Here is a 56,735-nt window from a genome sequence, read left to right as displayed (position 1 = left end):
CGAGTACGCGCGCAAGGTTGCCGATCGTTACGCGCCGTTGCGCCCGCTGGCCAAGCTGCTCGACGAGTTGACCGGCCAGCAGGTCGACGTCGGCTACACGTTCTGAGGCGCGCCGCATGACAGCAATGAAAGCGATGATCTTCGCTGCCGGACGCGGCGAACGCATGCGCCCGCTCACCGACGTCACGCCCAAGCCGCTGCTGAGCGTTGGCGGCAAACCGATCATCGTGTGGCAGATCGAAGCGCTCGCGCGCGCGGGCTTCGCGGACATCGTCATCAATCACGCCTGGCTGGGTGCGCAGATCGAAGCCGCGCTTGGCGACGGCGGCGCGTTCGGCGTGCGGCTCGCTTACTCGGCCGAGGCCGAGGCGCTCGAGACCGCCGGCGGGATTGCGAAGGCGCGTGCGTTGCTCGAAGGGGCCGGCAACATATTTCTGGCAATTTCGGGCGATGTGTTCACGGCGTTCGATTACGCATCGTTGCGTCCGCAGGCTGCGCGTATGGCCGCACAGTCCGCGCCTGGAATGCATCTGGTGATGGTGCCGAACCCGCCGTTTCATCCGGCAGGAGACTTCGCGCTCGACGCGACAGGGCGTCTGTATCTGCCCGAGACCGCGCCGGCCGCATCCAGCCCGCTGACGTTCGGCAATATTGCGCTGTACGACCTGCGCCTGTTCGACGGCATCGCCCCCGGCACGCGCATGGCGCTCACGCCGCTGTATCAGCGCTCGATTGCCGCCGCCCAGGCAAGCGGCGAGCGCTTCGATGGCATCTGGGAAAACGTTGGCACCCCGGCACAGCTCGCCGAACTGGATGCCGACGTGCGCGCCCGGCAAGACCTCGCCCCCGGCAGTAGAATCGCCTGAATACATCCGAACACGCCTGAACTCGAACGAATAGACGAAATGGAGCCCGCGATGTCTGATTCCCCTTACCGTGCCCGCCGCGAGCGAGTCATCGAACAGATGCGCAAGGCCGGTGGCGGCGTCGCCATTCTGCCGACGGCGCCGGAAGTGCCGCGCAACCGCGACAGCGACTACCCCTACCGTCACGACAGCTATTTCTATTACCTGTCGGGCTTCACGGAGCCCGAAGCGGTCGTCGTACTCGACAGCCGCACGGGGCACTCGATCCTGTTCTGCCGCGCGAAGAACGAAGAACGCGAGATCTGGGACGGCTATCGCTACGGCCCGGAAGCCGCACGCGAGACCTTCGGTTTCGACGCTGCCTACCCCATCGACGAGATCGATACGCGTTTGCCGCAACTGCTGGCCGACGCTCCCGCGCTCTTCTATGCGCTCGGCGCTTCGGCCCAGCAGGATCGTCAGGTGCGTCACTGGTTGAGCGCGGTGCGTGCGCAAAGCCGCACGGGGGTATCCGCCCCGTCGGCCGCACGCGATATCCGCGCGATTCTCGATGAGATGCGTCTGGTCAAAGACCGCGTTGAAATCGACATCATGGCGCGCGCCGGCAAGATTTCGGCCGATGCCCATGTGCGTGCGATGAAGACATCGCGCCCGGGGCTGCGTGAATATCATCTCGAAGCCGAGCTGCTGTACGAATTCCGCCGCAACGGTTCGCAATTCCCGGCGTACGGCTCGATTGTCGCCACCGGCGCCAACGCGACAGTGCTGCACTATCGCGCGGGCGACACGGAGTTGCGCGACGGCGATCTGTGTCTGATCGACGCGGCTTGCGAACTGGACGGCTACGCCTCGGACATCACACGCACGTTCCCGGTGAACGGCAAGTTCACCCCCGCACAGCGCGAGCTGTACGACATCGTGCTCGCCTCGCAACAAGCCGCCATCGACGCCACACGCGCCGGCGTGCGCTTCGATGCGCCCCACGACGCTGCCGTGCGCGTGCTCGCACAGGGCATGCTCGACACTGGCCTTCTCAAGCGCGACATCGCCGGCAGCCTCGACGACGTCATCGCCAACAAGTCGTTCAGCCGCTTCTACATGCACCGCACGGGGCACTGGATCGGCATGGACGTGCACGATTGCGGCGAGTACCGCGAGGACGGTGCGAACGGCGAACGTCCGTGGCGGACGCTGGCCGCGAACATGGTGACGACCATCGAGCCCGGCATCTATGTGCGGCCCGCGCCGGACATCGACGAGCGCTACTGGAATATCGGCATTCGTATCGAAGACGATGCGGTCGTGACCGCAGACGGCTGCACGCTGCTCACGCGCGGCGTGCCGGTCGATGCCGACGAGATCGAAGCCCTGATGCGCGGCTGATGACGCACGCCCAGCCCCCCGCCTCGCCGACACCCGCCTCGCCCACGGCGGACGAACATCCGGTCCGGCGGTTCGACATGGCGATCGTTGGTGCCGGCCCTGTCGGCACGGCGCTCGCGCTGATGCTTGCGCAACGCGCGCCGCAATTGCGCATCGCGCTGGTGGATGGGCGCAGCGCACAGGCCGGTTACGACGACCCGCGCACACTCGCCCTCTCGCACGGTAGCCGCGAGATTCTCACGCGCGCCGGCGCATGGCCGCACAGCGGGCTGGGACTCGACAGCACACCGATTCAGCATATCCACGTCTCGCAGGCGCAACGCTTCGGCAGCACGGAAATCGACTATCTCGATCACGGCGTTCCCGCGCTGGGTTACGTGGTGCGATACGGCGCGCTGATGCGCGCGCTGGACGCTGCCATGTCACGCGTTCCTGCCCGCTTCGAGCACGCCCCCGCCGCCCCATCGTCGCCCGCTTCGCAAGACGCACCGGGCCTGCATCACTTCCGCCCCTATCGGGCAATCGCCCTGCGTCAGGATTCCCAACAGGTCACGATCACCCTCGGCACCTCGGTCGACGACGAGGCGCACACGTTGCACGCCACGCTTGCCGTGAACGCAGAGGGTGGCCTGTTCGAGAGCCAGACGGCTCGCCCACGCGCGCGCGACTACGGTCAGACGGCGCTCGTCGGCTTCGTCACCTGCGAGCGGCCGCGCATCGGCTGGGCATGGGAACGCTTTACCCCGGACGGCCCGCTGGCACTGCTACCGCAGGAAAACGGCTACGCGCTGGTGTGGTGTTGCTCGCACGCCGAGGCGAAACGCCGTCGGGAGATGGACGACGCGTCGTTCCTCACGGAACTGCACACGGCGTTCGGCGACCGCATGGGCCGGTTCACATCGGTGACCGCCCGCGCCGGTTTCCCATTGGGCCTGAACGCCCTCGGGCACGTCGTCGACGGCCGCATCGCCGCCATCGGCAACGCCGCGCAAACGCTCCACCCGGTCGCCGGACAAGGCCTGAATCTCGGCCTGCGCGACGCCTTCGATCTGGCCGACACGCTGGTGCGCAACGCGCACAGTGCCCCCCACCACCATGGCGTGCCGGGCCCCGCCGCGCTCACCGCCTTCGCCCGCCGGCGTCGCGCCGACCGCGGCCTCACGATCCGCATTACCGATCTGCTGCCTCGCGTCTTCGGCATCGACGCCGCGCCTGTCGCCGTTCTGCGCGGCATGGCGCTGGCCGGTCTCGACCTCGTCCCGCCGGTCAAAACCGCCTTCGCTCGCCAGATGCTGTTCGGCCAGCGCGGCTGAACCGGGCTTTCCCGGCAAACCCTCCCGAACGATTTGCACATTTTTTAGGCGACGGGAACGGGTTTTCGCAGTAAAATACAAACTTTTTCCCGCCTTTTCCCTTCATCGTGCGTATTGGCCCCCACGAACTCCGCAATAACCTGTTTGTCGCTCCCATGGCGGGTGTGACGGACCGGCCGTTCCGCCAGTTGTGCAAACGACTCGGCGCGGGTTATGCCGTCTCGGAGATGGTGGCGTCGAACGCACAGCTCTGGAAGAGCGAGAAGACGATGCGCCGGGCGAATCACGCTGGCGAAGTCGCCCCGATCTCGGTGCAAATTGCCGGCGCCGACCCGGCCATGATGGCCGAGGCCGCCCGCTATAACGTGGAACGCGGCGCACAGATCATCGACATCAACATGGGCTGTCCGGCCAAGAAAGTCTGCAACGTTGCCGCCGGATCGGCCCTCCTGCAAAACGAACCGCTCGTCGCCCGAATCGTGTCCGCCGTCGTTGGCGCCGTGGGCGACGTGGTGCCGGTCACGCTCAAGATTCGCACGGGCTGGGACCGCGAACACAAGAATGCCCTCACGGTCGCCCGTATTGCCGAAGCGTGCGGCATCAGCATGCTGACGGTTCACGGCCGCACCCGCGCCGATCTGTATCACGGCGACGCGGAGTACGAGACCATCGCCGCCGTAAAGGCCGCCGCACGTATTCCGGTGGTGGCCAACGGCGATATCGCTACGGCGCAGAAAGCGAAGCATGTGCTCGAAGTCACCGGCGCAGACGCCATCATGATCGGCCGCGCCGCGCAGGGACGCCCGTGGTTGTTCCGCGATATTGAGTTGTTTCTCACGACGGGCGAGATTGCTTTGCCGCCGCGCGTCGACGAGATCCAGCAGATCATGAACGAACACCTCGAAGACCATTACGACTTTTATGGGGAGTACACCGGTGTGCGGACCGCGCGCAAGCATATCGCGTGGTATTCGCGTGGCCTGCCTGGGGCAGCCACGTTCCGCCAGCGTATGAATACGCTCGACACCACGCAGGAACAGTTGGCTGCGGTCAACGAGTTTTTCGAACAGCAGAAGGCGCACTCGGACCGCCTCTGCTATGAACAAGAATCGCCGAGGGAGCTATTAGCAGCATGAGCAAAACAAACATAGAACAATGCGTGCGCGACAGTCTGGATTCGTATTTCCGCGATCTGGATGGCGCACGGCCACACGATGTCTACGATATGGTCGTCTCGGTCGTTGAAAAGCCGCTGCTCGAGTTCGTGCTCGGCAAGGCCGACGGCAACCAGTCGCTCGCCGCCGAATATCTGGGAATCAACCGCAACACGCTGCGCAAGAAGTTGCAGCAGCACGGCCTGCTCTAACCGTTGCGCCCAGCCATTCGCCCAACTCGCCCGTTTTTGCCGCTTCACTACCGTCCGTCATGATCAAGCAAGCTCTCATTTCCGTCTCCGACAAGACCGGCATCGTCGACTTCGCCAAGTCGCTCGCTGCTCAGGGCGTGTCGATCCTCTCCACTGGCGGCACCGCCAAACTGCTGGCAGAAGCCGGCTTGAAGGTGACCGAAGTGGCCGACTACACCGGTTTTCCGGAAATGCTCGACGGGCGCGTGAAGACGCTGCATCCGAAGGTGCACGGCGGCATTCTGGCCCGCCGCGATCTGCCCGAGCATATGGCCGCGCTCGAGAAACACGACATTCCGACGATCGATCTGCTTGTCGTGAATCTGTATCCGTTCGTACAGACCATCGCCCGCGATGATTGCTCGCTCGAAGACGCCATCGAGAACATCGACATCGGTGGCCCGACCATGCTGCGCTCGGCGGCGAAGAACCACCGCGATGTCACCGTGATCGTCGATCCGGCCGACTACGCCGTGGTGCTCGATGAAATGAAGGCGAACGGCAACACGGTCGGCTACGCCACGAACTTCCGTCTGGCGACCAAGGTGTTCGCCCACACGGCCCAGTACGACGGCGCGATCACGAACTACCTCACGAGCCTTGACGAGTCGCTGCGTCACAGCGAGCGCTCCGCCTACCCGGCTACGCTGAATCTGGCGTATACGAAGGTGCAGGACATGCGTTATGGCGAGAACCCGCACCAAAGCGCCGCCTTCTACCGCGACATCGTCACACCGGAAGGCTCGCTCGCGAACTATCGCCAGCTTCAGGGCAAGGAACTGTCGTACAACAATATTGCCGACGCCGACGCCGCCTGGGAATGCGTGAAGACGTTCGACGCCCCGGCCTGCGTCATCATCAAGCACGCAAATCCGTGTGGCGTGGCCGTAGCCGCCACGCCCGCGCAAGCGTACGCGAAGGCATTCCAGACCGATCCGACGTCGGCCTTCGGCGGCATCATCGCGTTCAACCGCGAAGTTGACGAAGCGACTGCACAATCGGTGGTCAAGCAATTCGTGGAAGTGCTGCTCGCCCCGTCGTTTACCGACGCCGCCAAGCAAATCTTCGCTGCAAAGCAGAACGTGCGCCTGCTGGAAGTCCCGCTGGGCAACGGCGTGAATCAATACGACTTCAAGCGTGTGGGCGGCGGTCTGCTCGTTCAGTCGCCGGACGCCAAGAACGTGGCCCCGCATGAACTGCGTGTGGTGACGAAGCGTCATCCGACGCCGAAGGAAATGGAAGATCTGCTCTTCGCGTGGCGCGTGGCGAAGTACGTCAAGTCGAACGCTATCGTGTTCTGCGCTGGCGGCATGACGCTGGGCGTGGGTGCCGGCCAGATGAGCCGCGTCGACTCGGCACGTATCGCCAGCATCAAGGCACAGAACGCAGGTCTGTCGCTCATCGGCTCGGCGGTGGCATCAGACGCGTTCTTCCCGTTCCGTGACGGCCTGGACGTGGTGGTCGACGCAGGCGCCACCTGCGTGATTCACCCGGGCGGCTCGATGCGCGACGATGAGGTCATTGCCGCTGCCGACGAACGCAGCGTCGCCATGCTAATGACCGGTACGCGTCACTTCCGTCACTAAGCGCCCCTAAGCTCTGCGACAGAGAATTGCGCCTTCGGGCGTCATACCGCTCGGTTGAGACAAAAATGCCGCTTCGAAGCAAATCGAAGCGGCATTTTTTTTGGGAGTTCGCCGCGCTTTGCCACAGCCAGGCAGCGTGGGGATTGCCTCTCCCCCTCAACGCCGCCCTCCAGATGGACCGGGGCCCCTTTCCGCCTCTCAGACATAAACCCAACTCGCTGCAGAAAGGCGCCCCGGTCCATCCCCTCACAGGCCCTCAGTGCCTCCCCCCGACACCTCCCGCGCTTCTCTAACGGCCACACGACGAGACGGTAGTGCGCAAAGCCAGGGCCAGGTGTTTAGCGTCGCGAGAGCGTCGTCAGGAAGACTTCGGCAGGATCGGCGTCGGCACGCAATTCACAAGTGTCACCGCCTTCGATGCGCAACGCATGCCCCTCGGGAACGCTCACGGCTTGAGCATCAGCGAAAGTCACCTGTACTTGTCCGTGCGCGCAATAAAGGAAGGCGATCGCGTTGGCATCCGCTGGCAACTTCCACGTCACTGCCTCCCCATCGAGACAATGCTGCGCCAGCGTGTGCTGCCATTCGGCACGACGCGTCATGACATTGAAGTCGTCGATGGGCACGCCGGCAGTTTCCAGCACCGGGGTGCTGCTCACGTTCAGCTCGCCGTCAAACGCGTAGGGGGGCGTGCGCGTCGTAAGCGTGACATCCGGACGGCCCTCGACGTTGAGCGTGAGTGTGCCGCCCCGGACGATTGCCAGCGAACGGTCAATTCCCGCGAACACGGAGAATGGCCCCGGCGCCGCGATCGTCGCGGTACTAATCCGCCAGTCGAAGCCGTCGTCGCCAGCGCGTCGCGCCACGGCCAACTCCGTCGTCACACCCTGGCCGTTCTTCCACGGCATCTTCAGAAAATCGGCCGGGCCGAGCACTTGCAGTTTCATAGGACGTAGTTGGCGACGCGATTACTGGCGAACTTCGCCGTGACCGAACACGACGTACTTCAGACTCGTCAGGCCCTCGAGACCCACCGGGCCCCGGGCGTGCAGCTTGTCGTTCGAGATACCGATCTCCGCGCCCAGACCGAACTCGAAGCCGTCGGCGAAACGCGTGCTGGCGTTGATCATCACACTTGCCGAATCGACTTCGCGCAGGAACTGCATCGCAGCGGAGTAGTCCTCGGTGACAATGGCGTCGGTGTGATGCGAGCCGTAACGATTGATGTGCTCGATGGCCGGTGCGAGGCCGTCGACGATCTTGATCGCCAGCACCGGTGCGAGGTATTCCGTCGACCAGTCTTCCTCGGTCGCCGCCACCGCCCCGGTCACGCCGGCACTGCCCAGCGCTGCGCGCGTGCGTTCGCAACCACGCAACTCGACCTGCTTGCCCTGGAACATGCGGGCAATGGCGGGCAACTGGCCGATGGCCTGCTGATCGACAAGCAGCGTCTCCATCGTGTTGCAGGTGCCGTAACGGTGCGTCTTGGCGTTCTCGCAAATCGCCAGCGCCTTCGCCGGGTCGGCACGGCCGTCGACATAGACGTGGCAAATGCCATCGAGATGCTTGATCATGGGCACGCGGGCGTCTTGCATCAGACGCGCGATCAGGCTCTTGCCACCGCGCGGCACGATCACGTCGACATATTCCGTCATGGTGATGAGTTCGCCGACCGCCGCGCGATCGGGCGTATTCACCACCTGCACCGCGTCACCCGGCAGTCCGGTGTCCGCTAGCGCCCGGGCAATGAGCGCTGCCAGCGCAGTGTTGCTCTCAATGGCTTCCGAACCGCCGCGCAGAATGGTCGCGTTGCCCGACTTGAGGCAAAGCGCTGCGGCGTCGATGGTCACATTGGGGCGCGATTCGTAAATGATGCCGATGACGCCCAGCGGCACGCGCATCTGACCGACCTGAATGCCGCTCGGTTGCACGCGCACGTTGCTGATCTCGCCGATGGGATCGGACAGGCCGGCAATCTGGCGCAGCCCTTCGATCATCGTGCGCAGCGCCTTGTCGGACAGCGTGAGGCGATCGATGAACGCAGCGTCCTGACCGTTGGCGCGCGCCCGCTCGAGATCGCGGCGGTTCACTTCCTGCAACGTCGCACCATCGCGTTCGATGGCATCCGCAATCGCCAGCAATGCGCGATTCTTGGCGGCAGTGTCGGCACGCGCCATGGCGCGTGACGCCTCGCGGGCACGCTGGCCCAGCGATTGCATGTAGGCTTTGATATCCATATCGTCGGTTCGGCAGTTCTTTGGGCGACTCGGTCGCCTTTGCATTCTGTTGGCAGCCAGTGCAGGCAGCCGGCGTTGGCGGGAATTAGGGCGCGCTAGGCGTGCACCGGACGCGGTGCGCGGGCGGAGCGCGCCGTCGGCGGTCGCTCGCCTGCGAGCAGCAGGCCGAGTTGCAGCATGCCGTCCCATGGGTCGCCGGGCAGGCCATCGGCACGCAGGCCCTTGACCTGCCGATCCAGGCGCGCCGCCAACTGCAACGCCTGCGCAAGCATGGCCGGCGTGGCGCGATTCGCCGCCTGCTCCATCAGTCGCTCGCGCGGGCCCCAGACCCGGTATTCGCGCAGCAACATGGCAAGCGGCTTACCGGCTGCCATCCCGCGCGTGATCTTGGCAAGCGTGCGAACCTCTTCGGTCAATGCCCACAGCACGAGCGGTGCGGCCTCGCCTTCGCCGCGCAGACCGTCGAGCATGCGAACCAGCCGGGCGGCATCGCCGGCCAGCACAGCTTCGCTGAGCTTGAAGACGTCGTAGCGCGCGACATTGAGCACGGCATCCTGCACCTGCTCGAACGCCAGCACACCCGATGGGTACAGCAGGCCGAGTTTCTGAATTTCCTGATGCGCCGCAAGCAGGTTGCCCTCGACGCGGTCGGCGATGAACTGCAATACGCGACGTCCCGGCTCACCGGCTTCGACGCGCTGTCCCTGCGCGGTGAGGCGTTGGGCGATCCAGTCAGGCAGACGGCTCCGGTCGACCGGATCGATCTTGATCGTGACACCCACGCGATCGAGCGACGAAAACCAGTCGGACTTGGTCGCAGTGGCATCGAGCCGGGGCAGCGTGATGATGGTCAGCACGTCGCTATTGGCAGCATCGGCGTGCGCCTTGAGCGCAGCGCCCCCGTCCTTGCCCGGCTTTCCGCCGGGAATGCGCAACTCGATGAGTTTGCGGTCGCCGAACAACGACATCGACTGGCCCGCGTTCGCAAGGGCGCCCCAATCGAAGCTGCGCTCGACGCTGAGCACGTCACGCTCGGTGAAGCCCCCCGCACGCGCTGCTGCGCGCACGCGATCCACCGCCTCCTGCACGAGCAGGCTCTCGTCGCCGTAGATCGTATAGATCGGCGAGAGGGTCTTGGCGAGATGCGCGTCGAGCGCGTCGGGACGCAGTTGCATGAGGGTAGGCGTTACTCTTCCGGCTTCTTCGCCGGCATGGACTTTACCGCTTCCATGCGACGGATGATCTGAGCAACGGCGTCCTTCTGCATGTCTCGATTGAGCAGCGCAGCTTCCGCGTCGCGTGCCGTCGTTTCGCTGTCGCTATACGGCAGATTGCGCGTCAGGCGAATCGTACTCAACGGAATGATCGGCGTTCCGTCCGGCGTCACGAGCTGAAAGGTGAATGAGGCGCGCATTTCATACTCGCGCGCCTGGCCGTTTGCGTCGAGACTGATCGCCGAGCGTGACCCCGTCGCGCTCACGATTTCGAGCCGGGCATCGGCGTCCTTGGGTTCGGTCACAACGACCGTCCCCTTGCTGCCGTAGCGAATATAGCGCGAGATATCGGTCGCCATCTGACCGCCACCCGAGATGTATAGACGATGGAACGCGTACTCGCTTGCGCCACGCAACTGGAAGCCACACGCGGACAGCGTCAACGCGCAGCCCAGCAAGGCGACCCAGCCGAAAATCCTGCGCGTCACGCCGACGCCTCGTTGCCCGGATGTGATTTGCACGTGATGTGCCCTCTTGTCACCAAACGTCATCAATTCATCGACCAGCGGCAGCGGCTGCCACCTCAGACCACTACGTTCACGAGACGGCCCGGCACGACGATGACCTTCTTCACCGGCTTGCCTTCGCCGAACTTGGCAGTCATTTCGTGTGCCAGTGCGGCTTGCTCGATGGTCTCGCGCGAAGCGTCCTTCGCCACGCGCACGGCACCGCGCACCTTACCGGCCACCTGCAACACGAGTTCGATTTCGTCTTGCACCAGCGCGCCTTCGTCGACTTCCGGCCACGCAGCGTCGAGCAGATCGCCCTGTTGGGCGGCATAGCCCAACTCGGCCCACAGACCGTGCGTGACGTGCGGCACCACCGGGTACAACACGCGCAACAGAATGCCGTAGCATTCGCGCACCGCGCCAGCGCCCGCAGCGCCCTTGTCGCTTTCGATGGCGTTGAGCATCTTCATCGCGGCCGACACCACCGTGTTGTACTGCACACGCTGATAGTCGTAGTTGGCCTGCTTGAGCACGCTATGAATCTCGAGTCGCAGCGCCTGAGCCGCCGGGTTGGCCGTCTCGATGGCGGCGTCCGTCTGACGCAGCAGCGCAGCCTGCGACTGACCAAAGCCCCAAAGACGGCGCAGGAAGCGGCTCGCGCCTTCAACGCCGGCGCCCGACCACTCGAGCTGCTGCTCGGGCGGTGCGGCGAACATCACGAACAAACGTGCCGTATCGGCGCCGTACTGATCGATCAGCGATTGCGGATCGACCCCGTTGTTCTTCGACTTCGACATCTTCTCGATGCCGCCAAGCGTCACATCTGCCCCGTCGGCCTTCGACGTCGCGCTGGTCGGACGGCCCTTGTCGTCGAATTGCACTTGCACGTCGAGCGGGTTGAACCATGTCTTCTTGCCCGAGGCGTCTTCGCGATAGTACGTCTCGTTGAGCACCATGCCCTGCGTGAGCAGGTTCTGCGCCGGCTCCTTGAAGCTCACCAGCCCCAGATCGCGCATGACCTTGGTCCAGAAGCGCGAATACAACAGGTGAAGAATCGCATGCTCGATGCCACCGATGTACTGATCCATCGGCATCCAGTAATTGGTGCGCTCGTCGACCATCTTGTCGGCGTCCGGGCAGGCGTAGCGCGAGAAGTACCACGACGAGTCCACGAACGTGTCCATCGTATCGGTCTCACGGCGTGCCGGCTTGCCGCACTTCGGGCAATCGCACTTGAGGAACGCTTCAGACTTGGCGAGCGGATTGCCGGTGCCGTCCGGCACGAGATCCTCGGGCAGCACAACCGGCAGATCCTTCTCGGGTACCGGCACGGCACCGCACGCGTCGCAATGAATGATCGGGATCGGCGTGCCCCAGTAGCGCTGACGCGAAATGCCCCAGTCACGCAGACGGAACGTGACCTGCTTGTCGCCCATGCCCTTCGCCTTGAGATCCGCGGCAATGGCGTCGATGGCAGCCGCAAAGCCCAGGCCGTCGTACTTGCCGCTGTTGATCAGCGTGCCGCCTTCCTTGTCGCCATACCAAGCCTGCCAGGCCTCCGTCGAGTACGTCTCGCCGGCCGTCGCGACAACCTGCTTGATCGGCAGGCCATACTTGCGCGCGAACGCGAAATCGCGCTCATCGTGCGCCGGCACGCCCATCACGGCACCCTCGCCGTAACCCATCAGCACGTAGTTGCCGATCCACACTTCAACCTTGTCGCCGGTGAGCGGATGCGTGACGAAGAAGCCCGTCGGCATCCCCTTCTTTTCCATCGTGGCGATGTCGGCTTCCGCGACGCCACCCTGCTTGCATTCGGCGATGAACGCCTGCAAGTCGGGACGCCCGGCTGCCAGACGCGTGGCCAGCGGATGCTCGGCGGCAATCGCGCAGAAGGTCACACCCATGATCGTGTCGGCACGCGTGGTGAACACGCGCAGCAACTTGCTCTCGCCGTCGAGTTCGTACGGGAAGCCGAAGTTCACGCCGAAGCTCTTGCCGATCCAGTTCTGCTGCATCACCTTCACGCGCTCGGGCCAGCCGAGTTCGTCCAGGTCGCCGAGCAATTCGTCGGCGTATTCGGTGATACGCATGTAGTACATCGGGATTTCACGCTTTTCAACAAGCGCACCCGAGCGCCAGCCGCGACCGTCGATCACCTGCTCGTTGGCAAGCACGGTCTGATCGATCGGGTCCCAGTTAACCGTTCCCGTCTTCAGATAAGCGACACCCTTCTCGAGCATCTTGAGGAACAGCCACTGATTCCAGCGGTAGTACTCCGGCTTGCAGGTGGCAACTTCGCGCGACCAGTCGATCGCCAGGCCCATGGCCTGCATCTGCTTCTTCATGTACGCAATGTTGTCGTACGTCCACTTGGCCGGCGGCACGCCGTTGGCCATGGCCGCATTTTCCGCCGGCATGCCAAAGGCGTCCCAGCCCATCGGCATCAGCACGTTGTAGCCGCGCATACGCATCTGACGGTACATCACGTCATTGATGGTGTAGTTGCGCACATGCCCCATATGCAGCTTGCCCGACGGATACGGCAGCATCGAGACGCAATAGAATTTCTGTTTGTCCGCGCGCTCGGTGGTCTTATAGGCATCGATCGCCTGCCAGTGAGACTGGGCGGAGGCTTCGACGTCGGCGGGAACGTATTTTTCTTGCATGATGGGTCGGCGGATAGGATTCGGCTCGGTCGGCCCCCATTGACATGCGGCACAGATGGCGCGGCACGCAAGACTTTCAGGGCAAATCCGGGGAAAACGATAATTATAACGCCGCCGGGAGCGGATTCGGCGCGGCGGCTGCGAGGGGATGCGGCCTTTAGGTCGCTTTGACTCCGGAACCCGCCGATGCGTCGTGCGATCAGCGGTGAAGTCCGACCCTTTCAAGGACTTCAGAGACCGGCCGGCGCATCACGCGCGATACGCCCAGCCGGCTCCCTGACCAGAAGCCAACGCTGGATCAGCGCAGGCCCAGCACGTCCTGCATGTCGAACAGGCCGGTCTTGCGTTGCGCGAGGAAGCGGGCAGCACGTAGCGCGCCCTGCGCGTACGACAGACGGCTCGACGACTTGTGAGTGATTTCAATGCGCTCACCGATGCCGGCAAAGAGCACCGTGTGATCGCCGACGATATCGCCGCCGCGCACGGTAGCAAAGCCGATAGTCGACGGATCGCGCTCGCCGGTCACGCCTTCGCGGCCATAGACGGCACATTCCTTCAGATCGCGGCCCAACGCCTCGGCCACGACTTCGCCCATGCGCAACGCCGTACCGGACGGGGCGTCGACCTTGTGGCGATGATGGGCTTCGATGATCTCGATGTCGTAACCCGTATTCAGAATCTTGGCGGCGACTTCGAGCAGCTTGAACGTAGCGTTCACGCCAACGCTCATGTTCGGAGCGAACACGACGGCCACACGCTCGGCCCCCGCAGCCAGACGCGCCTTGTCTTCTTCCGAAAAGCCCGTGGTGCCGACGATCATCTTTACGCCGTGCTTTTCGGCGGCAGCCAGATGCGCCAGCGTGCCTTCAGGGCGCGTGAAGTCGATCAGGTATTCGGCGTTGGCGAGCGCGGCGTCGAGGTCAGCGGTGATTTTCACCCCCGTCTCGCGGCCCAGAAACGCACCGGCATCGTGCCCCAGTGCCGGGCTGCCTTCACGATCGAGGGCACCGACCAACTCGGCGTCGTCGGCCGCCAGGACGGTTTCGATCAGCATCCGGCCCATACGGCCGGAGGCGCCAGCAATCGCAATTTTCATCATCGTGATTCTTTAGACGTTCAACCGCTTACTTGGGCATCGAGAACAGACCACCACCAGAGGTCACGCCCGGCGACGGAACAAGCCCCGTACCGCTGGATGCGCCGGTGCTCCCCGATGCGCTGTCGCCAGCAGCAGACGCGGCCTGCGAGGCAGGGGCGGCCGCCCCCGTCGAGACGCCGTTTGCCGCCGGTGCGGCTGTTGGTGCGATGGCGGCAGCATCCGGCGACGGTGCTGCGGCCTCAGCGGCGGCAGCGCTCGCGGTCGACGGCGCGGGCGCCTCGGTCTTCACGGTCTTGCCCTTCTGGCCGTCGATTTCCTGAACGAGCTGGTACTCGGTCGGCAAGTTTTCGCCGCCCTCCCAACGTGCCAGCGTATCGCCGTCGAAATACACCCTCAGATGGCGCTCTTGCACCACGGAGGCATTGCCGCGCTTGAAGTAGAAGACGTAGTCCCAGCGGTTTGCGTGGAATATGTCCGTCAGCAGCGGCGTGCCCAGCAACTGGCGCACCTGATCGCGGGTCATGCCGGCTTTGAGCTGGTCATAGGCCTCTTTCGAGACGAAATTGCCTTGAACGATGTTGATTCGATACGGCGTGACCACGCCGATCACTTTGTCGGTCACGCTGTCATACGTCGAGCAGCCGGCCAACGCCAGGAATGCCGCCGCAGCACAGACGGAGAACGGAAGGGAGAGATAACGACGCAAATCTGACTCGCTTTCAAAAAAATCGAACTTGACTCCGGCACGCCGGGCGCGCCGCCACATCGCCCCCATTGACGGCGATTACCGTCCCGTTTGCCCCGGTTTGCACCCGGGCAAGGCAAAAAGGCATTATTATTGGGGCTGTATTGTACTCTAGGGACGTAGAGCGATGCCGAATCCCGCCGATTTGAAAAATATCGGACTGAAAGCCACGCTTCCGCGCCTGAAAATTCTGGAGATTTTCCAGAGTACCAAGGTGCGCCATCTGACCGCTGAAGACGTCTACCGTCATCTGCTCAATGAAAATCTCGACATCGGCCTCGCCACGGTCTACCGTGTGCTGACCCAATTCGAGCAAGCCGGACTATTGTCGCGCAGCAACTTTGAATCCGGCAAGGCCGTTTTCGAACTCAATCAGGGCAATCACCACGATCACCTAGTGTGTCTTGACTGCGGCCGTGTCGAAGAGTTCTTCGACGCAGAAATCGAACGCCGCCAGAAGATGATTGCAAAGGAAAACGGCTTCGAGCTTCAGGAACACTCGCTCGCCATGTACGGGAGTTGCACAAAGGAACCGTGCCCGTACCGTCAAAAAAACTAAAAATTGCCCCTGTCAGAATGCCTTTCCGCAAGGGCGTTCTGGGATTTTCCCCGCATCCCCGCCGCTCATTTAGCGCCACGTTACTGCGCTTCGCTGACGATAGCTCTCCGTAAAGTGCGGTGCGTCTCAGGCATTGTGGGCACATCGCCGGATCAAGGCTCCCCCCCCACTTCTCACCTGAATCGCGGAATATTGCCCGCCACCGAATCCGATACCGGACGAATCCCGAAAGCGATCGCCAATGAAAAAAGCCGCTGTCTCACGACAGCGGCTTTTTTTACAACTCGCGTCGAACGCGCTTACTTCGCCGACATCAGCGCGACAGTCGTGTCGAGCATGCGGTTCGAGAAGCCCCACTCGTTGTCGTACCACGAGCTGACCTTCACCAGACGGCCCGACACCTTGGTCAACGTGCCGTCGAAGTTCGACGAGGCCGGGTTGTGGTTGAAGTCGACCGACACCAGCGGTGCCGTGTTGTACGTAGCGATGGCCTTCAGCGAACCTTCAGCGGCTTCCTTCAGGATCGCATTGACTTCGTCCACCGTCGTGTCGCGCTTGGCGATGAACGACAGGTCAACGATCGACACGTTGATCGTCGGGACGCGAATGGCGTAGCCGTCGAGCTTGCCGTTCAGTTCCGGCAGCACCAGACCGACAGCCGAAGCGGCGCCCGTCTTGGTCGGGATCATGCTCATCGTGGCCGAACGCGCACGACGCAGGTCTTCGTGATAGACGTCCGTCAGCACCTGATCGTTGGTGTAAGCATGAACCGTCGTCATCAGGCCCGTTTCCAGACCGATCTTCTCATGCAGCGGCTGAACCAGCGGCGCCAGGCAGTTCGTGGTGCACGAAGCGTTCGAGATGACCGTGTCGGTCGACTTGAGCACGCCTTCGTTCACACCGAACACGATGGTGGCGTCCACATCCTTGCCGCCGGGGGCCGAGATGATGACCTTCTTCGCGCCGCCTTTCAGGTGGGCACTGGCCTTTTCCTTCGAGGTGAAGAAGCCCGTGCACTCGAGCACGACATCCACGCCCAGCTCGCCCCACGGCAGTTCTGCCGGGTTACGGTTGGCCAGCACGCGGATCTTGTCGCCGTTGACGACCATGAAGTCGCCGTCGACCGACACCGTGCCCGGGAACTTGCCGTGAGCGGTGTCGTATTGCGTCAGGTGAGCGTTCGTCTGCGCATTGCCGAGATCGTTGATGGCGACAATTTCGATGTCGTGCTTCTTACCACCTTCGTAGTGGGCACGCAGTACGTTGCGGCCGATACGGCCGTAGCCGTTGATAGCGACGCGAATGGTCATGGGGGTATCTCCGTAAGGTCTAACGAAATCAGCCAAGCACGGACTTGACCGTCGCAACCACGTGGTCGACGGTGAAGCCGAAGTGTTTGAACAGCACGCCGGCCGGTGCCGACTCGCCGAAGGTATCGATGCCGACTACGCCGCCTTCCAGGCCGACGTACTTATGCCAGAATGCCGTCACACCGGCTTCGATGGCCACACGCGGCACACCGCGCGGCAGCACGCTCTCGCGATACGCCTTGTCCTGACGGTCGAACACATTGGTCGACGGCATGGACACGACACGCGCCGCGATCCCCTCGGCAGCCAACACTTCGGCGCCCTTGAGGGCCAGATCCATTTCCGAGCCGGTCGCCATCAGCACGATCTGCGGATTCGCCACGTCACGCAGCACGTAGCCGCCACGGCGGATGTTGGCGATCTGCGCATCGTCACGCGGGACGAACGGCAGGTTCTGGCGGCTGAACACGAGACTCGACGGACCATCGTGACGCTCCACCGCAGCCACCCACGCGACCGCCGTCTCCGTCGTATCGCACGGACGCCACAGGTCCATTTGCGGAATCAGACGCAAGCTCGAGACATGCTCGATCGACTGGTGCGTCGGGCCATCTTCGCCCAGACCGATCGAGTCGTGCGTGAATACGAAGATCGAACGCAGCTTCATGAGCGCCGCCATACGCAGCGCATTGCGGCTGTAGTCGGAGAACGTCAGGAACGTGCCGCCGAACGGAATGTATCCGCCGTGCAGTGCAATACCGTTCATGATGGCGCTCATGCCGAACTCGCGCACACCGTAGTTGATGTGGTTGCCGAACTGCACGCCTTCTGCGTTCGCACGCACGGCCTTGCTGGCCTTCCAGTTCGTCAGGTTCGAGCCGGTCAGGTCGGCCGAGCCGCCCAGGAATTCCGGCAGCACCGCTGCCAGACCCTCAATAGCCAGTTGCGACGCCTTGCGCGTCGCGACCGTCTCGGCCTTCTCGTTGGTCTTGGCGATCAATGCCGCGGCAGCCGACTTGAAGTCGCCCGGCAATTCGCCCTTCATACGACGCTCGAACTCGGCGGCTTCTGCCGGGAACTCGCTGCGATAGGCGGCAAAACGCTCGTTCCACGCGGCTTCGGCTTTCTGCCCTGCCACCTTGGCATCCCATGCGGCGTAGACTTCGGCCGGCACTTCGAACGGCGGCAGATGCCAACCCAGCGCAGCGCGCGTGGCAGCGATTTCGTCCGCGCCCAACGGTGCGCCGTGCACATCGTGACCGCCCTGCTTGTTAGGAGCCCCCTTGCCGATGAGCGTCTTGCAGCAGATCAGCGTCGGGCGGTCCGATGTCTTGGCTTGCGCGATGGCGGCATCCACGGCGTCGGCATTGTGCCCGTCGATGCCACGAATCACGTTCCAGCCGTAAGCTTCGAAGCGCTTGGGCGTGTCATCGGCAAACCAGTACTCGACGTCACCGTCGATCGAGATGCCGTTATCGTCGTACAGCGCGATGAGCTTGTTCAGACGCAGCGTGCCCGCGAGCGAACAGGCTTCGTGCGAGATGCCTTCCATCAGGCAACCGTCGCCGAGGAATGCGTAAGTGTAATGATCGACGATGTCGTTGCCCGGGCGATTGAATTCCTTGGCAAGCAGCGCCTCGGCGAGCGCAAAGCCCACGGCGTTGGTGATGCCCTGCCCCAGCGGGCCGGTGGTCGTCTCGACACCCGGCGTGACGCCCACTTCAGGGTGACCCGGTGTCTTGCTGTGAAGTTGACGGAAATGCTTGAGCTCTTCGATCGGCAGATCGTAGCCCGTCAGATGCAGCAGCGAATAGATGAGCATCGAACCGTGGCCGTTCGACAGGATGAAGCGGTCGCGATCGAACCAGTGCGGATTGACGGGGTTGTGTTTGAGATGACGGCCCCAGAGAGCAACGGCGATATCGGCCATGCCCATCGGCGCGCCAGGGTGACCGGAGTTGGCCTGTTGGACCGCATCCATGGAAAGGACGCGAATGGCAGAGGCCATCAGTGCAGCCGTAGCAGAAGAGGAGTTCGTCATGGTGACCAGCCGAAAGAGCGGGCGTGCCCCGTTGCCGCAAGCTGCCGCGCGAAATTCAAATGCAGGAAAAGACCGAGATTTTACCAGATACGGCACTTGCCCGGGTCGTTCGTGGCGAACTTCCCCAACCGGCGGGAACGTGGAATCATGCGAGAAAGTGGCGTAATCGCCCCAAATTAGAGGAAGTTACCCTGCCAATGCCCGCCAAACGTGACGTCCCCGAACATGAAGCCGGCATCGCGCCGCCCCGTTACACGGCACCGCTCGGGCAGTGGGCCGGTTATTCGTTCGCCGCGCACCCGGTATTCGCCGCCACGACGGCTCACCAACACATCGAGATCCTGGATCTGCCGGCATTCGGCGCGCTCGGACGCGCTTATCGGCTCGATGGCCGGTTCATGGCCTCGCTCGCCGATGCGCATATCTGCCACGAATGCATGGTGCACCCGCTGATGCTTGCGCACGGCAGTGTCGAGCGCGTGCTGATACTCGGCGGCGGTGACGGCGGCTCGGCACGCGAGGCGTTGCGCCACGCAAGTGTGCGTGAGGTCGTCGTTGCCGAACTCGATGCTCAGGTTCCCGCAACAATCCTTCGGTACATGCCGGCGCTGGCCGACGGTGCATTTGACGATCCGCGCACGACGCTCGTCATCGGCGACGCCCGGCATCTCGTGGATGCCGCGCTCGCACGTGGCGAACGATTCGATGCCGCGATTTTCGATCTGACGGAAGCCGATGGCGAGGCGGCGACGCTTCACGATGCGGCGTTCTTCGCCAAAATTCGCGCGTTACTCACACCACGCGGCGGGATCGCCCTGCAACTGGGAGCCCCCTGGTTCGAGGCCGATCCGGTGCGACGGATGCTCGCCGCCCTGCGCTCGGTGTTCGCCTGCGTCCAGCCCATAACGACGTATGTGCCACTGTATGGCACGCAATGGGCACTCGTGTTCGCCAGCGATTCTCTCGATGTGCGCGCAAGCGTCTCTGACGCTCTGCCGGACGCGTTGCAACCCCTGCGCCACTATTCGCCCTCGCGGCACGCCGCGCTGTTCGACGTCCCGCCGGAACTGACGGATGTGCTTGGCGGCTCGCCGGATCACTCGGCATCAAGATGACACACTGCGAGTGAAGCGAACACGCGTTCCTTGTATATTGAGGGCTCGTCACGACCGTCGGCCACGCCCGTTCCTTCCCCGTTTTCATGATTCGGAACGCGCGCCCATTGCCCCCGCCGGCAGACCTACCGGAGCACCGTCATGTCCGATTCCCGCCCGCCTCATGTACCGTGGTTGACGCCTTATCTGACCGTGCGCGACGCCAAAGCGGCCGCAACGTTCTATACCCAGGCGTTCGGTTTCACGATGCATGACATGGTGGACGACGACGGTGCGGTCATGCATGTCGAAATGTTTTATCAGGGCCAACTGATCCTGATGTTCGCGCCCGAAGGCGCGTTTGCCAGCACGGCACGCACGCCGCGCAGCGCCGGCGTGGAAGCGCCGCAGAGCTTCTACGTGTATACAGAAGACGTCGATGCGTTATATGCCCGCGCCATTGCCGCCGGAGCAAAAGGGCTGATGCCACCCAGCGATCAATTCTGGGGCGATCGCTTCTGCCAGTTGGAAGACCCGGACGGGTATCGCTGGGGCTTCGCTCGCCCCGTGGCACCGCGCGGCTAAACGCTCGCTTCGATCGCGTTGGGGTATGCTTCTGTCCCCATCGCCCGGCCTCGCAGCCTTCCTTCACCTTTCGCCCGTATGCCTCGCTTTTTCATCGATGCGCCACTGCACGCCGGCGCCCTGCTCGATCTTCCCGACACCGTGGTTCGTCACGTTCAGGTATTGCGCCTGAAGGCGGGTGGCACGCTCACGCTTTTTAACGGCACGGGCGGCGAGTATCCGGCCGTACTCACGACGCTGGAAAAGCGGCACGCCACGGCGCAGCTCGCAGAGCACAATACGCGGGAAACGGAGGCGCCGTATCGCGTCACGCTGGCACAAGGCATCGCCGGCGGCGACAAGATGGACTGGCTGATCGAAAAGGCCATCGAACTTGGCGTGACAGACATCCAACCGCTCGCCACCGAACGCTCGGTGATCCGCCTCGATGCAGAGCGCGCCGCAAAACGGGTAGCGCATTGGCAAGCGCTGGCGCAAGCCGCGTGCGAGCAGTGCGGGCGAAACCGCGTGCCGCGCATCCTGCCGATCCGGCCGATCGGACCATGGTTACGCGAGCAGAACACGATGACGTGCTACGGATGGCGTGTACTATTGTCACCTAGAGCGGACAGCGGTTTCGATTCGCTGCCGCACGAAGCGCCGACTGAATCTGGCGTGTTGCTCTTCGGCCCAGAAGGCGGGCTGACACCTCAGGAAGAAACGCTTGCGCGGGAGGCCGGTTTTGCGGCAATTCGCCTAGGAGAACGTATCTTACGGACGGAAACGGCAGGCATTGCGGTGCTCGCTGCTTTGGCCGCGCGCTGGGGCGGTTGGTAAGCATAGATGACTCGATCAACGGCTTCTCAAACCTAAGGAGCAATTCCTCATGGGTATCCTCGATTCCATTCTCGGCGGCGTGTCCGGCAATCAGGCCGGTGGCGGTAGCGGCGGCGGCAATACCAAGATGCTGCTACTGATGGGCTTGCTGGCGATGATCGCCAGTCGCTCCGGTAACGCGCAAGGTCAAGGCAGTCAGGGCGGCGACCTGCTCGGTTCGCTAGGCGGTGCACTCGGTGGAATGCTGGGCGGCAGTGGCGCCGCAGCGGGCGGTGGCGGTCTCGGCGGCCTGCTGGGCGGCTTGCTGGGCGGTGCGCAGGCACCGCAGCCCACGGGCTCAGACGCCCAGGCGACCTCCCCCGGTGATTTGGTTGGCGCGCTCGGCGGTCTGGGCGGCCTCGCGCAGATGCTGGAAACCGGCGGACTCGGCGACGCCATGCGTTCGTGGGTCGGTACCGGAAGCAACCAGCCCGTCTCAGCCGATCAGGTCGCGCAAGCGCTTGGGCCCGGCGGCCGACTGCAACAACTGGCCGATACCGCAGGCATCAGCCAGGACGACGCCGCACAGCAGTTGTCCTCGCTTCTGCCGGAGGTTGTCAATCAACTCACGCCGAACGGCGACCTGCCGCAAGGCCAGTTGGATCTGGCGAGTCTCGCGCAGAAGTTCCTTGGCGGTCATACCGGCTGAGGTGGCACCGAAGCGTCGGATAGTCGGCCCCCGGCCAGAAATGAAAAATGTCCGCCGTCACGTTTTTTCGGACCTATGCAGCGGCGTGAAAGGTCTTGTGGGGCAATAGGTTAGGCCAGATTTCAGCGGCTGATTGCCTCCAACGCCTTATGCCTCAGGGGCCAAATAGGTGCACAGTGCGACGGAGAACCCTGAAGCGATACAGCAATATCTAGCGTAGGCTGGAAAGGGCATCATCCCTTCACGGGGGGGCAACATGTGGCCGGCGCTTATCTGTGCTCGCCAACGGGCGCTACGCGATGCTGGAAGACGGCATAGGCTCCTCGCTAGTGCCGTGGAGGCTCGCGATCAAGCAGCGGCTGGGGCAGTGGATCACCGCGACGGTACTCGGCGGTAGCGCGGGCCTGCAATCGGATAGCACCGGCAGCTATCTGTTGCCGGGAGAGCCATCTTTGCACAGCAGCCCTTCCAGCAGCGCCTGCACCGGTCGCGACGCTTTCCCGGCATCCGAGCACACCAGACCGAACTCGCGGTGGATTACTGGCACCAGCGGCATCACACGCAGGCCGCGCTGCTCATCGGGCAAGGTCGATTCAGGCACCAACGCCACGCCCATGCCTTCGCGCACCAGTACGCAAGCGCTGGCCCAATCGCGCACCGTCACCCGCAAGTCTGACAGGTGCAGGCCCGCTTGTTCGACCAGCCTTTGCCCATTCACGGCGCAGCCGCCGGTGGCGAGGATGAAGGGCTGCGCGGCCAGTTCTTCCAGAGTGACGCCGCTCTCGCTGGCGCGACGCCCCAGCGGATGGCTGGCCGGCAGCACCGCCACCCAGGCATCGTGCCCCAGCACCGCCGCCGCCCGGCTCGGTGCGGGGTTCAGCACCACACCCAACTCCACCGTGCCGGCGGCCAGCCAGTCTTCCACTTCCTCGTCTGTACCTTCCAGTGCCACCAGTTCGATGCCGGGATGACGGCGCTGGAAGTCGCGCAGCAGGCCGGGTAGCAGCGTCGAAATCACCGACGGAAAGCTCGCCAGACGGATGCGTCCGCCGCTCAATCCTTGGCTGTCATCGGCCAGTACACGGATGGCGTCCAGCCGTTCCAGCATGGCGCGCGCGTGCTCGATGACCTGTCCGCCCAGGGCCGTGACGCCGACATGCCGCCGCTCCCGGGAGAACACCCGGAAGCCCAGCGCGGCTTCCAACTGGGCGATGGCCTGGCTGGCACCCGACTGGGTGATGCCCACGCGCTCGGCAGCGCGCGAGATGTTGCCCGCCTCGGCCACAGCCACTAGCAGACGCCAGTGCAGGAGGTTCATCATGAATATCAGTAGCCCAGCTAATACATAAAAAATTAAACATTAATTTTACAGAAAGACTCCATGCCAGCACAGTGGCATGCAGCGCAAGGCAACGTGCCGCGCGACTGGCTTTCAACTTCCCATGGAGTCTTCATGAAGCTGTATTACGCCCCCTATACCTGCTCGCTTTCCCCGCACATCGTGCTGCGCGAACTAGACCTACCGTTCGAGCTGGTCAAGGTGGACAACAAGACCAAGCAGACCGCCGACGGCCGCGACTTCCGCACCGTCAACCCCAAGGGCTACGTCGCCGCACTGGAGTTGGACGACGGCCAAGTCCTGACCGAAGGTCCAGCCGTCGTGCAGTACCTGGCCGACCTCAAACCGGAGAACGGACTGGCACCGGCTGCGGGCACCTGGGAGCGGGTGCGCCTGCAAGAGTGGCTGAACTTCGTCACCAGCGAAATCCACGCTGGTTCGGCTCCGCTGTTCAACGCTGCGTTACCCGAGGAAGCCAAAGCGTTTTTCCGCGAAAAGCTGTTCAAGCGATTCGACTACCTGCAAGACACCCTGAGCCGGCAGGACTATTTGGCAGGTGCAGCTTTCAGCGTGGTCGACGCCTACCTGTTCACCGTGCTGGGCTGGTGCAAGTTCTTCTCTATCGACCTCAGCCGCTGGCCCGCGCTGCCGGCCTATGTGAAGCGGGTCGGCGCTCGGCCTGCCGTGCAGGCCGCGTTACGGGCCGAAGCCTTGCAGTAGCGACGAGAGGGCGTGATGGAGTTTCGGCATCTGCGCTGCTTCCTGGCCGTAGCCGAAGAACTGCACTTCGCCCGTGCAGCGGAGAAGTTGCATATCGAGCAATCGCCGCTGTCGCGAGCCATCAGGGAACTGGAGGAAGAACTGGGCACTCGCCTGTTCATCCGCAACTCGCGCCACACCCGCCTGTCGCGCGCCGGGCAGATGTTCCTGGAACGCGTCCCACGCATCTTCACTGCCTTTCAGCAGGCCCGTGAGAGTGTCAAGGCCGTCGCGGCCGGCTACGACGGCCAACCAACTTCGTGTGGCGCTGTCCGATGGCATCACATCGCCGCGCCTGAGCGCCTTCTTGATGCAGTGCCACGAGGACGATCCCGAGGTCGATATCCATCTGGTCGAAGTGCCGTTGTCGCAACAGATCAAGGGGCTGCATGACGACCTGTACGACTTGGGGTTCGCTCAGTCCGATGAAGCCGGCGACAGCCTGCTGGCCGAACTGGCCTGGAGCGATCCACTGGTAGGGGCCGTTCCTGCACGGCCTCCCCTATTGACACACAAGCGCATCCCGTTGGAAGAGGTGTTGCGGTATCCGCTGGTGATGTGCGACCCGCACATCTGACGACGGTCAATTCCCCGTACTGGCCCAAGGCAGGCTTGGTGAGCTTGAGTTTTGCCATGATGACTCCTCGGAATGGCCCGATTCCCGGGAGCCTCATAGGGGCTACCAGCAGGGAAGTCAGGTCAGGTTTCGGAAAGCACCGGCATATGGTGGACGCGCCTAATTTATTGATAAATCTGCTGTATCGAGCTTCGGCGTAGTCCAGCGAAATGCGGCACTGGAGTCATGGTGAAATGAAAAAAGGTCCGCATTGCGGACCTTTTTTCTTGCCTTCGATATGACACAAGATCACATCACGGCACTCATCTGTCTACGTCAGAGGCGGCGATTTCGAGAGGATTCACCGCCGATAACACCAGTAGCGATCAGGCAAATGAGTAGAAAACACGGAAACTGACACGACGCTCTGACCAGAACTCAGCAGCGTCACGGAAGACATCAAGCAGCGTTTCCCGGCCATCCTTATCGAACTTCGTCACCACCGGCAGTCCCTCAAGCACCACCACGAAACCCGGTTGCGGGCCAGAGTGGCTGACAAGATCGGTGAGACAGTCGTGCAATGCGTCGTAATTCTTCCCGAAATGCTTGGGAAATAGAAACGACGTGGCAATCGTCTCCAGCACCTCGGCCTTGCTCTGCGCCTGTGAACAATTGGCGTATAGGAAGTGCTGCCCGAGTCGCTCGGCCTCTGCGGCCAGTTCCGGCACGCGGAATGCGCGGATCGACTGCACGATATTCGGCCTGACGGTCTTGAAAAGACTCATATCTCCCTCTTCCGATAAGGTATGGCGGCGGCCGGCCCGCGCTACAGCATGCAGGCCCAGCACCTGCTTGAACAAGTTGCCCTCGCCCGCACCGAATGGATCTGCCATAAGATCTTTCCCGCGTTCCTGTGCGAAAACCGGCTCACTCATACTGCTGTCATTCCCTTATGCGTCTAAAGCTGTTGTAGTGATCTTGCGTGTAGTAACACGGATCCACTGTGCGTTGGTCGCCGCCGCAGATGATGCGCCTAGCACCTCTATTGCGGGCACCGGGAGTCGGCACCGTATATTCATGGTAATAGCCGCGTGGCATTTTGGGCAGACGCTTTTCGTAGTTCCCGAACACAATGCCATCTTTGGCATAGGGGAACGGCCCGCCCTGAGCAATCAGCGTCAGCGTGCGCTGCGCTTCACGAGGCAACTCGGCAACGGATACCGCCGCCGTTTGATCCGTGACGTATGGCGCGGTTTCGCGCGCCACGGTATTGCCCGCCAGAAAAACACTACCAGCCGCCGTCAGCGCCACGATGCCCCGATGAAGCCAACGTGCCATTGTCATAGCTAGCCTGTCGCCCGACGCCGTTTTGCGCTGCGGACTTGTTCTGGTGGGTGAAGCCGTAAGGTTATCGCTATTGCTCCCGAGAATCAATGTCGGCTTACATTTTGCAACCAAACTAGTCAACAAATTCATGAAAACACAGGGGTCTTCACGACAGTAAGCACCCACACGGAGATTTTCGCTGGGTGAAATGCGTCGCGAAAATGACAAAACGCCGCCCCGAATCGGTGCGGCGTTTTGTCGTTAACGTGTGGCGAACAGCGCCAAACTGCCCTGCGTCCTCGTCAGATCAGCGCGATTCTTGCTGCGCTGCCGCATCGGCCACCACGAGCGCAGCCATGTTGATGATGCGGCGTACCGTCGCAGACTCGGTCAGGATATGCACCGGCTTCGCCGCACCTAGCAGGATCGGGCCGATCGCGACATTGTTGCCGGCTGCCGTCTTGAGCAAATTGTAGGCAATGTTGGCGGCATCGATGTTCGGCATGACAAGCAGGTTGGCAGCGCCGGTAAGCGTCGAGTCCGGCATGATGCGAGCGCGGAGTTCCGGGTCGAGTGCGCAATCACCGTGCATTTCCCCGTCAACTTCCAGTTCTGGCGCACGCTCTTGCAAAATCGCCAGTGTTTCGCGCATCTTGCGGGCGCAATTGGCATCGCTCGTACCGAAGTTCGAGTGCGAGAGCAACGCCACCTTCGGCTGGATGCCGAAACGGCGAATCTCGTCGGCCGCCATCAACGTGATCTCGGCCAGTTCCTCCGCGCTCGGGTCCTGGTTGATGTGTGTGTCGACCAGGAAAATCTGGCGATTCGGCAGAATGAGCGCGTTCATCGCGGCGTACACGTGGCCGCCCGCGCGCTTACCGATCACGCGATCGATGAAGTGCAGGTGACGGCCCGGCGTCGACACCGTGCCGCAGATCAGGCCGTCGGCCTCGCCCTTGCGCACCAGCATGGCGGCAATCAGCGTCGTGCGCCGGCGCATTTCGACGCGTGCGTACGACGCCGTCACGCCCTTGCGATTGGTCAACTGGTGATACGTCTCCCAGTAATCACGATAGCGCTCGTCGTGGTCCGGATTGACGACGGTGAAATCGACACCCGGCGTAAGGCGCAGACCATATTGCTCGATGCGATGTTCGATCACGGCCGGGCGCCCCACCAGAATCGGTGTCGCCACGCGCTCGTCCACGAGTACCTGCACGGCACGCAGCACACGCTCTTCTTCGCCCTCGGCAAACGCAATGCGCTTCTTGTCGGCGGGCACACTGCGCGCCACGGAAAACAGCGGCTTCATCAGACTGCCGCTGTGGTACACAAACTGCTGCAACGACTGCGAGTAGGCATCCACATCCGCGAGCGGGCGCGTGGCGACACCAGCGGCCATCGCCGCTTCGGCCACAGCGGTGGCGACCTTGACCAGCAAACGCGGATCGAACGGCTTCGGAATCAGGTATTCAGGGCCGAACGACAGGTTCTTGATACCGTAAGCCGACGCCACGATATCGCTCTGCTCCTGACGCGCCAATTCCGCCAGTGCGTTCACGGCGGCAATTTCCATCGAGCGCGTGATCGTCGTCGCGCCAACATCGATGGCGCCGCGGAAGATGAACGGGAAACACAGGACGTTGTTGACCTGATTCGGGTAGTCGGTGCGACCGGTGGCCATCACGCAATCCGGGCGCACTTCCTTCGCGAGTTCCGGCGTGATTTCCGGGTTCGGATTGGCCAGCGCGAAGATCAGCGGCTGATCGGCCATCGTCTTGACCATTTCCGGCTTGAGCACGCCGGCAGCCGACAGGCCGAGGAACACGTCTGCGCCGCCGATCACCTCGGCAAGGCTGCGGGCATCGGTCTTTTGCGAGAAACGGATCTTTTCCGGATCCATCAGTTCGGTACGGCCCTCATACACCACACCCGCCAGATCCGTCACCCAGACGTTCTCGATAGGCAGGCCCATGTCGACGAGCAGGTCCAGACACGCGAGTGCGGCGGCGCCCGCGCCGGACGTAACTACCTTCACCGACGTCAGTTCCTTGCCGACAACCTTCAGGCCGTTGATGAGTGCGGCAGCAACCACGATGGCCGTGCCATGCTGATCGTCGTGAAAGACCGGGATCTTCATGCGCTCGCGAAGCTTGCGCTCCACGATGAAGCACTCGGGCGCCTTGATATCTTCAAGATTGATCGCGCCGAAAGTCGGCTCCAGCGCGGCGATGATGTCGACGAGCTTCTCGGGGTCCTTCTCGTCGATCTCGATATCGAACACGTCGATATTGGCGAACTTCTTGAACAGCACGCCCTTGCCTTCCATCACCGGCTTCGATGCCAGCGGACCGATGTCGCCCAGACCAAGCACGGCAGTGCCGTTCGAGATGACACCGACCAGATTGCCACGCGCCGTATAACGGGATGCATTGAGCGGATCGACGACGATTTCCTCACACGCGGCCGCAACGCCCGGCGAGTACGCCAGCGCGAGATCGCGCTGGTTGAGCAACTGCTTGGTCGGCGCGATGGCGATTTTGCCGGGCGTGGGAAATTCGTGATACTCGAGCGCAGCTTCGCGCAGTTTCGGATCGATCGGCGTGGGCATGGGGAGAGGCTCTTGGACGAGCAGAATGAGTCAAATTTTCACTGCGAATTGTAGCCCCATTTATTCGCGCAATTTATGCAAAAAACGGATAAGGGCCGCACCTGCGTTACTGCATTTCCACGACGATAGTGGTCATAAATCCATGTGAAATCAACGCTGCATTGCACCATCATCTGCCATTTCAGACGAGGGATGAAGGTCGACTCAGGTGTTATCCGAGAGGATCATGAGAGATAGGCTGAATTCGTGACGGGCCCCGGTTGTCCACTTGGGAAAGCGGGAGCAGCCTCTTAGAATAGGGGTTCGCGTTGTGCATTTCGGCAGCCCGTTCACCCTTTTCACCCTTTTCACCCTTTTACGCCTCTACACTTTTACTCACTGCCCGCCGCCTGACGCCTCACGTTGCCACGCAGCCGCGCTGCAATGCAACGCATCCCGCCAAAGCGCTGGCAACGGTTGTACCGGTACCCATGACCACGACAATCCCGTCACCTTCGCCGCTGTCCGAGTTCTCGCTGATCGACCGCTTCTTCGCCCACGCAACACGCCAGGGTGAGCATGTGACGCTCGGCATCGGGGACGACTGCGCCCTGCTGCACCCGCCGGCAGGCGAGCAACTCGCGATTTCGACCGACATGCTCGTCGAGGGCCGTCATTTCTTCGCGGATGCCGATCCGCGCGCACTCGGCCACAAAACGCTCGCCGTCAACCTGTCGGATCTGGCGGCAATGGGCGCACGTCCCATGGGATTCACGTTGGCCCTCGCCCTGCCCGACAGCGATCCCGCGTGGCTCGCACCATTCGCGCAAGGCCTCTCGGCGCTGGCCGACCGCTACGCGTGCCCGCTGGTTGGTGGCGACACCACACGTGGTCCGCGCAATCTCTGCGTGACGGTGTTCGGCAGTGTGCCGGGCCCCCAGGCGCTGCGTCGCGATGCAGCGCGGCCCGGCGACGACATTTGGGTCTCCGGCACCCTCGGCGATGCCCGGCTCGCGCTCGGTGCATTGCGCGACGAATGGTCGCTTCACCCGGACGATCTCGCGCTCGCGCGCCGCGCGATGGACTGGCCCGAGCCTCAGATCGCACTCGGGCTGGCGCTGCGAGGCGTGGCACGTGCTGCGCTAGATGTCTCGGACGGATTGCTCGGCGACCTCGGCCACATTCTTGAGCGCTCGAACATGAGTGCGCAGGTGAATGTCGATGACCTGCCACGCTCGCCCCTGCTGGCATCGCAAACCCGCGAGGTTCAACGCCTTTGCACGCTCGCAGGTGGCGACGACTATCAATTGTGCTTTTGCGCCGACAGCGCCCAACGGCCTCGAATCGCGGCGATCGGTGACGAACTTGGCATACGTCTCACGCGTATCGGTACAATAGCGCTTCCCGACACGCGCCAAACGATGCTGCATCTTCACGACAAGACTGGCGCGGCCGTCGCTGCCGATTACAAAAGTTTCGACCATTTCCAATGAGCACTGATCAAACGGCCGCCGTCAACCCGGGCAGCGGCCCGCGCCGGCCGACCTCGCGTTTCCTGCTGTCGCACCCCGCGCACCTGTTTTCGCTCGGTTTCGGCACAGGCCTGTCGTCATTCGCGCCAGGCACCGTGGGAACACTGTTCGGGTGGGCGTCGTATCTGGTGCTCAATCTGTATCTGACCGTCACCGGATGGGGCGTGTTGATCGCCGCATCCCTTATTGGCGGCATCTGGATCTGCAGCTTTACGGCACGCAAGCTCGGCATACAGGACCCGAGCGCGGTTGTCTGGGACGAGATCGTCGCGTTCTGGATCGTATTGCTGTTCGTTACCCCGGCGAGCTTCGGTGGCCAACTGGTGGCGTTCGTCCTGTTCCGCTTCTTCGATGCCGTCAAACCACCGCCCATCAGTTATTTCGATCGCACGGTGAAGGGCGGCCTCGGTATCATGCTGGACGATCTCGTCGCCGCGTTCTGCACGCTGCTCGTGATTGCGTTGTGGCGCTCGATCTGACCGGCCTTTCTACCGTGGTGACAGTGGCGTGACGGCGGCGTGCCTGCCGGGTTTTCGCTGTGGGGTCACACTGAGACAGCGCCACAACGGGCGTCCCGCAAATGCCTCGCCCGCGCCCGTTACGTATTCGTTGCATAGACTTTTTGAAGGCGTCGTCCCGTGGTCTCCGAACAAAATCTTCTAGCTCAACTGTCGGTAAAGGTCGGCAACCGTCTGCGTGACGAACGCCTGATGCTAACGACGGCCGAGTCGTGCACCGGTGGCCTCGTCGCCGCTGCGATCACCGACATTTCCGGCAGCAGCAACTGGTTCGAGCGCGGCTTCGTCACCTACTCGAATCAAGCCAAGTCCGAGATGATTGGTGTTCCGGCCGAACTGATCGAGAAGCATGGCGCTGTGAGCGAACCCGTGGCACGCGCTATGGCCGAAGGTGCACTACTCAATAGCCGTGCACAGATCTCGCTGTCGATCACTGGCGTCGCCGGTCCTGGCGGCGGCACAGCCGATAAGCCCGTGGGCATGGTGTGCTTCGCGTGGAGCAACCGCGTCACGACCCTCGTCGAGACGAAGCAGTTCAAGGGCGATCGCACGCAGGTGCGCAGTCAGGCGGCACTACACGCGCTGCGTGGCGTTATCGAGTTGCTCGACAAAGCCGAAGCGTAGCTGCCGGGCTCGTCCCGCGTCGCGCCAAACGCGCAGCGGAGAGCACAAGACTGCGCGAACGCAGCCATCCGGCAATCATAAAAAAACAGCGCCTGCGATTCACTCGCAAGGCGCTGTTTTTTTGGGGGCGTCATCACCGATGGCGCGGTGGTAAAGCCCGACTTGGCTGCCGTTACGTATTGGACAATGACGTCGACGACTCGCGCATCAATACGACACCCGATCAGCGATAAGCGTTGATGCTGTCGCGCGTCTTCTGCGCAGCCGTCGCCGCAGCCTCGGCGAATTGCTCGTCGCGACCGGCATAGATGATGGCTCGCGACGAATTGATCATCATGCCCGTGCCGTTGGCGGTACGGCCGGCTTTGACCGTCGCCTCGACGTCGCCGCCCTGAGCGCCCACGCCTGGGATCAACAACGGCATATCGCCAACGATGCTGCGAACGGTCGCGATTTCCGCCGGGAACGTTGCACCGACCACCAGACCGATCTGACCGCTCGTATTCCACGGCCCCGCCGCCAAACGCGCCACCGTCTGATACAGCGGCTTGCCGTCGACATCGAGAAACTGCAGATCGCTGCCCCCCGGATTCGACGTCCTGCACAGCACGATCACGCCCTTATCGGCATGCGCGAGGTACGGTTCCAGCGAGTCGAAACCCATATACGGGTTCACCGTCACGGCGTCGGCACGATAGCGCTCGAATGCTTCGCGCGCGTACTGCTCGGCGGTGCTGCCGATATCGCCGCGCTTGGCATCGAGGATGACCGGCAGGCCCGGATGATCGGCGTGAATGTGCGCAATCAGCCGCTCGAGCTGGTCTTCGGCACGATGTGCGGCGAAGTAGGCAATCTGCGGCTTGAAAGCACAAGCGTAGCGCGCGGTAGCATCGACGATCTGGCGGCAGAACTCGAAAATCGCGTCGGGCTGACCTTGCAGATGTGCGGGGATGCGCGACGGCTCAGGGTCCAGTCCCACGCAAAGCAGTGAATTGTTGCGCGTCCAGGCGGCGTTGAGAACTTCGGTGAATGTCATGACGGGGTTCCGGCGGGGTTCCGGCGGCAGTAGTCCGGCGGAGGGTGATTCGAGACTGGTTCCATCCAGCGATGGCCGCTATTTTACCTGCTCGGCGGCCTCGCCTCCCTTGTCCGGCGCAAGCTGGCTGCGATGGCGGCGTCAGGCACCGCCTCAGCCGTTCAGTCGAGCCAGCCGCGATGACGGAAATACAGGAACGGTGCAATCGCCGAAAGGATCATCAAGCCGATGGCGAACGGATAACCGACCTCCCAACGCAGCTCCGGCATCATCTGGAAATTCATCCCGTAAATACTGGCGATCAGCGTGGGCGGAAGAAAGGCAACCGCCGCCACCGAGAATATCTTGATGATCTTGTTCTGATTGATGTTGATGAAGCCGATCGTGGCGTCCATCAGGAAGTTGATCTTGTCGAACAGATACGCCGTGTGGTTATCGAGCGATTCGATATCGCGCAGGATCTGCTTGCCCTCCTGATACTGCTCGTCTTTGAGCATGCGGGCACGCATGAGAAACGACACGGCGCGGCGCGTATCCATCACGTTGCGCCGAATCCGGCCGTTCAGATCTTCCTCGGCGGCGATACTCTCCAGCGCCTTGGCGGCATCGGCGTCGGTGAGATTCTTGCCGAGCACTCGCTTGCTCACGGCTTCGAGCGCAGCGTACACCCCTTCGAGCGAATCGGCCGAATACTCGGCGTCGGTCGAATAGAGGTCGAGCAATACGTCCATGGCGTCGCGAACCGACCCCGGACGAATGCGCGCACGCATGCGCACCAACCGGAACACCGGCAAATCTTCGTCGTGGATGGAAATCAACAGATCCTTGAGCACCACGAACGCGACAGGCACGTTGCGTGACTGCTCTTCGTCGTCGAGCAGGAAATCCGTGCGGATGTGCAGCACGCCACCATCGTCTTCGTAATAACGGGCCGATGCCTCGATATCGGTCACCTCATCGCGTGATGGCAACTTGACGTTGTAGGCCTCTTCTACCCAGCGGCGCTCCTCTTCCGATTCGCTATGTAAATCGACCCAGACCGGTGAGACACTGGCCAGGTCGCTGGGGTGGTCACACGTCACCTGTTGCAGGCGGCCATGATGGATGACGAAGGCATTGATCAAACGAGGTTCTCCCGGCTACGCAGCGACGGCAAGTGTAGCAGCCACGCCACAGACACGCCAAGAGCGGCAACCTTTCGCGATGACACGCGTCTTCTGTCGTCGGTCTGTGGACGATTCTTCGGTAAGAATCCTCCTAAAATCCCCAAAGTCGGCGCAGCCAGCCGGGAACGGTGGCAAGCTAGTCGAACCAATCTACGCACTTTGCGTCAACCTTGGTATCGACGCGTTCACGCGTCCATCGACAGGGAGAACAGCAAGATGAATGAAGTCACAACCCCTCTCGCGTCCTTCGACGCGGTGATGGGTTTTCTCGCGGGCAACGCCGTTCGTTACGGGCTGTCGTTCGTACAGGCTGTGCTGATTCTGCTGATCGGCTTCTGGATTGCGAAACGATTGGCCCGCTTCGTTCACCGCACACTGAGCCGTTCACCGCATTTCGACGCCACGCTCAGGCCGCTCATCGAGTCGGTCGTGCTTTGGTCGGTACGCATCATCACCATCGTTGCGGTACTGGCGCAGTTCGGCGTACAAACGGCCAGCATCATCGCGGTGCTCGGTGCCGCCGGCCTGGCGATCGGTCTCGCGCTGCAAGGCACGTTGCAGAACATCGCGGCGGGCACAATGCTGCTGGTGCTTCGCCCCTTCCGCAACGGCGACTACATTACCGCCGGTGCCTCGGTCGCGGGAACGGTCGACGAGATCGGCCTGTTCACCACCACGCTCACGAGTGCCGACGGTATTTACGTCTGCGTGCCGAACAATCAGATCTGGGGGCAGCCGATCACGAACTTCAGCCGGAACGCCACGCGTCGCATGGAGATCACCGTAGGCATTGCCCTTGATGACGATCTCGACGCAGCCATGGCCGCGCTGCGTGCGCACGTCGCGCACGACGACCGGGTGCTCGATAAACCTGCGCCGGAAATCATGGTCAAGCAGGTCAGCGACAGCGCCGTGATTGTGAACGTGCGCGTCTGGTCGCTGTTGGGCAACTACTGGGGGCTGTATTGGGATCTCCAGCGTCGTGTCAAGGAGACGGTCGAGGGCGTGGGTTGCTCGCTGCCGTTCCCGACGCGCACCATCATGCAGGTGCCTGCACAGCCCGTACCGGACGCGGCACAGCCGAGACACTAGCCCCGCTCGCCTCCCCGCTCACGCGGGGCTCGGGTTGCGGAACACCGGGGCGGCGTAGACGCCGCAGAAACGGCACGGCATCGGCAACGCGCTACTGCGGCAACTCCGCAGCGCCCATACGACGCGAAATCACGCCGGCGCGCTGCGCGAGATACGGCGAATTGCGATGAGCGTCGAAATAACGCGGACGCGGCAGCATCACGGCCAGTCGCGCCGCCTGCCATGGCGAAAGCTTGGCGGCCGGAATGCCATAGTAGTAACGTGAGGCCGCTTCGGCACCGAACACGCCTTCGCCCCACTCCACCGAATTGAGATAGATCTCGAAGATGCGCTGCTTGTCCATCCAGAACTCGAGCATCCAGGTGATGCTCAGCTCTTCGGCCTTGCGCAGATAACTCTTCTCGCTCGACAGAAACAGATTCTTGGCCAACTGTTGCGAAAGGGTCGAACCGCCAGCGACAATGCGCCCCTTCTTCTGATTCTTCTCCCACGCGCCGAGCATCGCGTCGATCTCGAAGCCATCGTGGTTGACGAAGTTCGCGTCCTCACTCGCAATGATCGCGCGCTTCAGGTTGCGCGAAATCTGATCGTACGGCACCCATTCGTGCCGCAGCGTCGCGTTCGGATCGGTCTCGCGCAGCCTCGCCTCGGCCGCCCGCATGAACGCTGTCGACTGCGGATTGAAATGCACCCACCAGCCGATCTGTACAAAGTAGTAAAGCTGTGTGGCCAGCACGCCGACGAACAGCAGCGTGACGACGTAGGCCGTCCATCGCCACGGCCCCCAACGGCGTTGACGGGTCGTGCGCGGAGCGCGTCGCTGCACAGCCATCGCGGAAGCTCAGCCCTTGGCAGCGAGTTGTGCACGCAACGCTGCGCGCACGGCATCGGTCGACGGACGCACGCCGCGCCACACCGCAAACGCTTCAGCCGCCTGTTCGATCAGCATGCCCAGTCCGTCCGCCGCGCGTGCCGCGCCGGCCGACAATGCATGTGTCATGAACACTGTCGGTTGCGCACCGTACATCATGTCGTAGGCCAAGGCGCCGGGCGCGTAGACGCCCGCCGGCAACGGCGGCACCTCACCCTGCAAACTGCCGGCCGTGGCATTGATGACGACATCGAACGCCGCCGGGGTGGCGTCCCAACCGCCGCCGGCCAGCGCAACGCCGTGACGCCGCGCCGCCGTCGCGAAACGTGCAACAAGCTCATCGGCGCGTGCGGCCGTGCGATTGGCGACGAACAGCGTCGCCGGCGCCGCTTCGATCAGCGGGAGCATCGCGCCGCGTGACGCGCCGCCGGCGCCGAGCAGCAACACGCGGCGCCCCTTGAGCGAAATGCCAAGCGGCCCCTCGATGTCACGCACGAGCCCCACACCGTCGGTGTTGTCACCGGTAATTCCCTGTGCGTCGAACACCAGCGTGTTGACCGCGCCAGCCGCCTGCGCGCGCTCGGTCAGACGATCTGCGAGCGCGTGAGCCTCGAGCTTGAACGGCACCGTAACGTTGGCACCCCGCGCGCCGCTCTCGATGAAAGTTCGGACAGTGGCCGCGAACGCGTCGAGTGGCGCGAGCAGACGTTCATAGGTGAGATGCTGTCCCGTCTCGCGCGCGAACTCGGCGTGAATGAACGGCGACTGACTGTGTTCGACAGGATGACCGATCACCGCGTAGCGATCAGCCGGCAGGTCCCCGGGTGGCGTTTGGTTTGTCATCGTTTTCAAAGACGCGGCGCCTGGCTTTCGCTCAGGCGCCGCTGTTGCATGCGTCAAATACGGCGTTTGGCCGACGCTCGGCGAGCGCCGATCACCAGAAGATCCACAGCGCGATGCCGCCGAACAAAGCCCATTTCACCGCATAGTACACGTAGCGGTTCCACGCCTTGAGGCATTTGCCGGCAATGCGGATCGAATAAATATACTTGAACACCTTGTTCAACCCGCCGGTACGGTCGCCAGCCTCGTTGGGCGACGCCGCCGCACCGACCAGATGGCGGCCGAACCAGTGGTTGATCGCCTGCGTCCAGCGATACTTCATCGGGCGCTCGACGTCGCAAAACAGAATGATGCGGTTCCGACCGCTCTGGTTCTCGGCATAGTGAACGTACGTCTCGTCGAACACCACGCCCTCGCCGTCGCGCCAGCTATAGCGCTGACCGTCGACATCGATGTAACAGCGATCATCGTTCGGCGTAACCAGCCCGAGGTGAAAACGCAGCGACCCCGCGAACGGATCCCGGTGACGCACGAGGCGGCTGCCGTGCGGCAGTTCGGCAAACATCGCCGCCTTGATCGTCGGAATCTGGCGCACAAGACCGGTGGTCACCGGACAGAGTTCATTGGCAGACGGATGCGCGTCGTCATACCACTTCAGATAGAAACGCTTCCAACCACTCTTGAAAAAGGAATTAAAGCCGAGGTCGTTGTACTTATCCGACGCTTTGATTCGGCTCGCGTCAAGCAGCGACACCGCTTCGGCACGAATCACTTCCCAGTTCTGGCGCAACGGCTCGAGTTCCGGGAAGTACTCGGTTTTCAGATACGGTGTCGTCGGCACACGGGAGAACGTATACATGAACACGTTCAGTGGCGACAGAAACGTCGAATGGTCAGAGAGTTGGCGGAAAAATTTGTGGCGAACCTTACCCCGGAAATGCACATATGCAGCACACGCAGCAAAGATCGCCAACACAATCCATTTCATGGCGGACTTTCCAAGAGTCGGAGAAAACTTCGCAATTATAGAAATAGTTGGAAGTTTTTTCCGACCAGACCGCCCCTTGAAATACGAGGTATTACCGTGCCTCGGCCCCCGGCGGTGCGGCCAGCGTTTCGGCCTGCACGCCCTGACGGGAGAATGTCATCCGCGTGACGATTTCAAGGATGTCGTAGCGCTGTTTCATCTCGGAAGAGAAGTCGCCAAACGGAGCGCTCGCTTGCACGATCGCCACGGCGCGGCGGTCCAGATCGCGATTGCCGGAGCTTCGCGTGATCTCCACACCCGTGACATTCCAGCCATCCTTGTGATACCCCAGTCCACCGCGTTGATTGACGTTGAGCGTCACAATCAGCTCGCCGTAAAGGCGGTCGTTGCCGATCTGCGGAAAGTGCTCCGTGCCGTAGCGCTCCACGCGATGACGTAGCGTATCGAAGTATCGGGCGTACACCACCTCGCGCGTGTTGGCCGTGACCTGGCCGCGTTTCGGACGAGTCTGATACGCACGCAACTGCTTGTCGATTTCCGCCTGCAGACGGGCGATCTGCTGATCGACACTCTGATCGTCGTGTCCTTGTCCGCGCTGCACGGCATCGGCACGATTGCGCTGCGACTCAGGCGCGGCGGCGTACTGACTGCGCAGTTGCGAAAGCAACTTTTCCTGGGTCGCCTCAAGGTCGCTCACGTTGCGCTGGATCTGCGCGACAGGCGCGCCGTCGCGCTCGACGGCGCGCGACGGCAAGGGCGACGTCGCGCGCTCACCGTCATGCTCGCCACCGCCCACAAGGTTGGCCTGCGCCAGCGCGGCGGCCTTGTCGGGTGCGTTGGCCGACTTCGCATTGACGAGAACGACCTCTAGCGGCGAGTCTGCGCTGTGTAGCCGGAAACTATCAGGCGCAACGAAATGCACCGCCAGCGCGAGCAGATGAACCACGGCCGAAAATACGAGGCCCGTGGCAAGCGGATGCTCGCGCATGAGCGACCAGCCACGGCGGCGTGCCGCGCCCAGATTGCCAGAAGCGAGGGCCGGTTTCAGCACGCCGAGCCGGCAGAGGCGTCGCGAGCGCCCGCAGCCATCAGCGCCGCGGCGAGCGGCGAGGTCTCCGAGCCGGCATCTGCCGGCTGCTCGACAAGCGCACTCGTGTCGGGCGAGGCCGACACGGCGTCCTCTTCGCTGCGGCTTTCGACACTGTCGGTATCGTCGTTACTGTCGTTGCTGTCGGTACTGTCGGTGTCATCGGTGCCGTCCGCACCGCCTGCCCCCTCAGCCCCCCCTTCGCCGCCGTCGCCGCCCTCACCCGCGCCGCCCTCCCCTTCGTCATCGTCATCGGCAAGCACGGTCTGGCTGGCGCCGAGCACCTGCGAGATACGCACCGAAATACTGAGCGTGACGACGTCGAGCGACAGCACGTCGAGCATGATCTGCGTGCCACGCGCGTGCAGACCGAGTCCCGGCACGATCAACGTCAGCGGGATGTCGTTCAGACGCACCGTGTCGCCCTTGAGCACACTCGCCTGCACCTGCGACTTGTTCTCCTGAAGCAGCCAGCGCAGACACCAGTAACGCTCCATCCGGCTCTGATGCTCGCCGTAGGCAGCATAAGCGGCCTCGAAGCTCGAGACGGTGACATACAGATCGGCGTCCTTGGGCTTGAAGGGCGCCGCCAGCTTGGCCGTCACTCCGTGACGCACACACGCGATCAACTGCCACTGGTTCACGAGATCGACGTAGCGACGAAGCGGCGACGTGCTCCACGCGTACTGCTCGACCCCGAGGCCCTCGTGCGGTGCCGGCGACGTCTGCATGCGCGTACGGTTCACACCGTAGGCACGCTGTGCACGGTAGATGCCGGGTACGCCGCATTCGGCCAGCAGGCGTCCCCAACGGCTGTTCGCGAGAATCGCCATCTCGGCGACGATCAGATCCAGCGGAGCACCCCGCAGGCGCTGCTTGATCGTGACGTGCTCGCCGTCGACGTAGAAACTGAAGTCGGTCTTGTTCTGCACTTCCGGGCGCAGACCATAGCCCACACGCGCGGCCTGACGTTTGTCGTAAAGCGACTGCGCGAACGGCCACAGCAGACGCAGTGCTTCCTTGTGCGGATAGTCGCCGCTGCCGTCGGCCAGCGCCTCGGCCGTGATGATCGAGTCGAGTTCGTTGTGGCGCAGGTTCGCAGAGATCGGCACGCGTTCAGCGCGCGTCTCGGTGGCAACGATCTCGTATGTGTCGGCCTTGGCCACGACATACAGCGACAACGCCGGACGGGCACCGCCCTCGGCGAGCGTGTACGCCTCGACCACGGCGTCGGGCAGCATCGTGATCTTCTCGCCGGGCGCGTAGACCGTCGACAGGCGTACCCGCGCGATAGCGTCAATGGCGTCGCCGCGCGTGATGCCGAGCGCCGGCGCCGCAATGTGGATACCCACGCGCAGCAGGCCGTCGGGCAACAACTGCACCGAGAGCGCGTCGTCGATTTCGGTCGTCGTCGAATCGTCGATGGAGAATGCCTGTACGTCGGCCAGCGGCAGATCGTCGCCCGGCAGGGGAACCGGCCCCACATCGGGGAAGCCGGTACCGCGCGGGAAGTACTCATAGAGGAATGCCGCCTCGTGATATGCGCGCGGCGACGCAATGCCGCCACAGGCGAGCATCACCTCGGCGTGCGTCTTACCCAGGGCGCTGGCGGCGGCGTCGAGCGCCTTCCACTCGATGGCGTTCTTGTCCGGGCGGAACAGCAGCAGCAGTTCCTTGCCCTTGAGCGCGTCGGGCAGCGTGCCTGCAATCATCTGATCTGCATAGGTGGCCTGCAACTCTGCCTGCTGCTGCTTGCGGGCGAGTCCCGCGAGCGCGGCCTGGATTTGTTCCTGCGGCGCGCGTTGATACTGGCCGCGGCCCTTGCGGCGGAAGTAGATCGGCGAGGCCTGCAGGGCCAGTGCCAGTCCGGCCTGTTGCGCAACGCTCGCGCCTTCACCGAAGTACTCGGCGGCGAGCGTCGGAAACGGAAACTCCTCGGCAGGCGCGCATTCCCACAGGAAACTCATATCGATGTCCTGTGCAGCAGCCTGAGCCTGGGCGATCAACTCAGCGGGAGAGGGCGACTCAAAACGCAACAGGACGTCGCGTCCTTTGATCTTGCTACGGCGTCCGCCAGGCAGTTCCACCTGATACGACTCACCCTGCTGCGACAACACCGTGCCAGCCTTGAAGCCGCCGGATTCCTCAAAAAAAATGTTCATGAAACAGCCATCGATCGCAATAGGCGATATTGTAGCCCGCCAAACTACGGCGGTTTAGGGCAGAACGGGCAAACGCGTCATTCGCTCGCGGGCGAACCCGCGGCACCGGGCGAAGTGGTGACATCGATGCCGGCGAAGCGCAGCACGTCGTCCATGTAATCGACAAAATCGGAAATACCGTGGTCGCTGCCTTCGATCTGGGTGAGCTTGGCCCCCGGGAACTTCGCCACCATGTCACGGTAGTCCAGGGTCTGGTCGCCGGTCGCCGCCACAAGGTAGTAGCGCTCGGGGCGCGTGATCTGCGCCACGTCGATCATGCGCAACTCGTCCAGGTGGCGCGGCTCGACGACGATAGTGCCGCCGCCATGCCACATCGGCTGCTCGCCGAGCCATTTACCCAGGTCGTCGTACGGCCGCGTGGCCGGATTGAGCAGCACCGCGCGGCAGCCAAGTTTCTCGGCCAGATAGGTTGCGTAGTAGCCGCCCAGCGAGCTGCCCACGATGGTCAACTCGTCGGGCGCCACGCCGGTCAGCAGACGCTGGGCGTCCACCACCGCCGCCAGCGGCGACGGCGGCAATTGCGGACACGCCCAGGCATGTCCCAGCCCGAGCCGGTGCATGCGAGCAGCCATCAATTGCGCCTTGAACGAACGCGGCGACGAACGGAAGCCGTGCAAATAGAGAATCATGTGAGCCCCCGATAAAACCCAATCAGTATGCACAAACAGCGACGGTGCCGGAATCAGGCGCGCGCCGCCAGCGTGTCGAGCAATTTCTGGTGAATGCCGCCGAAGCCGCCGTTACTCATCACCACGATCTGGTCGCCGGGCTGTGCTGCCGCACTCACCGCACGCACCAGCCCGTCAATATCGCTGAATGCCTGCGCCCGGGCGCCGAGCGGAGCGAGTGCTTCGGCAAGATTCCAGCCAAGCGCGTCTTTGCCCGACGGAGCACCGTAGCCGAACACCAGATCGGCATCGGCCAGACTCGCGGGCAGTTGCGACTTCATCACGCCGAGCTTCATCGTATTCGAGCGCGGTTCGAGCACCGCCAGAATGCGCGCAGTGCCAGCCCGGCGGCGCAGTCCGGCCAATGTCGTCTGAATGGCGGTCGGATGGTGAGCGAAGTCGTCATAAACGGTGACGCCCGCCACCTCGCCGCGCACTTCCATGCGGCGCTTCACGTTCTGGAATTTGCCCAGCGCCGCCGCGCCCTGCTCCGGCGGCACCCCCACGTGCCGTGCCGCCGCCAGCGCTGCCAGTGCGTTCATCCGGTTGTGCTCGCCCTGAAGTGACCACTTCACTTCCCCGGCAGCCACCGGGCCGTGATGGGCCCAGAAGGCTTCCTGCCCCGGCGCGAGTGCGTCGTTCGCCTGAGCGACGTGCCAGCCGTCCGCCACACCGAAGCGTTCAACCTCGCTCCAGCAGCCGCGCGCCAGCACGCGTTCGAGCGCCGGCTCGCGACCATTGACGATCACGCGGCCCTGTCCCGGCACTGTGCGCACCAGATGATGGAATTGCGTCTCGATGGCGGCCAGATCCGGGAAGATGTCGGCGTGATCGAATTCCAGGTTGTTCAGAATCGCCGTACGCGGATGGTAGTGGACGAATTTGGAGCGCTTGTCGAAAAAGGCCGTGTCGTACTCGTCGGCCTCGATCACGAAGAAATCGCTATCGGTCAGACGCGCCGAGATCCCGAAGTTCATCGGCACGCCGCCGACGAGGAAGCCCGGGTGATACCCGGCGTCCTCGAGAATCCAGGTCAGCATCGACGTGGTTGTCGTCTTGCCGTGCGTTCCCGCCACGGCCAGCACCCACTTCTTCGACAGCACATGCTCGCCGAGCCATTGCGGGCCAGAGGTGTAAGGCAGGTTTCGATTCAGGATCTCTTCCATCAGCGGATTGCCGCGCGAGACGACGTTGCCGATGACGAACAGGTCGGGCTCCAGCGAGACCTGTTCGGCGTCGAACCCCTCGATCAACCGAATGCCCTGCGCCTCGAGTTGCGTGCTCATGGGGGGATAGACGTTGGCGTCGCAACCCGTGACGGTGTGGCCGGCCTGACGTGCGAGGACTGCCAGACCGCCCATGAACGTGCCGCAGATGCCAAGAATATGAATATGCATGGATGGGGAGCGTGGTGAGGACGGGCCGAACCCGTGCGGGAAATGGAGTGCCGAAAAGCCAAGGGCTCCATTGTACCTGTGGCGTGCTCCGCAATGCCTTTCGGGTATCATCGTCCGCATGACACGCAAATCCTGGACCGACGCCCAACGCCTGCGCGAAGAAATTGCGCTGGCCGCCGCCCGCCTCATCGCCGAGGAGGGTGCCGACTACGCTACCGCGAAGCGCAAGGCGGCGAAGCAGGTCACCGGCGAGACGCGGATTGCCGGCGAATTGCTGCCAGATAACGATCAGATAGACGCGGAAGTCCGCGAATACGTCCAGACGTTCCTCTCCGACACGCAGCCTGCCGAGCTGGCGCACCTGCGCCAAGTGGCGCTCACCGTCATGACGGAACTGGCACGCTACCGGCCGTTCATTACCGGCGCCGTCTACAACGGCACGGCAACGGCGCTATCGGATATCTATTTGCAGGCTTTTTGCGACAATCCGAAGGAAGTTGCCATCGATCTGCTCAATCGGGGTATCGACTACGAGGTCTCGGAGAGCCGCCATTTCAATGGCCGTGGCATGGTCGAGACGCTGAGTTTCCTGTGGCGCGAGCGTCATCAGCGGGGTGAACCTGCAGGCGTGCATCTGTCCTTGTACTCCCTGGATGACATGCGCGGTGCGCTCAAGACAACCGACGGCAACGGCCGCCCGGTCCGCGTTGATGCCAAAGGCCTCCGCGCGCTGATTGCCGAAACCACCGCGGAGCAAGCGGCCAGCAGTTGATCTGCCGTCATGTTGCTGCAAAATCGCCACGCATTCTCTTCAATTACCTTCCGTTTTTCATCTACCGTTGATCCCGGCACCTCTGCCCTCCCTCCCATCATGGCAAAACGCATTGTTATTCTGGTGATTCTGGCGCTCGCAGGGCTGGCGGGCGGCTTCTGGCTCGGCCACCGGAACCCGCCGCCGGCAAACGCCCCGGACGCCGCCGTCGCGCAGTTGCTCGCCACCCGGTTGCCCGACCTGCGCGGTAACGAGCAGGCCGTCTCGCAATGGCGCGGCAAGACACTGGTCGTTAACTTCTGGGCGCCGTGGTGCGGGCCTTGCGTGGAAGAAATGCCCGATTTGCAGGCATTGTCCTCGGAATTCGGTAGTAAAAATGTCCAATTCGTGGGAATCGGCATCGATACCGCCCAGAACATGATCACGTTCGAGCAGAAGGTAAAAGTCGACTATCCGTTGCTCGTGGCCGGCTACGCGGGAACCGATCTGGCCCGCGCCCTGGGAAACAAGGCCGGGGCGTTACCGTTCACCGTCGTTGTCGATCCGCAGGGCCGCCTGCACTATGAGAAGCTCGGCCGCATCACGTCGGACGAGGTCCGCGCGGCGCTCAAGCCGCTCATCTGACCCCACAGCGGAAACAGGAAGTCACGGGGGACGTCACGAGAAGTCCCGCCGGACGTGAGTGGCACGGCACAATTTTCGCCCCACTGGACAAAATCGACCAACTGGCGTTTAATTGCGCCCAATTTCGTGAAATTTGATTCGCCGATGCCTCACCGCATTCTCGTGCTCCATGGCCCCAACCTGAACCTGCTCGGTACTCGCGAGCCGGAGGTGTACGGCCGCACGACGTTGGCCGACATTGACTCTGCCCTTGTGGCGCAGGCCAAGACGGCGGGTGCCGAGGTGGTGACATTCCAAAGCAATCACGAAGGTGCATTGGTTGACCGGATTCAGGCGGCGCGCGATGAGTCGATCGACTTCATCGTCATCAACCCTGCGGCCTACACCCATACCAGCGTGGCGATGCGCGACGCGCTGGCCGGGGTGGGCATTCCGTTCGTCGAGGTCCACCTCTCGAACGTCCATGCGCGCGAAGCCTTCCGGCATCACTCGTACTTTTCCGATATTGCGCAAGGCGTGATTTGCGGCCTGGGCTGGCGCGGCTACACCTTCGCACTCGATTTTGCCCTGCGGCGACTCGCCGGCGGGTAGTCCTCTCATCCCCATTTCCCCGCGCGGGGCGTCGCCCCCGTGCCGATATCGAATCAAGGAGCTTCCTTCATGGATTTGCGCAAACTCAAGACGTTGATCGACCTCGTGGCCGAATCGGGTATTTCCGAACTCGAAGTCACCGAAGGCGAAGGCAAGGTCCGCATCGTCAAGGCGCCGCCCCAAGTGATCGCCGCCCCGATGCAGATGGCCATGCCGGCACTCCCGCAAGCCGCTGCGCAAGCTCCCGTCGCGCCGAGCGCCGCCCCCGCCCCGGCCGCGCCGGTGCTGCCGCAAGGTCATATCGTGACGTCGCCGATGGTCGGTACGTTCTACCGTGCCCCGTCGCCGGGCGCCGATCCGTTCGCGCAAGTCGGCGACTCGGTCAAGGAAGGCCAGACGCTGTGCATCATCGAAGCCATGAAGCTGCTCAACGAAATCGAGTCGGACAAGGCTGGCGTGATCAAGGAAATCCTGGTCGAGAACGGTCAAGCCGTGGAATACGGTCAGCCGCTGTTCGTGATCGGCTAATGCCGGTTGTCGGACGCCCCGCGCAGCACAGCTGTGTACCGCCTGGCGGCAAGCGGCGTCCGGCCCCGCTCCTCTCCCCTTACGGGCAGGACTGCACATAATGTTTGAAAAAATTCTCATCGCCAACCGCGGCGAAATCGCTTTGCGCATCCAGCGCGCGTGTCGCGAGATGGGCATCAAGACCGTCGTGGTCTACTCCGAAGCCGACAAGGAAGCGAAGTACGTCAAGCTCGCTGACGAAGCCGTTTGTATCGGCCCGGCGCCCTCGCCGCTTAGCTATCTGAACATGCCTGCGCTCATCAGCGCGGCAGAAGTCACCGATGCCCAGGCCATCCACCCGGGTTACGGCTTTCTCTCCGAGAATGCCGACTTCGCCGAGCGCGTCGAGCAATCGGGCTTCACGTTCATCGGCCCGCGCCCCGACACCATTCGCCTGATGGGCGACAAGGTCTCGGCCAAGCAGACGATGATCAAGACCGGCGTGCCCTGCGTGCCGGGTTCGGAAGGCGCGTTGCCCGACGATCCGAAGGAAATCGTGCGCATTGCACGTCAGATCGGCTATCCGGTGATCATCAAGGCCGCAGGCGGCGGCGGTGGCCGCGGCATGCGCGTGGTGCACACGGAAGCGGCGCTCGTGAACGCGGTCAACATGACCCGCGAGGAAGCGGGCCGTGCGTTCGGCAATCCGGAAGTCTATATGGAGAAGTTCCTCGAGAACCCGCGCCATATCGAAATCCAGATTCTCGCCGACAAGCACAAGAATGCGGTCTGGCTGGGCGAGCGCGACTGCTCGATGCAGCGCCGTCACCAGAAGGTGATCGAAGAGGCGACCGCACCGCTGGTCCCGCGCCGTCTGATCGAGCGCATCGGCGATCGCTGCGCCGACGCCTGCAAGAAGATGGGCTATGTCGGCGCCGGCACGTTCGAGTTCCTGTTCGAGAACAATGAGTTCTACTTCATCGAAATGAACACGCGCGTGCAGGTCGAACACCCGGTCACGGAAATGATCACGGGCATCGATATCGTGCAGGAGCAGATCCGCATCGCGGCCGGCGAGAAGCTCGCTTACCGTCAGCGCGACATCCAGTTCCAGGGGCACGCCATCGAGTGCCGGATCAACGCCGAAGATCCGTTCAAGTTCACGCCGTCGCCGGGTCGCATCACCGCCTGGCACATGCCGGGCGGCCCCGGCATCCGCGTCGATTCGCATGCTTATAACGGCTACTTCGTGCCGCCTAACTACGATTCGATGATCGGCAAGCTGATCGCCTACGGGGCAACGCGCGACCAGGCGATTCGCCGCATGCGTGTGGCGCTGTCGGAAATCGTGATCGAAGGTATCCAGACGAACATCCCGCTGCACCGGGAGTTGATGCTCGACGCCAAGTTCGTCGAAGGCGGCACGAGCATCCATTATCTGGAACACAAGCTGGCGCAGAAGTCTGCCGTCGGCAGCAATTAAGTCGTTCATTCGCAGGAACTACTCGCTATGTATCGCGAACTCGTCGTAGAAGTTGCCCGTGCCCAAGCCGAGGCCCTGTCAGACGCCCTGCTCGATCTCGGCGTGCTGTCCGTCTCGGTGGAAGACGCGGACGCCGACACGCCCGACGAGCAACCGATGTTCGGCGAGCCTGGTCTCACCCCGCCGGACACCGCGTGGCAGCACTCGCGCGTGGTCGCGCTGGTGGGGGAAGACCAGGATGCCGCCGTGCTGCTCGCGGCGGCGGTCAATGAATTGGGGCTCGCCGCATCACCCGCGTTCACCTTGCGTGACGTGGAGGAGCAGGATTGGGTGCGCCTCACGCAATCGCAGTTCGAGCCGATGCAGATCGGCCAGCGGATCTGGGTGGTGCCGTCGTGGCATGACGCCCCGGACGCCGACGCCCTTATCCTGGAACTCGATCCGGGTCTGGCCTTCGGCACCGGCAGCCATCCGACCACGCGACTCTGCATGGAGTGGCTCGAACAGAACGTACAGCCGGGCCAGTCGCTGCTCGACTATGGTTGTGGCTCCGGCATTCTGGCAATTCTTGCGCGCAAGTGCGGCGCCGATCCGGTCATCGGTATCGATATCGATCCGCAGGCCGTCGAGTCCGCCCGCTACAACAGCGAACGCAATCACGCGCCGGTCGAATACGGGTTGCCCGACGACCTGCGCGACGGCCAGTTCAACATTGTGGTCGCCAACATCCTGTCGAATCCGCTCAAGCTGCTGGCCTCGATGCTCACCTCGCGGGTGGCACCGGGCGGACGCCTCGCGCTGTCCGGCGTGCTGGAACGACAAGCCGACGAAGTGATCGCCGCCTACGCGCCCTATATGAAGATGTCGGTCTGGCGCGCTTACGATGGCTGGGTCTGCCTGCACGGGCAGGCCGCCAGCTAAACCGCGCACAACGCGCCGAGCCTTCGAGTCCCATGACCCAGCCCTCGCGCGTTCTCGCTACTCGCTGCCCCCACTGCCATACCGTCTTTCGCGTCGTCGCGGATCAGCTCAAGCTGCGCGACGGCTTGGTGCGTTGCGGCAATTGTCGTGAAGTGTTCGACGGACGCACCTATCTCTGCGATGCGCCCAGCGACGCAAGTGACGCGCCGGCCGCCGAGGCAATGCGTGCGACGCCAGACGATGGCACTGCCCTCAGCGATACCGTCCCGCCGCACGGCCCCGTTACCCACGACATCGCGGGCGAACCGCAGGTGTCGTCGCTGCCGATCGATAAAGTGGTATCTGCGGCATCGGCAAACGAATCCGTCCCCCGCGCCGAACGGCCGCCGGTGCCCGAGATGCTCACGCCCACCGCCATCGCCGCATTGCTGGGCACCGCCGACGAAAGCCGGGCGCAAATGCAACATGGCCCGGGGCGCTACATCGACGACGACGAGCCCGCAGGACTCACCGCACCGACCGCATCCACCGCCTCGTCCCCCCGCGCCGGGCCGCCGACATCGATCCACCTCGCCGGGCAACCGCAACGCCCCGGTGCCGGCCGCGTGATTTGGCGAGTGCTGCTCACGCTGGCGATTCTCGGCCTGGCTGCACAGTGGGCCTGGATCGAACACGCCGCACTGGTCGACCGGGTTCCGGCATTGCGCGGCGTGTTCGCCGCTATCGGCCGGCCGATGCATGTGACGATCGCACCGCCGCGTCAGCCGGACATGATTCAGCTTTCCAGCGTGACGCTTGTCACCGACGACGCCGGCGCAGCAGACGCCACCGACGCAACGGCAAGCGCGGCGTCTGCCTCCCTGGCCGACGCCGTCCCCATGACGCTCACCGTGTTCATCCGCAATCAGGCGGACTACGCGGTAGCCTGGCCATCGCTCGAACTAACGCTGTCGGACATCGACGGCAAGCCCGTCGTGCGACGCGTTTTTGCGGCCAGCGACTACGTTACCGATGCCGCACTGCGCGAGGCCGGGCTGGCTTCACGCAATGAACGCACGATTCGGTTACGATTGTCGGCGCAGGCAGCGCTAGCCAGTAATTACCGGGTGCTCGCGTTCTATCCTTGACAGCGCTGTTGCACTCAATTCAGGAGATATTGATGTCCCAAGTCACGCTCGGGGGTAACCCCATCGAAGTCGACGGCCAGTTCCCGCAGAAGGGTCAGACCGCACCGGCATTCTCGCTCGTCAACGCCAAATTGCAGGACGTCACGCTTGAGGACTTCGCCAGCAAGCGCAAGGTGCTCAACATCGTGCCGAGCCTCGACACGCCGACCTGCGCCACCTCGACCCGCAAATTCAACGAAGCCGCAGGCAAGCTCGAGAACACTGTCGTGCTCGTGATCTCGGCCGACCTGCCGTTCGCAATGAGCCGCTTCTGCGCCACCGAAGGCCTGAACAACGTCGTCACGCTCTCCACCATGCGCGGTCGCGAGTTCCTCAAGAACTACGGCGTGGCGATCACGACCGGCCCGCTCGCCGGTGTGGCAGCCCGTGCCGTCGTGGTGCTCGACGCCGATAACCGCGTGATCCACGCCGAACTCGTGCCCGAGATCAAGAACGAACCGAACTACGACGCCGCGCTCGCCGCCCTGTCGTAAATCACCGCCGTTCAGCCGGCTCGCCCGCGTCGGTCGATTCGACCGGCGCGCGCCGGATCGCAGTTCCCGTGCCGGCGCAACGGATGCGTCGGCCAGTTTTTTTTGACAGCATGAGGCGGCTCGACTGAGAGTCATCTGCTGCCGCCCTTGTTGGCCCCCCCTTATTACCTTTCGCAAGGACCTGTTCCGTGACTACCGTGATCTGCGGCTCGCTCGCCTACGACAACATCATGACGTTCGAAGGCCGCTTCGGCGAGCACATCCTGCCCGATCAGGTACACATCCTGAACGTCAGCTTCCTCGTGCCGACGATGCGCCGCAACTTCGGCGGCTGCGCCGGCAACATCGGCTACAGCCTGCATCTGCTGGGGGGGTCGCCGGTGGTGATGGGTACGGTCGGTGACGATGGCGCTGCCTACCTCGAGCGTTTCCAATCGCTTGGCATGACGACGGAATTCGTGCGCACCGTCACCGACAGCATGACGGCGAACGCCATGATCACCACCGATCTGGACAACAACCAGATCACCGCCTTCCACCCCGGCGCAATGATGTTTTCGGCGGAGAATCGCGTGGCCGATGTCAAAGGCGCCACGCTCGGTATCGTCGCCCCCGATGCCCCGGACGCCATGCTTACCCACGCCGAAGGCTTCGCCGCGACGGGAGTGCCTTTCGTGTTCGATCCGGGCCAGGGTTTGCCGCTGCTCTCGGCTGAGGCACTGCGCCGCATGGTGGAACTCGCAACGTATCTCGCGGTCAACGACTACGAAGCCAAGCTCCTCTGCTCGAAGACCGGCTGGTCGATGGAAGACCTGCAGTCCCGAGTCGAGGCACTTGTCGTCACGCGCGGAGAACACGGGGCCCTGATCTTCGCCGACGGCAAGCAACACGACATTCCTGCCGTGAGCGCCAAGCGCATCGTCGACCCCACCGGTTGCGGCGATGCGTTCCGTGGCGGGTTGCTGTATGGCATTGAAAAGGGCCTCGACTGGCCGACGACCGGCCGCCTGGCCAGCCTGATGGGTTCACTCAAGATTGCCGAGCAAGGCCCGCAGACGTATGCACCGGCGCGCAGCGAAATCGAGGCGCAATTTGTAGAAGCGTTCGGCCACCGCTTCGAATGATCTTAGAAAAGGCACAACGATGGCACGACTGACCACACCGCTCATTATTCTCACTGCCGCGGCTTCGCTCTCTCTGTCCGCCTGCACGGCGTTCGGCCCGAGCAATTCTGCGAGCGTCTACAACAGCCGTCAGGCGCAACGCGAACAGGTCGTGCGCATGGGCACGGTCGAATCGGTGCGCCCGGTGACGATCGACAGCAGCAACGGCGACCCGGGCATTCTCGGCATCGCTGGCGGCGGCGCGCTCGGTGCCATCGGCGGCAGCGCCATCGGTGGCGGCCGCGGTTCGATTGCGACGGGCATCGTCGGCGGTCTGCTGGGCGCAGTGGCAGGTCAAGCCATCGAGAGCCGCATGAGCAAGAAGGCGGGTCTGGAAATCACGGTGCGACTCGACAACGGCGAGCTGCGTGCGATCACGCAGGATGCCGACGAGGCGTTCCAGCCGGGACAGCGCGTGCGTCTGCTCTCGAGCGGCGGCGTGACACGTGTGACGCACTAAGTCTTCACGTTGCGCTGACGCGCGCGGTACTTGCCGGGGGCAATCTCGTATCGCGCTTGCGCACGCATGACTCGGGCGACTCAGGTCGCCCGTTTTCATTTGCGCCATGAAAAAACCCGCTGCGACGATGGCTCATCACAGCGGGTTTCGGATCGAGTAGGCCTACTCGATCAAAAGACACCTAAGTGCCCTGGTTCCTGCATCGGCACTCGAATTACGGACGGCTGCCGGTCGGGAACGGCCATGCCGCTGCCGGGTTCAGCGCCGTCTTCGGTGCTGCCGGTGCCGCAGCCGGAGCCGCAGCAGGCTTTGCAGCAACCTTCTTCACTGCCGGCTTCTTGGCAGCAGCGGGCTTCTTAGCAGCAGGCTTCTTGGCAGCGGGCTTCTTCGCCGCAACCTTCTTGGCTGCCGGCTTCTTGGCAGCAACCTTCTTCACTGCTGCCTTCTTGGCGGCCGGCTTCTTGGCAGCAACCTTCTTCACTGCTGCCTTCTTGGCGACCGGCTTCTTGGCGGCAACCTTCTTCACCGCTGCCTTCTTGGCGACCGGCTTCTTGGCGGCAACCTTCTTCACCGCAACCTTCTTGGCTGCCGGCTTCTTGGCAGCAACCTTCTTCGCTGCCGGCTTCTTGGCGGCAGCTGCCTTCTTCGCGACCGGCTTCTTAGCAGCCACAGCCTTCTTGGCGACAGGCTTCTTGGCGGCGGCAGCCTTCTTCGCTACCGGCTTCTTGGCAACAGCCTTCTTGGCTGCGGGTTTTTTCTTAGCAGTAGTAGCCATCACTTTGCTCCTTAACGTGAAAGATCACTCAAACAAACCACCTGAGAAGGAAACCCGACCACCGTGCGGTGAACCGCCGGCGAGCGGGCTATTCATCGGCGTACGCATCGGACAACGACGGCTTACGCTAATGAATTCGGCGCTGCACGCATGACGCTGACCGTGTGTGGTCACGCGCGCAAAAAAATTGCCGGCGACATTGCCGCCAGCAATTCGATTGTCTTGAGAAGGGGGATTCGCCAGATTCTTCGGGGGGTAGCTTGCCTGTCCCGTCATCGGGATGGAGGAGATTGCGATAGCGGATAAGCGATACTGCTTGCTATGCACCAAGGTTTTTACGCTCCGTAACTACCAGCTCTCTGTCGCGGGAGGAAAGCAATGTGCTTTCGTGTGTTCATCGAGACTGCAATTTATTTGAGCGAATCATAATTCTTTTGTGATGCGATGTTAATACTTTGCACGTAAAAAAGCGCACAACATTCGTAATGACGAAGTCAATCTGTTGTATTTGATGCACATCGCACTCGCATGTCGACGCATGCGAAGCACTTGCGAAGCGATCGAAACGTCTTGCGAGTGAGGATGATGTGCGTGACCTGCACGTTCTCTTTTGCTTCTCTTGTTGCTGGTCACGCGTGTCATGCACGCACACACCACCCTCTCGAAACCCGCATGGATACTCGCTTTGCAGCGAGCACCCATTTTTCACTCTGGGCTTAGTCCCAGCTCAGCGCACCGCCGGTCTGGTACTCGATCACACGCGTCTCGAAGAAGTTGCGCTCCTTCTTCAGATCGATCATCTCGCTCATCCACGGGAACGGATTCTCTTCGTTCGGGTAGAGCGCTTCGAGACCAATTTGGGCACAACGACGGTTCGCGATGAAGCGAAGATAGCTCTTGAACATGCCCGCGTTCAGACCAAGCACGCCGCGCGGCATCGTGTCTTCAGCGTAGCGATACTCCAACTCGACCGCCTTCTTGAACAGCTCGCGAATCTCTTCGCGGAACTCCGGCGTCCACAGGTTCGGGTTTTCCAGCTTCACCTGATTGATCAGATCGATGCCGAAGTTGCAGTGCATCGACTCGTCGCGAAGGATGTACTGATATTGCTCTGCAGCACCCGTCATCTTGTTCTGACGGCCCAGCGCGAGGATCTGCGTGAAGCCGACATAGAAGAACAGACCTTCCATGATGCAGGCGAACACGATCAGCGAGCGCAGCAGCTTCTGGTCGGCTTCCTGCGTGCCGGTCTGGAACGACGGATCGGCCACGACTTCAATGAACGGGAGCAGGAATTCGTCCTTGTCGCGAATCGACGGCACTTCGTGATACGCGTTGAAGATCTCGCCTTCGTCCAGTCCTAGGCTCTCGACGATGTACTGATAAGCGTGCGTGTGAATCGCCTCTTCGAACGCCTGACGCAGCAGGAACTGGCGGCACTCCGGCGCGGTGATGTGGCGATAGGTGCCCAGCACGATGTTGTTCGCGGCGAGCGAGTCGGCGGTCACGAAGAAGCCGAGGTTGCGCTTGATGATGCGGCGCTCGTCTTCGGTCAGACCGTTCGGGTCCTTCCACAGGGCGATGTCGCGCGACATGTTGATTTCCTGCGGCATCCAGTGGTTCGCGCAACCCGCGAGATATTTCTCCCAGGCCCACTTGTACTTGAAGGGCACCAGCTGGTTCACATCCGTCGTGCCGTTGATCACGCGTTTGTCGGACGCACTCACGCGACGCGTCGACTGCGAGGCGATCACACTCGGGGTATCCCCTTGGGTGCCAAGAATGTTCGACTCAGGCGCCGGAGCGGCGGAGGGAGCAGCCGGTTTGGCGGAGGTGGTGTCTTCTTCCCAGTTAAGCATAGGGTCTCAGTCCGTTCAGGTTGATGCGATGCACACAGGCGCGCACATCGCCGAAGTGACAGATCAGCCGTTCGCGAGCGAAGGCTGACAAAAAACTTGCGATCCGGCAGTCGGCGACCTATCGCCGTCAGTGCGAAGTTCGCCGGAAAAGTTGCCGTGTTTCGGGGGTAATGCAGATGCGCAATTGCGCAGTTTTGAACAACAACGCCGACACGAGAGCGATAACAACATCATGACCTCCCGACGTCGAATTGAATGACTCCAATTTAGCACAATTACGTCACTCATTCCAGCACGCGACACTAGATATAGTGTCGCACCGCACGATAACCACTATACCTAGTGTTTGGCGATTTCCCTTAGCCGATTGGCATCCGGTCTCGCGGGACCGGCATCTTGCCACGAAACGGCGTCGCACGACAGTCATGGCGCTGCCTCCGGAGAGGGTGGCGTCACATTGGCGTATCCTGTGGCGGCGAGCGTCACCGCGCAGCGGACCGGAACGGCAGATTCCGGCGCGCGCCACCGCCAGACGCCGATGAAGGAGATACCGACGATGACATTCCCAAGCGCCGACAGCGCACAGACTCAAGCGGGCTCGCCAGGCCCGACCCCACGCATACTCACGCCAGGCAAACCGATCCGCCTCTCGAAAGGCTCGCTCGTGGCCGAAGTCCAACCCGGTTGCGGCGGCCGGCTCGCGCGACTCGCTCGCCGCGACACGCGCGGCGACCTGTTCGACTACCTCGTACCGCTGGGCAACGAACCGTTCTCGTCTGACGAATGGCCGAAGGCCGGTGCCTTTCCGATGCTGCCGTATACCAATATGTTGCGCGACGACACCCTGCACTGGCGCGAGCGCACGATTGGCGTTCGCGAGGCGCCTGCGGCGTCGAGTTCGCTGCACGGCTGGGGGCTGCGGCGCGAGTGGGACGTCGTCGACGAGAGCCCTGACTGTTGTGTGCTGCAACTCGACAGCCCCGCCCAACCCGAATGGCCCTGGCACTATCAGGCGTACCTCTCGGTGTCGCTCGACGAGCACGGGGTGGACATGCTGTTGTCGATCACCAATCTCTCCGCCGAAGACATGCCGGCCGGACTCGGGCTGCACCCGTACTTCCGCTGGCCTGCGGGCGCGCGTCTGATGTTCGAATCGGAAGCCATCTGGCGTTCGCCCTCTGAAGACATCCGCTGGCCGAGCGAGCAGCGTGTGCATGTCGGCGCGATGGAAGTCGTGTCCGTCGGCGGCGGACTCGATACCGGGGGACGATCGACCTGGTTCGCCGAAGTGCCCTCCGAGTCCGGACGATTCGACGCGCGTATCGACTACGCCGGTGGCCTGCGCTCGGTCACCGTGCGCAGCGACAACACCACCTGGCTGGTGCTGCACTCGCCGGCGGGGCGTCCGTACCTGTGCCTCGAGCCGTCGACACACCGGGTCGGCGAGTTCGACGACGATCACGTCGTGCTGGCGCACGGACAAACGCTCGACCTGTCGATGCGCATCGATCTGGCCTGATCTGGCCAGATCGCCAGACGAATCACCCAAGAAAAAACCCCGTCGGCCCGCAAGGGCGACGGGGTTTTTCCCAGGTGCCGGGTCCCTGTCGGGCACCTCGGCACGCTCTGCTTACTGGCAAGCCTCGCACTCTTCGAAGCCAGGGTCGCCCGGACGCATCGTGCAGACCGCGCCTTCGGCTTCCGGCATCGGTTGTGCCAGCGGCGAGCTCGGCTCGGCCGAGAAGCTTCCGCTCGGCGTCACCCCCCCCGAACTCACCGCGTTCAGCGCGCCGTGGCTCACCGTCGACTTCTCGACGTGCGTTGCAGCCATCGTACGCAGGTAGTACGTGGTCTTCAGTGCGCGCGTCCAAGCCAGCTTGTACGTCTCGTCGAGCTTCTTGCCCGAAGCGCCCGCCATATAGATGTTGAGCGACTGCGCCTGATCGATCCACTTCTGACGACGCGACGCCGCCTCGACCAGCCACTTCGGTTCGACTTCGAACGCCGTGGCGTAAATCTCGCGCAGATCGGCCGGCACGCGATCGATACGGGCGAGCGAGCCGTCGAAGTACTTGAGGTCGGCGACCATCACTTCGTCCCACAGGCCGCGAGCCTTCAGGTCACGCACCAGATACTCGTTGACCACCGTGAATTCGCCCGACAGGTTCGACTTCACGTACAGGTTCTGGAACGTCGGCTCGATACAGGCCGAGACGCCGATGATGTTCGAGATCGTCGCGGTCGGTGCGATCGCCACGCAGTTCGAGTTGCGCATGCCGTGATCGGCGATGTGCTTGCGCAGGCTGTCCCAGTCGAGCGTGCTCGACAGGTCGACGTCGACATAACCGCCACGCTCTTCGGCCAGCAGCTTGAGCGAATCCTGCGGCAGGATGCCGCGATCCCACAGCGAGCCCTTGTACGACGAATACTGACCTCGCTCCTTCGCCAGCTCGGTCGACGCCCAGTAGGCGTAGTAGCACACGGCTTCCATCGAACGATCGGCAAACTCGACTGCGTCGTTCGACGCGTAGGGCGTGCGCAGCAGGTGCAGGCAGTCCTGGAAGCCCATGATGCCCATGCCCACCGGACGGTGATGCAGGTTCGAGTTGCGCGCCTTCGCCACCGCGTAGTAATTGATGTCGATGACGTTATCGAGCATGCGCATCGCCACGCGAATGGTGCGCTGCAGCTTTTCGTGATCCAGCGCGTAGCCGTTGGCCGTCTGCTTCAGGTGAGCCACGAGGTTCACCGAGCCGAGGTTACACACGGCGATTTCGGTCTCGCTCGTGTTGAGCGTGATTTCCGTGCACAGGTTCGACGAGTGCACCACGCCCACGTGTTGCTGCGGCGAGCGGATGTTGCACGGGTCCTTGAACGTGATCCACGGATGGCCGGTTTCGAACAGCATGCCCAGCATCTTGCGCCAGAGCGCCTGCGCCGGCACTTTCTTGAACAGCTTGATCTCGCCGCGCGCGGCCTTCTCTTCGTAGGCCGTGTAAGCCTGTTCGAAGGCCTTGCCGTACTTGTCGTGCAGATCCGGGCAGGTTGACGGCGAGAACAGCGTCCACTCGGCGCCTTCCATCACGCGCTTCATGAACAGATCGGGAATCCAGTTCGCCGTGTTCATGTCGTGCGTACGACGACGATCGTCGCCCGTGTTCTTGCGCAGTTCCAGGAATTCTTCGAT

At 62.8% G+C, this 56,735-nt stretch carries 53 protein-coding genes and 1 pseudogene (2 of these 54 cut by a window edge); 29 read left to right on the top strand and 25 right to left on the bottom strand.

Features of this window, described 5'->3' with window-relative positions:
* The 7 genes from PCO31110_RS15175 to purH form a co-directional block, all read left to right on the top strand.
* A protein-coding gene (locus PCO31110_RS15175) for an aminoglycoside phosphotransferase family protein (protein ID WP_150690791.1) crosses the window boundary here: on the top strand, positions 1–106 show its final stretch. The gene continues 980 nt to the left of window position 1, outside the view; only the last 106 of its 1,086 coding nucleotides appear in the window; its start codon lies beyond the left edge, outside the window; it ends in the stop codon at positions 104–106.
* Between the two features lie 19 nt (positions 107–125).
* Positions 126–866, top strand: coding sequence for an N-acetylmuramate alpha-1-phosphate uridylyltransferase MurU (gene murU, locus PCO31110_RS15170; protein WP_150691034.1), 741 nt, complete (start codon positions 126–128; stop codon positions 864–866).
* 51 nt (positions 867–917) lie between these two features.
* Positions 918–2,249 (top strand): aminopeptidase P N-terminal domain-containing protein, encoded by a 1,332-nt coding sequence (locus tag PCO31110_RS15165; protein WP_150690790.1) that lies wholly within the window; start codon positions 918–920, stop codon positions 2,247–2,249.
* Positions 2,249–3,562: a UbiH/UbiF/VisC/COQ6 family ubiquinone biosynthesis hydroxylase gene (locus PCO31110_RS15160; protein ID WP_150690789.1), complete on the top strand. Its 1,314-nt coding sequence runs from the start codon at positions 2,249–2,251 to the stop codon at positions 3,560–3,562. The genes PCO31110_RS15165 and PCO31110_RS15160 overlap by 1 nt, the downstream gene beginning before the upstream one ends.
* A 107-nt stretch (positions 3,563–3,669) precedes the next feature.
* Positions 3,670–4,698, top strand: coding sequence for a tRNA dihydrouridine synthase DusB (gene dusB, locus PCO31110_RS15155; RefSeq protein WP_370855831.1), 1,029 nt, complete (start codon positions 3,670–3,672; stop codon positions 4,696–4,698).
* Positions 4,695–4,928 carry a Fis family transcriptional regulator gene (locus tag PCO31110_RS15150; RefSeq protein WP_010803993.1) on the top strand — a complete coding sequence of 78 codons (234 nt, stop codon included), beginning with the start codon at positions 4,695–4,697 and terminating at the stop codon, positions 4,926–4,928. Before dusB ends, PCO31110_RS15150 begins: the two co-directional genes overlap by 4 nt.
* A 59-nt stretch (positions 4,929–4,987) precedes the next feature.
* Entirely contained in the window at positions 4,988–6,553 is a 1,566-nt protein-coding gene (purH, locus tag PCO31110_RS15145; protein ID WP_010803992.1) for a bifunctional phosphoribosylaminoimidazolecarboxamide formyltransferase/IMP cyclohydrolase, read from the top strand.
* Positions 6,554–6,891: 338 nt separating this feature from the next.
* Here the strand turns inward: purH and PCO31110_RS15140 are convergent, their stop codons facing one another.
* From PCO31110_RS15140 to PCO31110_RS15110, 7 genes are all read right to left on the bottom strand, one after another.
* Positions 6,892–7,500, bottom strand: coding sequence for a HutD/Ves family protein (locus tag PCO31110_RS15140; RefSeq protein WP_010803991.1), 609 nt, complete (start codon positions 7,498–7,500; stop codon positions 6,892–6,894).
* Between the two features lie 21 nt (positions 7,501–7,521).
* Positions 7,522–8,790, bottom strand: coding sequence for a glutamate-5-semialdehyde dehydrogenase (locus tag PCO31110_RS15135; protein WP_150690787.1), 1,269 nt, complete (start codon positions 8,788–8,790; stop codon positions 7,522–7,524).
* Positions 8,791–8,885: 95 nt separating this feature from the next.
* Entirely contained in the window at positions 8,886–9,965 is a 1,080-nt protein-coding gene (gene holA, locus PCO31110_RS15130; protein WP_150690786.1) for a DNA polymerase III subunit delta, read from the bottom strand.
* An 11-nt stretch (positions 9,966–9,976) separates the two neighbouring features.
* Positions 9,977–10,492, bottom strand: a complete 516-nt coding sequence (locus tag PCO31110_RS15125; RefSeq protein WP_036664525.1) for an LPS-assembly lipoprotein LptE — start codon at positions 10,490–10,492, stop codon at positions 9,977–9,979.
* A 95-nt stretch (positions 10,493–10,587) separates the two neighbouring features.
* Positions 10,588–13,182 carry a leucine--tRNA ligase gene (leuS, locus tag PCO31110_RS15120; protein WP_010803987.1) on the bottom strand — a complete coding sequence of 865 codons (2,595 nt, stop codon included), beginning with the start codon at positions 13,180–13,182 and terminating at the stop codon, positions 10,588–10,590.
* Positions 13,183–13,480: 298 nt separating this feature from the next.
* Positions 13,481–14,278 carry a 4-hydroxy-tetrahydrodipicolinate reductase gene (gene dapB, locus PCO31110_RS15115; RefSeq protein WP_150585758.1) on the bottom strand — a complete coding sequence of 266 codons (798 nt, stop codon included), beginning with the start codon at positions 14,276–14,278 and terminating at the stop codon, positions 13,481–13,483.
* A 28-nt stretch (positions 14,279–14,306) separates the two neighbouring features.
* Positions 14,307–14,987, bottom strand: a complete 681-nt coding sequence (locus PCO31110_RS15110) for an outer membrane protein assembly factor BamE (RefSeq protein ID WP_246189854.1) — start codon at positions 14,985–14,987, stop codon at positions 14,307–14,309.
* A 166-nt stretch (positions 14,988–15,153) separates the two neighbouring features.
* Here PCO31110_RS15110 and fur point away from each other — a divergent pair, with 166 nt between their 5' ends.
* Entirely contained in the window at positions 15,154–15,585 is a 432-nt protein-coding gene (gene fur / locus PCO31110_RS15105) for a ferric iron uptake transcriptional regulator (RefSeq protein WP_010803984.1), read from the top strand.
* Positions 15,586–15,884: 299 nt separating this feature from the next.
* Here fur and gap read toward each other — a convergent pair whose 3' ends face one another.
* Both gap and tkt read right to left on the bottom strand, forming a co-directional pair.
* A complete protein-coding gene (gene gap / locus PCO31110_RS15100) occupies positions 15,885–16,895 on the bottom strand; it encodes a type I glyceraldehyde-3-phosphate dehydrogenase (protein WP_010803983.1) in 1,011 nt (336 codons plus the stop codon).
* Positions 16,896–16,923: 28 nt separating this feature from the next.
* Positions 16,924–18,936 carry a transketolase gene (gene tkt, locus PCO31110_RS15095; protein ID WP_010803982.1) on the bottom strand — a complete coding sequence of 671 codons (2,013 nt, stop codon included), beginning with the start codon at positions 18,934–18,936 and terminating at the stop codon, positions 16,924–16,926.
* Positions 18,937–19,133: 197 nt separating this feature from the next.
* Between tkt and PCO31110_RS15090 the strand changes: the two genes are divergently transcribed.
* From PCO31110_RS15090 to PCO31110_RS15075, 4 genes are all read left to right on the top strand, one after another.
* Positions 19,134–20,051: a spermine/spermidine synthase domain-containing protein gene (locus PCO31110_RS15090; protein ID WP_174979590.1), complete on the top strand. Its 918-nt coding sequence runs from the start codon at positions 19,134–19,136 to the stop codon at positions 20,049–20,051.
* Positions 20,052–20,192: 141 nt separating this feature from the next.
* Positions 20,193–20,615: a VOC family protein gene (locus PCO31110_RS15085; protein WP_010803980.1), complete on the top strand. Its 423-nt coding sequence runs from the start codon at positions 20,193–20,195 to the stop codon at positions 20,613–20,615.
* A 78-nt stretch (positions 20,616–20,693) separates the two neighbouring features.
* Positions 20,694–21,431: a 16S rRNA (uracil(1498)-N(3))-methyltransferase gene (locus tag PCO31110_RS15080; RefSeq protein WP_150690784.1), complete on the top strand. Its 738-nt coding sequence runs from the start codon at positions 20,694–20,696 to the stop codon at positions 21,429–21,431.
* A 49-nt stretch (positions 21,432–21,480) separates the two neighbouring features.
* Positions 21,481–22,119: a YidB family protein gene (locus PCO31110_RS15075; protein ID WP_150690783.1), complete on the top strand. Its 639-nt coding sequence runs from the start codon at positions 21,481–21,483 to the stop codon at positions 22,117–22,119.
* 427 nt (positions 22,120–22,546) lie between these two features.
* Here the strand turns inward: PCO31110_RS15075 and PCO31110_RS15065 are convergent, their stop codons facing one another.
* On the bottom strand, positions 22,547–23,440 hold the full coding sequence (locus PCO31110_RS15065; RefSeq protein ID WP_174979588.1) for a LysR family transcriptional regulator: 894 nt from the start codon (positions 23,438–23,440) through the stop codon (positions 22,547–22,549).
* A 132-nt stretch (positions 23,441–23,572) separates the two neighbouring features.
* Here PCO31110_RS15065 and gstA point away from each other — a divergent pair, with 132 nt between their 5' ends.
* The gene (gstA, locus tag PCO31110_RS15060; RefSeq protein WP_010803976.1) at positions 23,573–24,178 is read left to right on the top strand and encodes a glutathione transferase GstA; all 606 of its coding nucleotides are present in this window, start codon (positions 23,573–23,575) and stop codon (positions 24,176–24,178) included.
* Positions 24,179–24,193: 15 nt separating this feature from the next.
* Positions 24,194–24,785, top strand: a pseudogene (locus PCO31110_RS15055) (LysR family transcriptional regulator); the annotation flags it as partial.
* Positions 24,786–25,159: 374 nt separating this feature from the next.
* On the opposite strand, the gene PCO31110_RS15050 reads toward PCO31110_RS15055, so the two are convergent.
* From PCO31110_RS15050 to PCO31110_RS15040, 3 genes are all read right to left on the bottom strand, one after another.
* Positions 25,160–25,708, bottom strand: coding sequence for a barstar family protein (locus tag PCO31110_RS15050; protein ID WP_036664343.1), 549 nt, complete (start codon positions 25,706–25,708; stop codon positions 25,160–25,162).
* A 7-nt stretch (positions 25,709–25,715) separates the two neighbouring features.
* A complete protein-coding gene (locus tag PCO31110_RS15045) occupies positions 25,716–26,111 on the bottom strand; it encodes a guanyl-specific ribonuclease (RefSeq protein WP_010803972.1) in 396 nt (131 codons plus the stop codon).
* 295 nt (positions 26,112–26,406) lie between these two features.
* The gene (locus PCO31110_RS15040; protein ID WP_150690782.1) at positions 26,407–28,710 is read right to left on the bottom strand and encodes an NADP-dependent malic enzyme; all 2,304 of its coding nucleotides are present in this window, start codon (positions 28,708–28,710) and stop codon (positions 26,407–26,409) included.
* Positions 28,711–29,180: 470 nt separating this feature from the next.
* Here PCO31110_RS15040 and thiL point away from each other — a divergent pair, with 470 nt between their 5' ends.
* The 3 genes from thiL (at position 29,181) to PCO31110_RS15025 (ending at position 31,363) form a co-directional block, all read left to right on the top strand.
* Complete coding sequence (gene thiL, locus PCO31110_RS15035) at positions 29,181–30,182, top strand: thiamine-phosphate kinase (protein WP_010803970.1); 1,002 nt, start codon at positions 29,181–29,183, stop codon at positions 30,180–30,182.
* Positions 30,179–30,700 carry a phosphatidylglycerophosphatase A family protein gene (locus PCO31110_RS15030; protein ID WP_010803969.1) on the top strand — a complete coding sequence of 174 codons (522 nt, stop codon included), beginning with the start codon at positions 30,179–30,181 and terminating at the stop codon, positions 30,698–30,700. Before thiL ends, PCO31110_RS15030 begins: the two co-directional genes overlap by 4 nt.
* 159 nt (positions 30,701–30,859) lie before the next feature.
* Positions 30,860–31,363 carry a CinA family protein gene (locus PCO31110_RS15025; protein WP_010803968.1) on the top strand — a complete coding sequence of 168 codons (504 nt, stop codon included), beginning with the start codon at positions 30,860–30,862 and terminating at the stop codon, positions 31,361–31,363.
* 223 nt (positions 31,364–31,586) lie between these two features.
* Here the strand turns inward: PCO31110_RS15025 and pyrF are convergent, their stop codons facing one another.
* Together pyrF and corA are read right to left on the bottom strand one after the other, a co-directional pair.
* Positions 31,587–32,399, bottom strand: a complete 813-nt coding sequence (gene pyrF / locus PCO31110_RS15020; protein ID WP_150585699.1) for an orotidine-5'-phosphate decarboxylase — start codon at positions 32,397–32,399, stop codon at positions 31,587–31,589.
* 161 nt (positions 32,400–32,560) lie between these two features.
* On the bottom strand, positions 32,561–33,523 hold the full coding sequence (gene corA / locus PCO31110_RS15015) for a magnesium/cobalt transporter CorA (protein ID WP_010803966.1): 963 nt from the start codon (positions 33,521–33,523) through the stop codon (positions 32,561–32,563).
* A gap of 258 nt (positions 33,524–33,781) precedes the next feature.
* Between corA and PCO31110_RS15010 the strand changes: the two genes are divergently transcribed.
* Positions 33,782–34,657 (top strand): mechanosensitive ion channel family protein, encoded by an 876-nt coding sequence (locus tag PCO31110_RS15010; protein ID WP_010803965.1) that lies wholly within the window; start codon positions 33,782–33,784, stop codon positions 34,655–34,657.
* Between the two features lie 91 nt (positions 34,658–34,748).
* On the opposite strand, the gene mtgA is transcribed toward PCO31110_RS15010, so the two are convergent.
* From mtgA to mpl, 7 genes are all read right to left on the bottom strand, one after another.
* A complete protein-coding gene (gene mtgA, locus PCO31110_RS15005; protein ID WP_010803964.1) occupies positions 34,749–35,489 on the bottom strand; it encodes a monofunctional biosynthetic peptidoglycan transglycosylase in 741 nt (246 codons plus the stop codon).
* 9 nt (positions 35,490–35,498) lie between these two features.
* Positions 35,499–36,371 carry a shikimate dehydrogenase gene (gene aroE, locus PCO31110_RS15000; protein WP_010803963.1) on the bottom strand — a complete coding sequence of 291 codons (873 nt, stop codon included), beginning with the start codon at positions 36,369–36,371 and terminating at the stop codon, positions 35,499–35,501.
* A gap of 91 nt (positions 36,372–36,462) precedes the next feature.
* Positions 36,463–37,359 carry a lipid A hydroxylase LpxO gene (lpxO, locus tag PCO31110_RS14995; RefSeq protein ID WP_150690781.1) on the bottom strand — a complete coding sequence of 299 codons (897 nt, stop codon included), beginning with the start codon at positions 37,357–37,359 and terminating at the stop codon, positions 36,463–36,465.
* A gap of 91 nt (positions 37,360–37,450) precedes the next feature.
* Complete coding sequence (locus PCO31110_RS14990) at positions 37,451–38,410, bottom strand: energy transducer TonB family protein (RefSeq protein ID WP_010803961.1); 960 nt, start codon at positions 38,408–38,410, stop codon at positions 37,451–37,453.
* Positions 38,404–40,608, bottom strand: a complete 2,205-nt coding sequence (locus PCO31110_RS14985) for a ribonuclease catalytic domain-containing protein (protein ID WP_150690780.1) — start codon at positions 40,606–40,608, stop codon at positions 38,404–38,406. The genes PCO31110_RS14990 and PCO31110_RS14985 overlap by 7 nt, the downstream gene beginning before the upstream one ends.
* A gap of 77 nt (positions 40,609–40,685) precedes the next feature.
* Complete coding sequence (locus PCO31110_RS14980; protein WP_150690779.1) at positions 40,686–41,297, bottom strand: YqiA/YcfP family alpha/beta fold hydrolase; 612 nt, start codon at positions 41,295–41,297, stop codon at positions 40,686–40,688.
* Between the two features lie 53 nt (positions 41,298–41,350).
* Positions 41,351–42,733: a UDP-N-acetylmuramate:L-alanyl-gamma-D-glutamyl-meso-diaminopimelate ligase gene (mpl, locus tag PCO31110_RS14975; protein WP_010803958.1), complete on the bottom strand. Its 1,383-nt coding sequence runs from the start codon at positions 42,731–42,733 to the stop codon at positions 41,351–41,353.
* A gap of 118 nt (positions 42,734–42,851) precedes the next feature.
* Between mpl and PCO31110_RS14970 the strand changes: the two genes are divergently transcribed.
* The 10 genes from PCO31110_RS14970 (at position 42,852) to PCO31110_RS14925 (ending at position 50,914) form a co-directional block, all read left to right on the top strand.
* Positions 42,852–43,505 (top strand): UDP-N-acetylmuramate--alanine ligase, encoded by a 654-nt coding sequence (locus tag PCO31110_RS14970; protein WP_150691031.1) that lies wholly within the window; start codon positions 42,852–42,854, stop codon positions 43,503–43,505.
* A gap of 99 nt (positions 43,506–43,604) precedes the next feature.
* Complete coding sequence (locus tag PCO31110_RS14965) at positions 43,605–44,129, top strand: TlpA family protein disulfide reductase (protein WP_150691030.1); 525 nt, start codon at positions 43,605–43,607, stop codon at positions 44,127–44,129.
* Positions 44,130–44,273: 144 nt separating this feature from the next.
* On the top strand, positions 44,274–44,720 hold the full coding sequence (gene aroQ, locus PCO31110_RS14960) for a type II 3-dehydroquinate dehydratase (RefSeq protein WP_036664542.1): 447 nt from the start codon (positions 44,274–44,276) through the stop codon (positions 44,718–44,720).
* Between the two features lie 69 nt (positions 44,721–44,789).
* Positions 44,790–45,248: an acetyl-CoA carboxylase biotin carboxyl carrier protein gene (gene accB, locus PCO31110_RS14955; RefSeq protein WP_010803954.1), complete on the top strand. Its 459-nt coding sequence runs from the start codon at positions 44,790–44,792 to the stop codon at positions 45,246–45,248.
* Positions 45,249–45,348: 100 nt separating this feature from the next.
* Positions 45,349–46,710: an acetyl-CoA carboxylase biotin carboxylase subunit gene (gene accC / locus PCO31110_RS14950; protein ID WP_010803953.1), complete on the top strand. Its 1,362-nt coding sequence runs from the start codon at positions 45,349–45,351 to the stop codon at positions 46,708–46,710.
* A 27-nt stretch (positions 46,711–46,737) separates the two neighbouring features.
* Positions 46,738–47,631 (top strand): 50S ribosomal protein L11 methyltransferase, encoded by an 894-nt coding sequence (gene prmA, locus PCO31110_RS14945; protein WP_010803952.1) that lies wholly within the window; start codon positions 46,738–46,740, stop codon positions 47,629–47,631.
* A gap of 32 nt (positions 47,632–47,663) precedes the next feature.
* Entirely contained in the window at positions 47,664–48,758 is a 1,095-nt protein-coding gene (locus PCO31110_RS14940) for a DUF3426 domain-containing protein (RefSeq protein ID WP_150690778.1), read from the top strand.
* A 32-nt stretch (positions 48,759–48,790) separates the two neighbouring features.
* Complete coding sequence (gene tpx / locus PCO31110_RS14935) at positions 48,791–49,291, top strand: thiol peroxidase (protein ID WP_010803950.1); 501 nt, start codon at positions 48,791–48,793, stop codon at positions 49,289–49,291.
* Between the two features lie 188 nt (positions 49,292–49,479).
* The gene (locus PCO31110_RS14930; protein ID WP_150690777.1) at positions 49,480–50,415 is read left to right on the top strand and encodes a carbohydrate kinase family protein; all 936 of its coding nucleotides are present in this window, start codon (positions 49,480–49,482) and stop codon (positions 50,413–50,415) included.
* Positions 50,416–50,434: 19 nt separating this feature from the next.
* Positions 50,435–50,914, top strand: coding sequence for an outer membrane lipoprotein (locus PCO31110_RS14925; RefSeq protein WP_010803948.1), 480 nt, complete (start codon positions 50,435–50,437; stop codon positions 50,912–50,914).
* A gap of 214 nt (positions 50,915–51,128) precedes the next feature.
* On the opposite strand, the gene PCO31110_RS14920 is transcribed toward PCO31110_RS14925, so the two are convergent.
* Both PCO31110_RS14920 and PCO31110_RS14915 read right to left on the bottom strand, forming a co-directional pair.
* The gene (locus PCO31110_RS14920; protein WP_150690776.1) at positions 51,129–51,689 is read right to left on the bottom strand and encodes a histone H1-like DNA-binding protein; all 561 of its coding nucleotides are present in this window, start codon (positions 51,687–51,689) and stop codon (positions 51,129–51,131) included.
* A 716-nt stretch (positions 51,690–52,405) separates the two neighbouring features.
* Entirely contained in the window at positions 52,406–53,548 is a 1,143-nt protein-coding gene (locus PCO31110_RS14915) for a ribonucleotide-diphosphate reductase subunit beta (RefSeq protein ID WP_150690775.1), read from the bottom strand.
* Positions 53,549–54,104: 556 nt separating this feature from the next.
* Here PCO31110_RS14915 and PCO31110_RS14910 point away from each other — a divergent pair.
* Entirely contained in the window at positions 54,105–55,067 is a 963-nt protein-coding gene (locus tag PCO31110_RS14910) for an aldose epimerase family protein (RefSeq protein WP_010803945.1), read from the top strand.
* Positions 55,068–55,178: 111 nt separating this feature from the next.
* On the opposite strand, the gene PCO31110_RS14905 is transcribed toward PCO31110_RS14910, so the two are convergent.
* A protein-coding gene (locus tag PCO31110_RS14905; protein WP_150585718.1) for a ribonucleoside-diphosphate reductase subunit alpha crosses the window boundary here: on the bottom strand, positions 55,179–56,735 show its 3' portion. It continues 1,398 nt past the right edge of the window; only the last 1,557 of its 2,955 coding nucleotides appear in the window; its start codon lies beyond the right edge, outside the window; the stop codon is at positions 55,179–55,181.

The sequence above is a fragment of the Pandoraea communis genome (assembly GCF_902459745.1).
Classification (GTDB): domain Bacteria; phylum Pseudomonadota; class Gammaproteobacteria; order Burkholderiales; family Burkholderiaceae; genus Pandoraea; species Pandoraea communis.
This window is presented reverse-complemented; position numbering and strand designations above follow the sequence as displayed.

Excerpts from the sequence above, each read along its gene's own strand:
- murU (WP_150691034.1), top strand. The coding sequence starts at position 126 with ATGAAAGCGATGATCTTCGCTGCCGGACGCGGCGAACGCATGCGCCCG.
- PCO31110_RS15165 (WP_150690790.1), top strand. The coding sequence starts at position 918 with ATGTCTGATTCCCCTTACCGTGCCCGCCGCGAGCGAGTCATCGAACAG.
- PCO31110_RS15160 (WP_150690789.1), top strand. The coding sequence starts at position 2,249 with ATGACGCACGCCCAGCCCCCCGCCTCGCCGACACCCGCCTCGCCCACG.
- PCO31110_RS15150 (WP_010803993.1), top strand. The coding sequence starts at position 4,695 with ATGAGCAAAACAAACATAGAACAATGCGTGCGCGACAGTCTGGATTCG.
- purH (WP_010803992.1), top strand. The coding sequence starts at position 4,988 with ATGATCAAGCAAGCTCTCATTTCCGTCTCCGACAAGACCGGCATCGTC.
- PCO31110_RS15140 (WP_010803991.1), bottom strand. The coding sequence starts at position 7,500 with ATGAAACTGCAAGTGCTCGGCCCGGCCGATTTTCTGAAGATGCCGTGG.
- PCO31110_RS15135 (WP_150690787.1), bottom strand. The coding sequence starts at position 8,790 with ATGGATATCAAAGCCTACATGCAATCGCTGGGCCAGCGTGCCCGCGAG.
- holA (WP_150690786.1), bottom strand. The coding sequence starts at position 9,965 with ATGCAACTGCGTCCCGACGCGCTCGACGCGCATCTCGCCAAGACCCTC.
- leuS (WP_010803987.1), bottom strand. The coding sequence starts at position 13,182 with ATGCAAGAAAAATACGTTCCCGCCGACGTCGAAGCCTCCGCCCAGTCT.
- dapB (WP_150585758.1), bottom strand. The coding sequence starts at position 14,278 with ATGAAAATTGCGATTGCTGGCGCCTCCGGCCGTATGGGCCGGATGCTG.
- fur (WP_010803984.1), top strand. The coding sequence starts at position 15,154 with ATGCCGAATCCCGCCGATTTGAAAAATATCGGACTGAAAGCCACGCTT.
- gap (WP_010803983.1), bottom strand. The coding sequence starts at position 16,895 with ATGACCATTCGCGTCGCTATCAACGGCTACGGCCGTATCGGCCGCAAC.
- tkt (WP_010803982.1), bottom strand. The coding sequence starts at position 18,936 with ATGACGAACTCCTCTTCTGCTACGGCTGCACTGATGGCCTCTGCCATT.
- PCO31110_RS15090 (WP_174979590.1), top strand. The coding sequence starts at position 19,134 with ATGCCCGCCAAACGTGACGTCCCCGAACATGAAGCCGGCATCGCGCCG.
- PCO31110_RS15085 (WP_010803980.1), top strand. The coding sequence starts at position 20,193 with ATGTCCGATTCCCGCCCGCCTCATGTACCGTGGTTGACGCCTTATCTG.
- PCO31110_RS15080 (WP_150690784.1), top strand. The coding sequence starts at position 20,694 with ATGCCTCGCTTTTTCATCGATGCGCCACTGCACGCCGGCGCCCTGCTC.
- PCO31110_RS15075 (WP_150690783.1), top strand. The coding sequence starts at position 21,481 with ATGGGTATCCTCGATTCCATTCTCGGCGGCGTGTCCGGCAATCAGGCC.
- PCO31110_RS15065 (WP_174979588.1), bottom strand. The coding sequence starts at position 23,440 with ATGATGAACCTCCTGCACTGGCGTCTGCTAGTGGCTGTGGCCGAGGCG.
- gstA (WP_010803976.1), top strand. The coding sequence starts at position 23,573 with ATGAAGCTGTATTACGCCCCCTATACCTGCTCGCTTTCCCCGCACATC.
- PCO31110_RS15050 (WP_036664343.1), bottom strand. The coding sequence starts at position 25,708 with ATGAGTGAGCCGGTTTTCGCACAGGAACGCGGGAAAGATCTTATGGCA.
- PCO31110_RS15045 (WP_010803972.1), bottom strand. The coding sequence starts at position 26,111 with ATGGCACGTTGGCTTCATCGGGGCATCGTGGCGCTGACGGCGGCTGGT.
- PCO31110_RS15040 (WP_150690782.1), bottom strand. The coding sequence starts at position 28,710 with ATGCCCACGCCGATCGATCCGAAACTGCGCGAAGCTGCGCTCGAGTAT.
- thiL (WP_010803970.1), top strand. The coding sequence starts at position 29,181 with ATGACCACGACAATCCCGTCACCTTCGCCGCTGTCCGAGTTCTCGCTG.
- PCO31110_RS15030 (WP_010803969.1), top strand. The coding sequence starts at position 30,179 with ATGAGCACTGATCAAACGGCCGCCGTCAACCCGGGCAGCGGCCCGCGC.
- pyrF (WP_150585699.1), bottom strand. The coding sequence starts at position 32,399 with ATGACATTCACCGAAGTTCTCAACGCCGCCTGGACGCGCAACAATTCA.
- PCO31110_RS15010 (WP_010803965.1), top strand. The coding sequence starts at position 33,782 with ATGAATGAAGTCACAACCCCTCTCGCGTCCTTCGACGCGGTGATGGGT.
- mtgA (WP_010803964.1), bottom strand. The coding sequence starts at position 35,489 with ATGGCTGTGCAGCGACGCGCTCCGCGCACGACCCGTCAACGCCGTTGG.
- aroE (WP_010803963.1), bottom strand. The coding sequence starts at position 36,371 with ATGACAAACCAAACGCCACCCGGGGACCTGCCGGCTGATCGCTACGCG.
- lpxO (WP_150690781.1), bottom strand. The coding sequence starts at position 37,359 with ATGAAATGGATTGTGTTGGCGATCTTTGCTGCGTGTGCTGCATATGTG.
- PCO31110_RS14985 (WP_150690780.1), bottom strand. The coding sequence starts at position 40,608 with ATGAACATTTTTTTTGAGGAATCCGGCGGCTTCAAGGCTGGCACGGTG.
- PCO31110_RS14980 (WP_150690779.1), bottom strand. The coding sequence starts at position 41,297 with ATGATTCTCTATTTGCACGGCTTCCGTTCGTCGCCGCGTTCGTTCAAG.
- mpl (WP_010803958.1), bottom strand. The coding sequence starts at position 42,733 with ATGCATATTCATATTCTTGGCATCTGCGGCACGTTCATGGGCGGTCTG.
- PCO31110_RS14970 (WP_150691031.1), top strand. The coding sequence starts at position 42,852 with ATGACACGCAAATCCTGGACCGACGCCCAACGCCTGCGCGAAGAAATT.
- PCO31110_RS14965 (WP_150691030.1), top strand. The coding sequence starts at position 43,605 with ATGGCAAAACGCATTGTTATTCTGGTGATTCTGGCGCTCGCAGGGCTG.
- aroQ (WP_036664542.1), top strand. The coding sequence starts at position 44,274 with ATGCCTCACCGCATTCTCGTGCTCCATGGCCCCAACCTGAACCTGCTC.
- accB (WP_010803954.1), top strand. The coding sequence starts at position 44,790 with ATGGATTTGCGCAAACTCAAGACGTTGATCGACCTCGTGGCCGAATCG.
- accC (WP_010803953.1), top strand. The coding sequence starts at position 45,349 with ATGTTTGAAAAAATTCTCATCGCCAACCGCGGCGAAATCGCTTTGCGC.
- prmA (WP_010803952.1), top strand. The coding sequence starts at position 46,738 with ATGTATCGCGAACTCGTCGTAGAAGTTGCCCGTGCCCAAGCCGAGGCC.
- PCO31110_RS14940 (WP_150690778.1), top strand. The coding sequence starts at position 47,664 with ATGACCCAGCCCTCGCGCGTTCTCGCTACTCGCTGCCCCCACTGCCAT.
- tpx (WP_010803950.1), top strand. The coding sequence starts at position 48,791 with ATGTCCCAAGTCACGCTCGGGGGTAACCCCATCGAAGTCGACGGCCAG.
- PCO31110_RS14925 (WP_010803948.1), top strand. The coding sequence starts at position 50,435 with ATGGCACGACTGACCACACCGCTCATTATTCTCACTGCCGCGGCTTCG.
- PCO31110_RS14920 (WP_150690776.1), bottom strand. The coding sequence starts at position 51,689 with ATGGCTACTACTGCTAAGAAAAAACCCGCAGCCAAGAAGGCTGTTGCC.
- PCO31110_RS14915 (WP_150690775.1), bottom strand. The coding sequence starts at position 53,548 with ATGCTTAACTGGGAAGAAGACACCACCTCCGCCAAACCGGCTGCTCCC.
- PCO31110_RS14910 (WP_010803945.1), top strand. The coding sequence starts at position 54,105 with ATGACATTCCCAAGCGCCGACAGCGCACAGACTCAAGCGGGCTCGCCA.